56 protein-coding genes and 1 pseudogene (1 of these 57 cut by a window edge) are annotated in these 57,671 nt (G+C 33.8%); 21 read left to right on the top strand and 36 right to left on the bottom strand.

Annotated elements, in window-relative coordinates:
* Positions 1–211: 211 nt before the first annotated feature.
* Positions 212–1,279 (bottom strand): membrane-bound lytic murein transglycosylase MltC, encoded by a 1,068-nt coding sequence (gene mltC, locus A9G25_RS09415; RefSeq protein ID WP_065626705.1) that lies wholly within the window; start codon positions 1,277–1,279, stop codon positions 212–214.
* Between the two features lie 8 nt (positions 1,280–1,287).
* Complete coding sequence (locus tag A9G25_RS09410) at positions 1,288–1,557, bottom strand: oxidative damage protection protein (protein WP_065626704.1); 270 nt, start codon at positions 1,555–1,557, stop codon at positions 1,288–1,290.
* A 215-nt stretch (positions 1,558–1,772) separates the two neighbouring features.
* Here A9G25_RS09410 and argD point away from each other — a divergent pair, with 215 nt between their 5' ends.
* The 3 genes from argD to A9G25_RS09395 all read left to right on the top strand — a co-directional run bounded on the left by argD (position 1,773) and on the right by A9G25_RS09395 (position 4,661).
* Positions 1,773–2,984: a bifunctional acetylornithine/succinyldiaminopimelate transaminase gene (gene argD, locus A9G25_RS09405; RefSeq protein ID WP_065626703.1), complete on the top strand. Its 1,212-nt coding sequence runs from the start codon at positions 1,773–1,775 to the stop codon at positions 2,982–2,984.
* A 65-nt stretch (positions 2,985–3,049) separates the two neighbouring features.
* On the top strand, positions 3,050–3,661 hold the full coding sequence (gene yihA / locus A9G25_RS09400; protein WP_065590380.1) for a ribosome biogenesis GTP-binding protein YihA/YsxC: 612 nt from the start codon (positions 3,050–3,052) through the stop codon (positions 3,659–3,661).
* 13 nt (positions 3,662–3,674) lie between these two features.
* Entirely contained in the window at positions 3,675–4,661 is a 987-nt protein-coding gene (locus A9G25_RS09395; RefSeq protein ID WP_065626714.1) for a serine/threonine protein kinase, read from the top strand.
* Positions 4,662–4,673: 12 nt separating this feature from the next.
* Here A9G25_RS09395 and A9G25_RS09390 read toward each other — a convergent pair whose 3' ends face one another.
* Entirely contained in the window at positions 4,674–4,967 is a 294-nt protein-coding gene (locus A9G25_RS09390) for a GIY-YIG nuclease family protein (protein WP_065626702.1), read from the bottom strand.
* A gap of 185 nt (positions 4,968–5,152) precedes the next feature.
* Here A9G25_RS09390 and A9G25_RS09385 point away from each other — a divergent pair, with 185 nt between their 5' ends.
* From A9G25_RS09385 to A9G25_RS13250, 6 genes are all read left to right on the top strand, one after another.
* A complete protein-coding gene (locus tag A9G25_RS09385) occupies positions 5,153–5,857 on the top strand; it encodes a lipopolysaccharide core heptose(II) kinase RfaY (protein ID WP_065626701.1) in 705 nt (234 codons plus the stop codon).
* 324 nt (positions 5,858–6,181) lie between these two features.
* Positions 6,182–6,547: a 2-hydroxycarboxylate transporter family protein gene (locus tag A9G25_RS09380; RefSeq protein ID WP_176701109.1), complete on the top strand. Its 366-nt coding sequence runs from the start codon at positions 6,182–6,184 to the stop codon at positions 6,545–6,547.
* 110 nt (positions 6,548–6,657) lie between these two features.
* Entirely contained in the window at positions 6,658–6,858 is a 201-nt protein-coding gene (locus A9G25_RS13075) for a transposase (RefSeq protein ID WP_255307110.1), read from the top strand.
* Positions 6,858–7,298 (top strand): IS3 family transposase, encoded by a 441-nt coding sequence (locus A9G25_RS13070; RefSeq protein WP_081297216.1) that lies wholly within the window; start codon positions 6,858–6,860, stop codon positions 7,296–7,298. Before A9G25_RS13075 ends, A9G25_RS13070 begins: the two co-directional genes overlap by 1 nt.
* Positions 7,299–7,312: 14 nt before the next feature.
* Positions 7,313–7,558 carry an integrase catalytic domain-containing protein gene (locus tag A9G25_RS13065; RefSeq protein WP_255307108.1) on the top strand — a complete coding sequence of 82 codons (246 nt, stop codon included), beginning with the start codon at positions 7,313–7,315 and terminating at the stop codon, positions 7,556–7,558.
* Entirely contained in the window at positions 7,495–7,674 is a 180-nt protein-coding gene (locus A9G25_RS13250; protein WP_081297201.1) for an integrase core domain-containing protein, read from the top strand. The genes A9G25_RS13065 and A9G25_RS13250 overlap by 64 nt, the downstream gene beginning before the upstream one ends.
* A 717-nt stretch (positions 7,675–8,391) precedes the next feature.
* Here the strand turns inward: A9G25_RS13250 and yfbR are convergent.
* From yfbR to A9G25_RS09265, 21 genes are all read right to left on the bottom strand, one after another.
* Complete coding sequence (gene yfbR, locus A9G25_RS09365) at positions 8,392–8,979, bottom strand: 5'-deoxynucleotidase (protein ID WP_065626699.1); 588 nt, start codon at positions 8,977–8,979, stop codon at positions 8,392–8,394.
* A gap of 81 nt (positions 8,980–9,060) precedes the next feature.
* Positions 9,061–9,975 carry a UDP-3-O-acyl-N-acetylglucosamine deacetylase gene (gene lpxC / locus A9G25_RS09360; protein WP_065626698.1) on the bottom strand — a complete coding sequence of 305 codons (915 nt, stop codon included), beginning with the start codon at positions 9,973–9,975 and terminating at the stop codon, positions 9,061–9,063.
* A gap of 69 nt (positions 9,976–10,044) precedes the next feature.
* The gene (gene ftsZ / locus A9G25_RS09355) at positions 10,045–11,184 is read right to left on the bottom strand and encodes a cell division protein FtsZ (protein ID WP_065626697.1); all 1,140 of its coding nucleotides are present in this window, start codon (positions 11,182–11,184) and stop codon (positions 10,045–10,047) included.
* Between the two features lie 81 nt (positions 11,185–11,265).
* The gene (ftsA, locus tag A9G25_RS09350) at positions 11,266–12,519 is read right to left on the bottom strand and encodes a cell division protein FtsA (RefSeq protein WP_065626696.1); all 1,254 of its coding nucleotides are present in this window, start codon (positions 12,517–12,519) and stop codon (positions 11,266–11,268) included.
* A 21-nt stretch (positions 12,520–12,540) separates the two neighbouring features.
* Positions 12,541–13,374, bottom strand: a complete 834-nt coding sequence (locus tag A9G25_RS09345; RefSeq protein ID WP_065626695.1) for an FtsQ-type POTRA domain-containing protein — start codon at positions 13,372–13,374, stop codon at positions 12,541–12,543.
* Positions 13,375–13,387: 13 nt separating this feature from the next.
* Entirely contained in the window at positions 13,388–14,296 is a 909-nt protein-coding gene (locus A9G25_RS09340; protein ID WP_065626694.1) for a D-alanine--D-alanine ligase, read from the bottom strand.
* A 1-nt stretch (position 14,297) separates the two neighbouring features.
* A complete protein-coding gene (gene murC / locus A9G25_RS09335; protein WP_034910174.1) occupies positions 14,298–15,746 on the bottom strand; it encodes a UDP-N-acetylmuramate--L-alanine ligase in 1,449 nt (482 codons plus the stop codon).
* A 160-nt stretch (positions 15,747–15,906) separates the two neighbouring features.
* On the bottom strand, positions 15,907–16,959 hold the full coding sequence (gene murG, locus A9G25_RS09330) for an undecaprenyldiphospho-muramoylpentapeptide beta-N-acetylglucosaminyltransferase (protein ID WP_065626693.1): 1,053 nt from the start codon (positions 16,957–16,959) through the stop codon (positions 15,907–15,909).
* On the bottom strand, positions 16,959–18,110 hold the full coding sequence (gene ftsW, locus A9G25_RS09325; RefSeq protein ID WP_081297214.1) for a cell division protein FtsW: 1,152 nt from the start codon (positions 18,108–18,110) through the stop codon (positions 16,959–16,961). Before ftsW ends, murG begins: the two co-directional genes overlap by 1 nt.
* Entirely contained in the window at positions 18,107–19,441 is a 1,335-nt protein-coding gene (gene murD / locus A9G25_RS09320; protein ID WP_065626692.1) for a UDP-N-acetylmuramoyl-L-alanine--D-glutamate ligase, read from the bottom strand. Before murD ends, ftsW begins: the two co-directional genes overlap by 4 nt.
* Positions 19,442–19,463: 22 nt before the next feature.
* Positions 19,464–20,546, bottom strand: coding sequence for a phospho-N-acetylmuramoyl-pentapeptide-transferase (mraY, locus tag A9G25_RS09315; protein WP_065560405.1), 1,083 nt, complete (start codon positions 20,544–20,546; stop codon positions 19,464–19,466).
* A 4-nt stretch (positions 20,547–20,550) separates the two neighbouring features.
* Positions 20,551–21,924: a UDP-N-acetylmuramoyl-tripeptide--D-alanyl-D-alanine ligase gene (gene murF / locus A9G25_RS09310; protein ID WP_065626691.1), complete on the bottom strand. Its 1,374-nt coding sequence runs from the start codon at positions 21,922–21,924 to the stop codon at positions 20,551–20,553.
* Positions 21,921–23,474, bottom strand: a complete 1,554-nt coding sequence (murE, locus tag A9G25_RS09305; protein ID WP_081297213.1) for a UDP-N-acetylmuramoyl-L-alanyl-D-glutamate--2,6-diaminopimelate ligase — start codon at positions 23,472–23,474, stop codon at positions 21,921–21,923. Before murE ends, murF begins: the two co-directional genes overlap by 4 nt.
* 9 nt (positions 23,475–23,483) lie before the next feature.
* Positions 23,484–25,262 (bottom strand): peptidoglycan glycosyltransferase FtsI, encoded by a 1,779-nt coding sequence (ftsI, locus tag A9G25_RS09300; RefSeq protein ID WP_065626690.1) that lies wholly within the window; start codon positions 25,260–25,262, stop codon positions 23,484–23,486.
* Positions 25,262–25,642: a cell division protein FtsL gene (gene ftsL / locus A9G25_RS09295; protein WP_081297212.1), complete on the bottom strand. Its 381-nt coding sequence runs from the start codon at positions 25,640–25,642 to the stop codon at positions 25,262–25,264. The genes ftsI and ftsL overlap by 1 nt, the downstream gene beginning before the upstream one ends.
* On the bottom strand, positions 25,635–26,570 hold the full coding sequence (gene rsmH, locus A9G25_RS09290) for a 16S rRNA (cytosine(1402)-N(4))-methyltransferase RsmH (RefSeq protein ID WP_065626689.1): 936 nt from the start codon (positions 26,568–26,570) through the stop codon (positions 25,635–25,637). Before rsmH ends, ftsL begins: the two co-directional genes overlap by 8 nt.
* Positions 26,571–26,585: 15 nt before the next feature.
* A complete protein-coding gene (gene mraZ, locus A9G25_RS09285) occupies positions 26,586–27,032 on the bottom strand; it encodes a division/cell wall cluster transcriptional repressor MraZ (protein WP_065626688.1) in 447 nt (148 codons plus the stop codon).
* A 254-nt stretch (positions 27,033–27,286) separates the two neighbouring features.
* Entirely contained in the window at positions 27,287–27,985 is a 699-nt protein-coding gene (gene pgl / locus A9G25_RS09280) for a 6-phosphogluconolactonase (protein ID WP_065626687.1), read from the bottom strand.
* Positions 27,986–27,998: 13 nt separating this feature from the next.
* A complete protein-coding gene (gene zwf, locus A9G25_RS09275) occupies positions 27,999–29,459 on the bottom strand; it encodes a glucose-6-phosphate dehydrogenase (protein WP_065626686.1) in 1,461 nt (486 codons plus the stop codon).
* 181 nt (positions 29,460–29,640) lie between these two features.
* Positions 29,641–29,925 carry a 50S ribosomal protein L25 gene (gene rplY, locus A9G25_RS09270; RefSeq protein WP_034910200.1) on the bottom strand — a complete coding sequence of 95 codons (285 nt, stop codon included), beginning with the start codon at positions 29,923–29,925 and terminating at the stop codon, positions 29,641–29,643.
* A gap of 181 nt (positions 29,926–30,106) precedes the next feature.
* Positions 30,107–30,979 (bottom strand): D-hexose-6-phosphate mutarotase, encoded by an 873-nt coding sequence (locus A9G25_RS09265; protein WP_065626685.1) that lies wholly within the window; start codon positions 30,977–30,979, stop codon positions 30,107–30,109.
* Positions 30,980–31,160: 181 nt separating this feature from the next.
* On the opposite strand from A9G25_RS09265, the gene hemW reads away from it, so the two are divergent.
* Positions 31,161–32,288, top strand: a complete 1,128-nt coding sequence (hemW, locus tag A9G25_RS09260; protein ID WP_065626684.1) for a radical SAM family heme chaperone HemW — start codon at positions 31,161–31,163, stop codon at positions 32,286–32,288.
* Positions 32,289–32,533: 245 nt separating this feature from the next.
* On the opposite strand, the gene A9G25_RS09255 is transcribed toward hemW, so the two are convergent.
* Both A9G25_RS09255 and A9G25_RS09250 read right to left on the bottom strand, forming a co-directional pair.
* Positions 32,534–33,499 carry a sugar kinase gene (locus A9G25_RS09255; RefSeq protein ID WP_065626683.1) on the bottom strand — a complete coding sequence of 322 codons (966 nt, stop codon included), beginning with the start codon at positions 33,497–33,499 and terminating at the stop codon, positions 32,534–32,536.
* A gap of 1 nt (position 33,500) precedes the next feature.
* Positions 33,501–34,322 (bottom strand): DeoR/GlpR family DNA-binding transcription regulator, encoded by an 822-nt coding sequence (locus A9G25_RS09250; RefSeq protein ID WP_065626682.1) that lies wholly within the window; start codon positions 34,320–34,322, stop codon positions 33,501–33,503.
* Positions 34,323–34,667: 345 nt separating this feature from the next.
* Here A9G25_RS09250 and A9G25_RS09245 point away from each other — a divergent pair, with 345 nt between their 5' ends.
* The 10 genes and pseudogenes from A9G25_RS09245 to A9G25_RS09200 all read left to right on the top strand — a co-directional run bounded on the left by A9G25_RS09245 (position 34,668) and on the right by A9G25_RS09200 (position 45,991).
* On the top strand, positions 34,668–35,522 hold the full coding sequence (locus tag A9G25_RS09245) for a tagatose bisphosphate family class II aldolase (RefSeq protein WP_065626681.1): 855 nt from the start codon (positions 34,668–34,670) through the stop codon (positions 35,520–35,522).
* An 11-nt stretch (positions 35,523–35,533) separates the two neighbouring features.
* Entirely contained in the window at positions 35,534–36,454 is a 921-nt protein-coding gene (gene pfkB, locus A9G25_RS09240; RefSeq protein ID WP_065626680.1) for a 1-phosphofructokinase, read from the top strand.
* 11 nt (positions 36,455–36,465) lie between these two features.
* Positions 36,466–37,881, top strand: a complete 1,416-nt coding sequence (locus tag A9G25_RS09235) for a PTS fructose transporter subunit IIC (RefSeq protein ID WP_065626679.1) — start codon at positions 36,466–36,468, stop codon at positions 37,879–37,881.
* Positions 37,882–37,937: 56 nt separating this feature from the next.
* Positions 37,938–38,375 carry a PTS sugar transporter subunit IIA gene (locus A9G25_RS09230; protein ID WP_065610457.1) on the top strand — a complete coding sequence of 146 codons (438 nt, stop codon included), beginning with the start codon at positions 37,938–37,940 and terminating at the stop codon, positions 38,373–38,375.
* Positions 38,376–38,586: 211 nt separating this feature from the next.
* Complete coding sequence (locus A9G25_RS09225; RefSeq protein WP_176701108.1) at positions 38,587–38,826, top strand: helix-hairpin-helix domain-containing protein; 240 nt, start codon at positions 38,587–38,589, stop codon at positions 38,824–38,826.
* Between the two features lie 383 nt (positions 38,827–39,209).
* The gene (locus A9G25_RS09220; protein ID WP_081297211.1) at positions 39,210–41,180 is read left to right on the top strand and encodes an extracellular solute-binding protein; all 1,971 of its coding nucleotides are present in this window, start codon (positions 39,210–39,212) and stop codon (positions 41,178–41,180) included.
* Position 41,181: 1 nt separating this feature from the next.
* Positions 41,182–42,270, top strand: coding sequence for a microcin C ABC transporter permease YejB (locus tag A9G25_RS09215; RefSeq protein WP_065626677.1), 1,089 nt, complete (start codon positions 41,182–41,184; stop codon positions 42,268–42,270).
* Positions 42,270–43,298, top strand: coding sequence for an ABC transporter permease (locus tag A9G25_RS09210; RefSeq protein WP_065610461.1), 1,029 nt, complete (start codon positions 42,270–42,272; stop codon positions 43,296–43,298). The genes A9G25_RS09215 and A9G25_RS09210 overlap by 1 nt, the downstream gene beginning before the upstream one ends.
* Positions 43,298–44,881: pseudogene (gene yejF / locus A9G25_RS09205) on the top strand (microcin C ABC transporter ATP-binding protein YejF); the annotation flags it as partial. The gene A9G25_RS09210 and the pseudogene yejF, both read left to right, overlap by 1 nt.
* A 246-nt stretch (positions 44,882–45,127) precedes the next feature.
* Positions 45,128–45,991 carry a hypothetical protein gene (locus A9G25_RS09200; RefSeq protein WP_065626675.1) on the top strand — a complete coding sequence of 288 codons (864 nt, stop codon included), beginning with the start codon at positions 45,128–45,130 and terminating at the stop codon, positions 45,989–45,991.
* A gap of 83 nt (positions 45,992–46,074) precedes the next feature.
* On the opposite strand, the gene frdD is transcribed toward A9G25_RS09200, so the two are convergent.
* The 7 genes from frdD to moaC all read right to left on the bottom strand — a co-directional run bounded on the left by frdD (position 46,075) and on the right by moaC (position 51,185).
* Positions 46,075–46,431, bottom strand: coding sequence for a fumarate reductase subunit FrdD (gene frdD / locus A9G25_RS09195; protein WP_065626674.1), 357 nt, complete (start codon positions 46,429–46,431; stop codon positions 46,075–46,077).
* A gap of 14 nt (positions 46,432–46,445) precedes the next feature.
* Positions 46,446–46,841, bottom strand: a complete 396-nt coding sequence (locus A9G25_RS09190; protein WP_065626673.1) for a hypothetical protein — start codon at positions 46,839–46,841, stop codon at positions 46,446–46,448.
* 380 nt (positions 46,842–47,221) lie between these two features.
* Positions 47,222–49,066 (bottom strand): sulfatase-like hydrolase/transferase, encoded by a 1,845-nt coding sequence (locus A9G25_RS09185; RefSeq protein WP_065626672.1) that lies wholly within the window; start codon positions 49,064–49,066, stop codon positions 47,222–47,224.
* A gap of 170 nt (positions 49,067–49,236) precedes the next feature.
* Positions 49,237–49,935, bottom strand: coding sequence for a Bax inhibitor-1/YccA family protein (locus A9G25_RS09180; protein WP_065626671.1), 699 nt, complete (start codon positions 49,933–49,935; stop codon positions 49,237–49,239).
* A gap of 60 nt (positions 49,936–49,995) precedes the next feature.
* A complete protein-coding gene (moaE, locus tag A9G25_RS09175; protein ID WP_141675070.1) occupies positions 49,996–50,439 on the bottom strand; it encodes a molybdopterin synthase catalytic subunit MoaE in 444 nt (147 codons plus the stop codon).
* A gap of 4 nt (positions 50,440–50,443) precedes the next feature.
* Positions 50,444–50,689, bottom strand: a complete 246-nt coding sequence (gene moaD / locus A9G25_RS09170; RefSeq protein ID WP_065626670.1) for a molybdopterin synthase sulfur carrier subunit — start codon at positions 50,687–50,689, stop codon at positions 50,444–50,446.
* Between the two features lie 10 nt (positions 50,690–50,699).
* Complete coding sequence (gene moaC, locus A9G25_RS09165) at positions 50,700–51,185, bottom strand: cyclic pyranopterin monophosphate synthase MoaC (protein WP_034910235.1); 486 nt, start codon at positions 51,183–51,185, stop codon at positions 50,700–50,702.
* 201 nt (positions 51,186–51,386) lie between these two features.
* Between moaC and priA the strand changes: the two genes are divergently transcribed.
* Complete coding sequence (priA, locus tag A9G25_RS09160; RefSeq protein ID WP_065626669.1) at positions 51,387–53,555, top strand: primosomal protein N'; 2,169 nt, start codon at positions 51,387–51,389, stop codon at positions 53,553–53,555.
* Positions 53,556–53,598: 43 nt separating this feature from the next.
* On the opposite strand, the gene A9G25_RS09155 is transcribed toward priA, so the two are convergent.
* The 3 genes from A9G25_RS09155 to lon form a co-directional block, all read right to left on the bottom strand.
* Entirely contained in the window at positions 53,599–53,910 is a 312-nt protein-coding gene (locus A9G25_RS09155; protein ID WP_065626668.1) for a ComEA family DNA-binding protein, read from the bottom strand.
* 153 nt (positions 53,911–54,063) lie between these two features.
* Positions 54,064–55,923, bottom strand: a complete 1,860-nt coding sequence (locus A9G25_RS09150) for a SurA N-terminal domain-containing protein (protein ID WP_065626667.1) — start codon at positions 55,921–55,923, stop codon at positions 54,064–54,066.
* A gap of 135 nt (positions 55,924–56,058) precedes the next feature.
* Positions 56,059–57,671 carry the 3' portion of an endopeptidase La gene (gene lon / locus A9G25_RS09145; RefSeq protein WP_065626666.1) on the bottom strand. It continues 802 nt past the right edge of the window, so 1,613 of the gene's 2,415 nt are visible here — the last part of the coding sequence; its start codon lies beyond the right edge, outside the window; the stop codon is at positions 56,059–56,061.

The raw sequence follows: 57,671 nt of genomic DNA, 5'->3' as shown, positions 1-57,671 counted from the left end.
AACTTCTGAAATGGCCTATTTCAAAAAAAATCAATCAAAACTTAAATAAAATCAATGCGTTACCTGACGGTTTTTTTGGGCAAATATAAGACTTTTTTATTTTTGCAAATAAACCTGTTTAGAAAAAACATTGATTTTATTTAAGTTTTTTTATTCTTAAAAAATCCGCTACTTTCCATAAAGTATAAAGAGTGGCGGATTTATATGCCTCTTATTTGTTATCTAAAATTCGACTGACTTTTATTAAATAATTGCGCGATTCTTGTGATACATGTGAAGTCACAAGCTTTCGATAAACTTGTTGTGGTGTCATTGAGTTTATGATGTTGATAGCTTCATTGCGATCGTTAGAAAACGTACGCAATACACTTCCTACTCCTCCATTATAAGATGTAATCACGGCGTATCTTAATGAAATTGGGTTATTAATGCCTGCTAAGTATTTCGTTTTTAATAAAGATAAATAGGCTGTACCTATATCAACATTATTACGCGGATCGAGTAAGAATTTTCGACTTGGTTCACCTGATTTGCCTTGTAATTTGAAAATATCACGCCCAGCGGTGTGTTGTTGTACTTGCATTAGTCCAAGTGCATCAGTACGGCTGACAGCATATGGGTTAAATGCAGATTCAACTTCCATAATGGCTAAAATCAGGCGTTCATCAATAAAATAACGATTAGAAGCTTCAGCTACTATTGGTAAGAATTTTCTGGCACGTTGATTTATGTGGTTAGGAACAAGTTTAATTTCAACATAAGTAATTTTACAAGAACCAGACCAGCGAGTTTTTAGATTATTGTTAAGTAGATAATCAGCAAAGCTATTGGCTCTGCCACTCCAACGAATCGGTTGATGCTCTTGATCTAACACCTGATTGTATAAAAATGGTTCTTGAGATAAGTCTTGGCTGATTTTGTCATGACGTATAATGTCAACTGGCTCTGACATAAGTAATGTTGAAACTATCGCTTCTTTTAGGTTTTCTATTGGTGATTCTGCCATCGTTTCAATAGTAATCACACCTGAAACAAAGTTAATATGGACACGCGTTTTTAAATTATCTTCATATTGAACATAATCTTTAGGTCCTGCAATAAGGACTTCTTTCGGACCCCAAATTTCTTCAATGTTATTAGCATATTGACTAATTAAGATATTAAAAGCATTAGTATCTTTAACATAATTGTTTTCATTTTTTTTTGAATTCGTACTAGGACAACCTGTTAGAAGAGTTACAGCAATAATTAATGCAATGATTTTTTTATTTTTTTTCATTTTACATCTCAATTTTGAGGTTTATATCCATCAATAACAACTTCTTCGCCTTCAAATAGAAATTTGATCATTTCAGCTTCAATTTTTTTTCGGTGTTCTAGATTCATCATATTGAGTTTACGTTCGTTAATGAGCATTGTTTGTTTTTTGAGCCATTCTTGCCATGCCTGTTTGGATATTTCGTTAAAAATACGTTTACCAATCTCCCCTGGATAAAGTTGAAAATCTAATCCCTCTGCTTCTTTTTTTAAATAATGGCAATAAACGACACGGCTCATTTTTATCTCTTTTAAATACACTCAACGGATAGTGGCTAATTATACCTGAAAATAATTATAGATAAGAAGAAAATTATTATATTAGTTTTAAATTGAACTCACCTTTAATAATTGAATATTCATTTAAAATATTTGAATAATTATTTACTTTACACCGCAATTAGTTCGATTAAAATGATAATGAACCAGTTAATAAAATAAATAAGGATTAAACAATGCAGCCAAAAATCACACGTGAACTTTTTGATAAAGTTATTTTACCTATTTATGCACCAGCAAAATTTATTCCCGTAAAGGGTAAAGGAAGTCGTGTTTGGGATCAAAATGGTGAAGAATATATTGATTTTGCAGGTGGCATTGCTGTAAATGCGCTTGGGCATTGTCATCCAAGATTAGTTAAAGTATTACATGAACAAAGTGAAAAGTTATGGCATGTAAGTAATGTTTTTACTAATGAGCCAGCTTTAAATCTTGCTCAAAAACTTATCGATAATACGTTTGCTGAACGTGTTTTTTTTGCAAATTCTGGTGCCGAAGCTAATGAAGCTGCGTTTAAATTAGCTCGTCATTACGCAATACATAAATACAATCCTTATAAGACTAAAATTATTGCTTTTTATCAATCTTTTCATGGACGTACATTTTTTACCGTCGCAGTTGGTGGTCAGGCTAAGTATTCGGATGGTTTTGGTCCAAAACCAGCTGATATTATTCATGTTCCTTTTAATGATCTTGATGCAGTTAACGCCGTAATGGATGATCATACTTGTGCGGTTGTACTAGAGCCAGTACAAGGTGAAGGTGGGTTAACTTCAGCCACGCCAGAATTTTTACAAGGTTTGCGTGAGCTATGTGATGAATATAAAGCGTTACTGGTGTTTGATGAAGTGCAGTGTGGAATGGGTCGAACAGGCAGTTTATTTACTTATCAACAATATGATGTAAAACCCGATATTTTGACCTCGGCTAAAGCATTAGGCGGTGGATTTCCAATTAGTGCTATGTTAACAACAGACGAAATTGCTTCAGTTATGCATCCCGGTGTGCATGGTACAACTTATGGTGGTAACCCTTTAGCTTGTGCTGTGGGTTGCGAGGCTTTTGATATTATTAATTCTCCTGAAATACTTGAAGGTGTGCAAAAGCGACGTGCTGTATTTATTGAGCAATTAGAGGAAATTAATGATAAATTTAAATTATTCCGAGAGTACCGTGGAAAAGGGTTATTGTTAGGTGCAGAATTACAACCCAAATTTCACAATAAAGCTCGTGATTTTTTGAACGTAGCAACCGAATTTAAAGTAATGATTTTAAATGCTGGACCTAATGTTTTACGCTTTACCCCATCGCTAATTATTTTTGAAGATGAAATTAAAGAAGGTATGACTCGATTTGCGAAAGCTGTGGAAAAAGTTGTCAATTCTTAAGTTTTTCTATACAGTAACAGCATTTTAGTCAATTAAATGCCGTTGCATTTAAAGGATACTTATTTATGACCAATATTCACCCATTAAATTATGCTAAAACTCATTTTATTTTGAGTGCACCTGATATTTCTCATCTACCTGTTGATAGTGGTGTTGAAATTGCTTTTGCTGGTCGTTCTAACGCTGGTAAATCAAGCGCACTTAATACATTAACCAATCAAAAAGGGCTTGCTAGAACGAGTAAAACGCCAGGTCGAACCCAACTTATTAATCTTTTCGAAGTTGAAGAAAATTGCCGTTTAGTAGATTTACCCGGTTATGGCTATGCTCAAGTCCCAGAGGCGATAAAGCGTAAATGGCAAAAAGCATTAGGCGAATATCTGCAAAAACGTGAAAGTTTAAAAGGGTTGGTTGTATTGATGGATATTAGACATCCGTTAAAAGATTTAGATCAACAGATGATTGAGTGGGCGGTTTCAGTTGATATCCCTATTATGTTACTGCTTACTAAAGCTGATAAATTAGCTTCTGGCGCTCAAAAAAAACAAGTTAATATGGTGAAAGAAGCCATTTTACCTTTTCAAGGAGATATTACTGTTGCTCCTTTTTCATCACCTAAGCGTATTGGACTTGAAGCTCTAAAACAAAAATTAGATGAATGGTTTAGTTTGCAATAAAGGAAATCATTCAATGAATAGTTCAACATTTTCGTTTCAATCTTTATCACCAGATTTAATTATTGATAGTCTATCTTCAATAGGATTGAGTATAGATTCTGGTTTGACCGTGTTAAATAGTTATGAAAATCGTGTTTATCAATTTCAAGATGAAGATCGCAAACGTTATGTGGCTAAGTTTTATCGACCAAACCGTTGGGATCGCCAGCAAATTCTTGAAGAACATCAATTTACTAAGCAATTAGCTGATGCTGAGGTTTCCGTTATTACGCCATTAACATTTAATAATACGACACTACACGAATATCAAGGTTATCTGTTTACGCTATTTGCTAGTGTTGGAGGACGACAATATGAGATGGATAATATCGAGCAAATGGAATCTGTGGGTATGTTGCTTGGTCGTATCCACCAAATTGGTGCTAAGCAGACATTTTTACATCGTCCAACTATTGGATTAGAAGCGTATCTTTATCGGCCACAAGATATCTTGCTATCTAGCGCTTATATTTCTAAGAAAATTCAAACTGACCTTAAAGATATTTTAGCCCAGTTAATAAAAACTGTTGAACAGCATTGGCATAACGATTGGCAGCCTATTCGATTACATGCCGATTGCCATGCTGGCAATATTTTATGGCGTGATAATGCGATGTTTGTTGATTTTGATGATTCTCGTAATGGCCCTGCAATTCAAGATCTATGGATGTTACTGCATGGTGATCGTCAACAGCAACGTTTACAATTGGATTTATTGATTGAAATGTATCAGGAGTTTTGTGAGTTTGATCATCATCAATTAAAGCTTATCGAACCTTTAAGAGCTATGAGAATGGTCCATCATTTAGCATGGATTTTAGAGCGTTGGCAAGATCCTGCTTTTCCTATCGCCTTTCCATGGATTACTGATGAGGATTTTTGGCGTCAACAATTAGCAGAGTTTAATAAGCAAATTGATGCAATTAAAGCACCTGCAATACAGTTAATGCCAATGATGTGAATATAAAGCGTATTAATTGAGTAGTTTTAATAATTCGTTTAAATTAGGCTGGTTTGTGACTAACTTCTCTTTTTTTTGTTTAGAAAGCTGTTTTATTCGGTACTCAAGCTTAAGCGCCATCGATCTGTCACCAATATAGATCTGGTACACAATAGTTAAATCTTTATGCCCTTTTAGATACTTTGCACCTTTGTTGGTTTGATGTTGGTGAAGCCTTCTTTCCACATTTGTTGTAATACCAGTATAGAGTGATTGTTTTGCTGTTCTAATAATATATAAAAACCATTCGGATGCGCTATTAGACATAACTAACCAGTAATATAAATTGAATTATTTAACCATAATATCATTTTAATGGCATAGCAAATATTCATCACTTTTTTAATTAATATTATTCATACTACTGGTTAAACGTTACTGTTTCATTTACTTTAACACAGATAATGTTTAAGATAAGTCAATTTTTTTGATGTATTCTGGGATAATAAAATTTGAATAACTTTGCAAAAATTATTGAAGTTCAACGTGGAGATATGAAGTTCGCCTATGTGCAAAATAACGAAATCAATTATTTAGAACTTTTTGACCAATTTTTGGCGGAAGAAGGACATCATGAATTACTCGATCCTAGCGATAAATTAGAGCGATATACTTATTTAATTGATCATAATGAATCAAAATTTATTTTTAAAATTGATGGCGGTGTTGAGCACCGTTTAGAGCGTCGTTTGATCTCCAAAATTACTGGCGACTTTTATTTCAATTTAATTCGTAAACTCGCCAAAATATCACTTGATAATGCCGATATTGCTTATGAACTGTATTTGGTCGCTTTCGATCAAAAAACTAAACGCCATTATATGATTTTTAACTTTATCAAAGGGCGTTCTTTAAAGTGGGAAGAAATGAAAAAGTATGGCGATCAAGTTAAAAACTGTATTGAAAAACTGCACAGCTATAATTTAGTATCTAATGATATCCATGGTGGGAATTTTATCTTAACGCCTGAAGGAAAAATCAAGGCCATTGATTTAACTAATTCAGGATTTATTTGGCTAACTAAAGCCAATGATGCAATCGAACTGAAAGAACGCTTTGATATTAAAATTAAGGTTCCTTTTTTTGCAATGACAATTAAAAAGTTTACTCATGGGTTTAAACGATTGTCTCGGAAGATCCGAGGGAAAGAAGATTAATTATTTTGCCATTGTGAGAATTTCATCACTCACAATGGTAATTGATGTTTGTATCTGGCTTTAGTTATTAATGCGTAATCTTTCAATTAATCTATAATTTTAATTTGATCTGTATTGATCATTTTAAACACTCGTAAATCAATAGGTGAATAGCTAGATAAAGCTGTCTCTATATTTCAATTTATGCAACCCAAATTATTTAATGACTTACATTAATTACATAATTAGTTATATAACTTTCTTATTCTTCTGATTTTTATATCCATGATTATACTGATTGTACTTTTGAAATAAATTAGGAGTGCAAGAGGTTATATTATGGGCATGAAGCATAAATTAAAAGAAAATAAACTTTATATAGGTTCTTTACCTTTACCTATTTTCGTTGTTTGCTCCATCATCGTCATTATTGCCGCCCAATTAGATATGCTACCAAGAACATTAATTGGAGGCTTTGCCGTTATTTTGCCATTAGATTGGTTTTTAGGAACACTTGGGCAAAATATTCCTTTCTTTAAAAAATTTGGTGCACCTGCAATTTTATCTTTAATTGTTCCATCACTATTAGTTTACTGTGGTGGTTTTGACGAAAATACTTTAACTGCAACAAAAATGTTAATGAAAGATTCTAACTTTCTACTTTTTTATATTGCGAGTTTAGTTTGCGGTTGTAACTATCCCCTAAAATAGTACAGCAAAAAAGTAGAAAATTCTCTATGATAAAAGTAAAAGGGGATTTAATTATGAAAAAAATGACTGAACATCAAATTGTAGCTATTTAAAAAAAAGCTGAAACTGGTATCCTTGTCAAGGAACTGTGGCGTAAATATGGCATGGGTAATTCAACTTTCTATAAATGGCGAGAAAAATACGGCGGAATGGAAACTTCGGATATCAAACGCTTAAAGGAGCTGGAGGCTGAAAATCGCAAGCTTAAGCAGATGTTTGCCGAACTGAGTTTAAAATCCCAGCTGCAGGAAGAAATCATAAAAAAGCTTTAGTGCCCACAAAGGCACGTAAAACGTGGGCACAGCAACTACAACAAAATTATTCGGTTACTATTGCTATGAGTTGTGCCATTGTTGGCTTAAGCCGTTGTGCTTACTATTATCAACCTAAGTTACAGGATGATTCGGTGATTGTTTCGGTGTTGAATGCTATCACAGACCGGCATTTACGCTGGGGTTTTCCTAAATGCTTTAATCGTATCAAAAAGCTCGGCTATAAATGGAATCATAAACGGGTATATCGGGTGTATTGTGAATTAAAGCTTAATCTCAGAGTAAAGCGTAAAAAACGCATTCCTCCACGATGCCCAGAAAAGCCATTGGTGCCTAATAAACAAGGTGAATGTTGGTCAATGGATTTTATGAGTGACAGTAGCCGTAATCAACGTCGAGGACATTCAATGTCATCGATGACTTTAATCGTGAGGCGTTAGGTATTGATATTGCAGTGAGCTTACCGGCAGGAAGGATTACCCGTTATTTAGATAAACTGGCCGAATATCATGGGTATCCATTAAAAATACGGGTCGATAATGGACCCGAATTTACAGGAAAAACCTTTATAAACTGGGCTAAATCACATGATATAACCATTGATTATATCCAGGTAGCCCTTATCAAAATGGCTATATTGAACGATTTAATCGTACCTATCGTACTGAAGTACTCGATTTATATCTTTTTAACAACTTAGCACAAGCAAGGAGAATAACCGAAGAATGGTTAACGATTTATAACACCGAAAGGCCTCATGAAGCACTAAATAATATGACGCCGATTGAGTATAAAACACTAAAACAAGCAGCTTAATTTTCTACGTGAGTTGTGTGTACTAAGTTTGGGGTATTTACACCAGCTTCAGCTTCTTTTAAAATAGCTACGATTTGATGTTCAGTCATTTTTTTCATAATTAAATCCCCTTTTACTTTTATCATAGAGAATTTTCTACTTTTTTGCTGTACTATTTTAGGGGATAGTTACAAAGCAGTTCTACGTTTAGGTGTAATTGATTATATTGTTAAACCTTTCACTTTTGAGCGTTTACGCACCGCATTAGTTTCCTATCAGGAACATGTTCGTTTGTTATCATCGTCCAAAATATTAAATCAGCATCAATTATATGATCGGATTTTTGCTAAACCGACTACTCATAACAAAGGATTGCCTAAAGGTATTGATAGCCTGACCTTACAAAAGGTTCGAGAGGTTATTATTTAGTACAATTGTGATTTTTCAATGAGTGATATCGTTGAATTAATTTCGTTATCTCGTATATCACTAAAAAATATCTCGATTACTTAGAGGAACTTGGTGAGCTTAAAAGCCATTTAACTTATCTGTCTATTGGTAGACCTGTTAAACGTTATATTTATCAAAATATAAATTATAATCTCAGGTAAAGTATATCTATTATAAATACAGTAAGAATCTTTTTGTCATCACTACATTTAACATTCTAAACAAGACGTATTTTTTTATTAATAATCTATGATAGAAATAAAAAATATTTAAATAGATAAATTAATTTTACATAGTTATCTCATCTAATGACAAGCTAAAGCTCGGAATAAAAACATCTAAAAAGTAATTCATTTCAGGACTGTTGCGTTCAGATAAAGTCTTTTTTAAACGTTGTTCTGCTAATTTAAACTCATTATTGCCCGCACTGAGTTCTTCAATCGTTTTTAGATAAGCACATAATGCATCAGCTTGTTTTACAATACTTTTTTCTATTTCATCATAAAAATCATCATCAATTAATGTTCTAAAATCATCTTGTAACTCTTTAGGAAGCATATTGATAAGTTTATTCTGTGCTATTTTTTCAATCTTTTTATATTCAACCGTTATTTGTGGATTGTAATACTTTGTTGGTGTTGGTAGATCACCAGTTATCACTTCTGAAACATCGTGGTACATTGCCAGCAATGCAATTCTTTCTGGATTAACATTTCCATTAAATTTTTTGTTTTTAATTACTGCTAAAGCATGTGCAACAAAAGCAACCTGTAAACTATGTTCTGATACATTTTCAGTTCTTACATTACGCATTAAAGGCCAACGATTAATTAGTTTTAATCGTGATAAATGAGCAAAAAAATGACTGTTATTCATACATTATCTCTTTAATATAAAATAAAAACGCTCCTATTAAAAACAGGAGCGTCTATAATATAAAACAATATTACTTATGTGTTATGCGAAAATAAGCTGTTGAGTACCCAATGCAAGTGGCACGATTTGCTCTTCTGTAAATGTGATATATTCCCATGCATTTTGTTTTGCTAGCAATGCTTGCAATAATTGATTATTCAATGCATGACCTGATTTATAACAAACAACTTCACCAATCATATTGTGGCCACTCATATATAAATCACCGATAGTATCAAGCATTTTGTGACGCACAAACTCATCTTCAAAACGTAAACCATCTTCATTAAGCACTTTATAATCATCAACAACAATTGCACAATCTAAACTACCACCAAGACATAAGCCTTTAGATTGTAATGCTTCAATATCACGCATAAAGCCAAATGTTCTAGCACGACTGATTTGACGAATAAATGATTCAGACGAAAAATCTAGTTGATAACGTTGTGAGCTATTGTCGATAGCTGGATGTTGAAAATCAATAGTGAAATCTAGCTTAAAGCCACTATAAGGCCTTACTTCAGCCCATTTATCACCATTTTCAACTCGAACAGTTTCTTTTACACACAAAAACTTTTTAAGTGCGTTTTGTTCAGCAATACCAGCATCAAGCAATAAATAAACAAACGGGCTTGCACTACCATCCATAATTGGTATTTCAGGGGCATCAACTTCAATAATAATATTATCAATACCAAGCCCTGCTAATGCAGCATTAATATGCTCAACAGTAGAAATACGAACATTGTCTTCATTTATTAAACAAGTACAAAGCATTGTATCACGCACAGACTTCGCATCCACAGGAAAATCTACATATGGATTTAAATCAGTACGACGGTATATTATACCTGTATTTTCAGGCGCAGGACGTAATGTCAAAGTAACTTTTTTGCCAGTATGTAAACCAACACCAGTTGCTTGAATAGTCTTTTTTAATGTTCTTTGTTTCACTTTGCACCTACTTTTTTATTTGTTCTTACCGATTTCGACAATAAAAAATCAAATAAGTTCAACTTTACTTTAATTTGCTTGCTTCCGTATGAAAGCTGGAATATCTAAAATCTTATGTTCTTCAAGAGGAGAAGCTATTGGTTCATTAACAACTTTCGCTAATTTATCTTCTTGTTGACCCAGAGTATTACTTTGACCAAACAAATCATTGCGCGGCACAGGCTTAGGCATTTTAACTTCTGGACGTTTATCCATACCTATACCCGTTGCAACCACCGTTACTCGAATTTCGTCAGATATATCTGGATCGAAAGTTGATCCAACAACAACCGTAGCATTATCAGATGCAAATGCTTTAACCGTGTTACCGACTGTTTCAAATTCTTCTAAGCCAATATCAAATCCAGATGTTACATTAACTAATACGCCTCGAGCGCCAGATAAATCAATATCTTCAAGTAATGGACTAGAAATTGCCATTTCTGCGGCTTCTTCAGCTCGATTATCACCACTAGCTCGACCAGAACCCATCATAGCATATCCCATTTCAGACATCACTGTTCTAACATCAGCAAAATCGACATTGATAAGACCAGGTTTAGTAATCAGCTCAGCGATCCCTTGTACTGCACCTTTTAAAACACCATTAGCTGCAGCAAAAGCATCAAGTAATTTAACACCACGACCTAATACCTTTAATAATTTATCATTCGGAATAGTAATTAGTGAATCAACATGTTTTGCCAACTCAGAAATACCTTGCTCAGCAAAAGCCATACGTTTTTTACCTTCAAAACCAAAAGGTTTAGTAACAACTGCAACTGTTAGAATTCCTAATTCTTTTGCTATTTCTGCAACAACAGGAGCTGCACCCGTTCCAGTGCCGCCACCCATTCCTGCTGCGATAAAAACCATGTCGGCTCCTTCGATAGCACTACGAATGACATCGCGATCTTCCTCGGCTGAATTTCTACCGACTTCTGGATTAGCACCTGCACCAAGCCCTTTAGTAACATTAGTTCCGATTTGGATAGTTTGACCTACCTTAATTCTTTTTAAGGCTTGCGCATCTGTATTTGCTGCAAAAAATTCAACGCCTTCAATATGTTCAGCAATCATATGCTCGACAGCATTACCTCCGCCACCACCTACACCAATAACTTTAATGACTGCTGCTGGTTCATCATCTGCAACCATAGGTTCAAACATAACTTATCTCCAAATTTACGATCTGCGAACATTGTACAGATAATCATCTACAATGTCCACGAAGTTCTTGAAATATACTAGCTAAAATTCTTTTTTAAACCACCCGGTTAATCGTTTAGCTATCCCTTTTAATGATGATTTATTATTATCTTTTCCATCATCATTTAATAAACTTTGTTTTCCATAATGCAATAACCCTATAGCTGTTGAACAATAAGGTTTTTGAACATAGTCAGTTAATCCAGATATATTCAATGGCTGACCAATACGCACTTGATTTTGAAAAACTTTTTCAGCGCACTCTACCATTCCTTTTATTTGCGCAGCACCACCAGTTAAAACAATACCTGCTGCTAATTGATATTTGATATTCTGTTTTTTAAGTTCTTCTTGTAATACAAGTAACTCTTTTTGTACCAACGAAAGAAGTTCTGAATAGCGTGGTTCAATTACATCTGCAAGCGTTTGTCGTTGCAATGAACGAGATGGTCTTCCACCTACACTTGGAACATCAATAACTTCATCTTTACCAATTAATGAACCTACAGCGCACCCATAACGAATCTTAATATTTTCGGCATCCATTGGCGGTGCGCCAAACGCATATGCAATATCACTAGTAACAACATTTCCAGCATAAGGGATTACAACTGAATGACGTAACGCACCTCCTGTATAGACCGTTACATCCATTGTACCGCCGCCCATATCAATTACGCAAACACCAAGCTCTTTTTCATCGTCCGTTAAAACTGCATAGCTAGAGGCCAATCCAGAAAAAATGAGTTGATCCACTTTCAAACCGCAACGTTCTACTGCTTTCACAATATTTCTAGCCATATCATTATGACAAGTAATTAAGTGAACTTTTGCTTTCATTCTTACTCCAGATAAGCCAATAGGATTTTTAATACCTTCTTGCAAATCGATAGAATATTCTTGTGCAATGACATGCAAAATACGGTGCTCATCTAAAATTCTGACTGATTTTGCTGTATGAACAACATTGTCAACATCTTCTACGGTTACCTCTTCATCTTCTATTGGCACCATGCCTATCTCATTTTGACAACGAATATGTTTACCTGAAAGACTTAAATATACTGAAGATATTTGACAATCAGCCATTAATTCAGCTTGGTCAACAGCTCGTTGGATTGATTTCACGACAGACTCAAGATCGTTCACACCACCTTTATCAACCCCTTTCGATGGACAATGCCCTACACCGATGATGTTGACAATACCATCGGGAAGAACCTCACCAACAAGAGCAAGTACTTTGGATGTACCAACCTCTAATCCAACAACCAATTTTTTTTCTGTTGCTTTCATACTTCAGCCTTAATTTATTCCTTACTGCACCATTTTTTCTCTTTGCACTGAAATGCCATTTTCATAACGTAAATCAGCGACCATTATTCTTTCATTTTCTGGCATTCTCGACTGAATTTCCGGAAATAACTTGATAAGTTGTTGATATCTTTGTTCAATATTTTCGCTACCTAATAGTAATTTTATTTCCTGATTTTCTAGGCAAAAACCTGATACACACTGTTTTACCGTCAATTGCCACGCATTACGTTCATCAGTCATTGCTGTTTTAATATGTAATGCCAACTGATTATTGGCTAATTTTTTAGAAAGATTCTCTAATTTATAATAAGTTTCTAACGCCGATTTTGCTTTACCCTCTGGACCATATAACTTTGGCAGTTTTAAGTTACTTATACGGTCAAGTGGAACGCTAAATACATTACCATTTTTATCAAGTAAAAATAAGTCATTCCAATAAAGCACAGGTTTATATTCTTCGACATAGACAATTAACCTATCTGGCCACTGTTTACGCACACTGGTTTGCTTCACCCATGGAAATCGCATTACTTCTTGTTGGATATCATTAACATCTTGTCTTATATAGGTATTAGGCAACCCTAGTCCTAAAATAGCTTCCCGAAGATCGTCCTCAGTTGTATAGGTATGCTCTCCACTTAATGTTAATTGAGACAATACCATTTGCTCGGGATCATCCATCCAATTTTTAAAACTTTGCACTACCCAAATACTAATACAAATAATCGCAATAAAGAACAAAAATCCTATTAATTGCTCTGTATTACGAAAAATAAGCAACCGCCTTCTGTTTTTATCGTCCCTTCTATGCGCTGCTTGCCGAACTTGTTTCATAAAATAAGGCCAATTATAAAGTTGCCAAATTCAAAATTCTAGCAACAAGCTCATTAAATGACCAGCCATGTTCTTTTGCCGCCATTGGTACTAAACTATGATCTGTCATACCTGGAGCGGTATTAACTTCAAGTAAAAATGGTTTTTGATTAGCATTAAACATAATGTCGACTCTTCCCCATCCTCGACATCCTACTGCTTTATAAGCATCTAACGCTAATTTACGAATTTCCTGTTCTTGTTCATCAGGTAAACCGTTTGGACAAAAATACTGAGTGGTATCAGATAAGTATTTCGCATCATAATCATAAAATTTAGTTGCAGGCTTAATATGAATTGAAGGTAAGACCTCGTCACCAACGATTGCTACCGTAAATTCTGGACCAGCTAAAAATGACTCAACCATCACTACACTATCATATTTAAAAGCCGCACTAATAGCTACTTCCAATTCAGATGCTTCATTAACTCTTGCCATTCCCACACTTGAGCCTTCATGACTTGGTTTAACAAACAACGGTAAACCAAGCTGTTTAACTATAGCATCAGTATCAATTGATTGTGATTTTTCAACCATAACATATTCAGCAACAGGTAAATTGAGTGATTTCCACACTAACTTAGTTTTCAGTTTATCCATTGTTAAGGCTGATGATAAAACATCACTGCCTGTATAAGGAATATTTTGATAAGTCAAAATCGCTTGAACAATACCATCTTCCCCACCACGTCCGTGTAAAATAATAAAAGCTTTTGTATAACCTTCTTCTTTTAAATTGGTAATAGGATGATATTTAGTATCAATAAGATGCGCATCGATACCATTTGCCAACAATCCTGCATGTACAGCCTTACCTGACTTAAGTGACACTTCCCGTTCAGCTGAAGTACCACCATACAATACAGCAACTTTATCTACCATTTTATAAAACCTCTTCTGATGATAATTGAGTTTTGGCTAATTGGCGTGCTATACGACCAACACTACCTGCACCTTGTGTAATTAATAAATCACCACTTTGTAAAACTTCTTGCATTATTTCGGGTAGCAAATCTAAATCCGAAACATAAATTGGGTCAACTTTGCCACGATTGCGGATAGAACGGCATAACGAACGGCTATCTGCACCCGCAATAGGTTGCTCTCCTGCGGAATAGACATCTAACATAACAAGTGCATCGACTTGAGAAAGCACTTGTGCGAAATCGTCAAATAAATCCCGAGTACGCGTGTATCGATGTGGTTGGAATAACATAACCAATCTTCGTTCAGGCCAGCCGTTTCTTGCTGCTTGAATTGTTGCATTAACCTCGCTAGGATGATGACCATAATCATCAACCATCATTATATCGCCACCATCAACATGCGGGAATATACCTAATAAATCAAAACGCCGACTAGTACCAGCAAATTTAGCTAATGCATTTATAATTGATTCATCATCAATACCATCTTCTGTTGCTGCAATTATCGCAGCCGCCGAGTTTAAAGCATTATGTTTACCAGGTGCATTTAACTCAATCTGCAAATCTTGGCGATCTGGGCGACAAACAGTGTAATAGCTTACACCTCGTTCTTGACGATAATTTTTAATGACAACGTCAGCCTCTTCGCTAAATCCATAAGTGATGATTTTACGTCCCACAATCGGTAGTAATTCTCGATTAATAGGATCGTCGTAACACATAATAGCTAAACCATAAAATGGAAGGTTATGTAAAAATGAAATAAATGTTTGTTTTAGATTATCAACACTACCTTGATAAGTGTCCATATGGTCAGGCTCTATATTTGTTACAATAGATACCATTGGTTGCAAATGAAGAAATGAAGCATCACTTTCATCAGCCTCTGCAATAAAATAACGGCTACTACCTAATTGAGCATGTGTTCCTGCCGCCTTAACTAAACCACCATTAACAAAAGTTGGATCGAGTTTCGCCTCAGCATAAATAGAGGTAACCATAGCAGTAGTTGTAGTTTTACCATGAGTACCAGCAATTGCTATACCATATCGAAAACGCATTAATTCAGCTAACATTTCAGCACGTTGAATAACAGGTATACGTGCTGAACGAGCAGCTATTACTTCAATGTTATCTTGCGAAATAGCTGAGGATATAACAACAACGCTAGAATTAATCACATTTTCAGCCGCATGGCCAATAACAATTTTTGCCCCTAATGTTTCTAGATGTTGAGTAACCGCATTTTCAGCAATATCTGATCCACTAATTTGGTATCCTTCATTAGCGAGAACTTCAGCAATTCCTCCCATACCAGCACCACCAATACCCACAAAGTGAATATGTTTAACTCGCTTCATTTCAGGAATAATTGCTCTTAACTTCGCTAATTCCTTTGTATTCACTATTTAACTCCTAAATTATTTTATAGTTCACAGTACATATCATCATTGAACATATCTATCATCGTTATTTTTTATTGCTCAAATGAATCATTGACTCAAACATATATCTAACCTGAAACATTTTGACAAAAATATTACATAAATTTATGTCAGAAAAGTATTATTTTATCACCGAATAAAGGGCTTCTGCTACTTTTTCTGTGGAATTCACAATAGATAAACTTTTAGCTTTAATTGCCATTTCAATTAATTTGTCACGGTTCAAATTACATAACAAATTGGATAGCGATTCAGCACTAAAATCAGGTTGCTCGATAATATTAGCAGCACCTATATCTGCTAGTGATTTTGCATTCCAAAATTGCTGACGATCTTTATGCATAAACGGAATAAAAATAGCACCAATACCAACTACTTCAATTTCACTAACGGTTAATGCTCCGCTACGACAAATTACAATATCTGCCCAATTGTATGCATCTGCAACATCTTGGATAAATTCAGTCACTTTGTTATTGGTCATATCGCAATTTTGGTATGACTGAATTACGGAATTCAACATTCCTTTACCTGTTTGATGCCATACTACATATTTATCGGATAATTTTGTGATCACTTTAGGCACTATATCATTAATAACTTTAGCTCCTTGGCTACCTCCCATGACTAATACTCTAATTGGCCCATCACGATCTTTGAATCTTTCTTCAGGTTTTGCCACAGTCAAAAGATCACTACGAACAGGATTGCCAACTACTTCTGCCTTAGGAAAAGCAGTAGGGAATGCTTGTAAAACTTTAGCTGCTATTTTAGCTAGATATTTGTTGGTTAAACCTGCTATACCATTTTGTTCATGTAATACAACTGGTATACCAAGTGTTTTTGCTGCAATCCCCCCTGGGCCTGAAACATATCCTCCCATACCTAGAACAACATCAGGGCGATAAGTTTTTAAAATTTTTCTAGCTTGTAAAACTGCTTTTAAAATTTTATAAGGTGCTTTTAATAATGCCATAACACCTTTGCCTCGTAGCCCTGATATTTCGATAAAATCAATATCAATACCATTTTCAGGAACTAAGTGTGCTTCCATTCGATCGGCAGTTCCTAACCATCTTACCTGCCAGCCTTGCTTCATTAAATATTGCGCCACAGCAATACCCGGAAAAACATGCCCCCCAGTTCCTCCTGCCATAACTAATAATTTTTTCATTATTTTATTAACCTTATTCTTGCTTGGGCTTGTTGTTGTCTAAATTCAAAATCAATTCGAAGTAATATTGCTGTTGCAATACTCATCACAATAAGACTTGATCCACCATAACTAATAAATGGTAGTGTTAATCCTTTAGTAGGCAACATACCTGATGTAACACCCACATTTACAAATGTTTGAAAACCAAACCATATCCCGATTTCACAAGCTAAATAACCAGAAAACAATGAACTTTCATTCAGTGCTCGATAACCAATTGCAAGCGCCTTAAATGTTAGAAAGAAAAGTAATGACAATAAAGCAACTACACCTATATATCCATACTCTTCTGATATAATTGAGAAAATGAAATCAGTATGACATTCGGGTAAATAACCTAATTTCAGTACAGAATTTCCCATACCTTGTCCAGTAACGCCTCCATTACCAATTGCCATTAATGAGGCGACTAATTGATAACCTGAACCTGTAGCATCTTGCCAAGGATCAAGAAAGGTTAACAGTCGTGTTAAGCGGTAAGACTCATATAAAATCAAACAAATTACTGCGCCAACACCCGTTAGCAAAATAGCGATAAATTGCCACAATTGCGCACCAGCAATAAATAAAATGCCAATAGTGACCATAAATAAAACAATAACAGTACCTAAATCTGGTTGTTTAAGTAACAAAATGGAAAGTATAGTCATAACAACCATTGGTTTAAAAAAACCCCAAAAGCCACTTTGTACTTCTTCAGATTTACGTGATAAATAACCAGCTAAGAATAAAAATAGCGCTAATTTTGAAAGTTCTGCAGGTTGAAAATTGAATACTCCTAGAGGTATCCAACGAGATGCTCCATTAATCGAAGAACCTATACCTAACACAACGATTAACATAATAATAGCAATAATAAGTAAAACAGAAGCAAACTGTTGCCAACGTTGCATCGGAATATAAAGCGTAATAAACATTAAAAATAATGATAGTCCTAACTGAATAAGTTCTCGTTGTGTATAAAAGAAAGGATCGCTTTCATTAAATGCCATTGAAGAAGATGTCACCATGATCAAACCAAAGATCATTAAACCTAACACAGTCCAAAGTAGCTGGTTGTCAAATGGTATGTGGGGATTAACCTGTTTTTTTAACCAAAAGAGTGTCATTTTGTACTCCTTTGAGTATATTGTTCAGCAAGTTGTGCAAACTGTTTTCCGCGTTCAATATAATTCTTAAACTGATCTAAGCTTGCGCATGCTGGAGAAAGTAAAACCACATCATTTGGTTCAACTTTTTGAGCAATAACTTGCATTGCATCAGACAATGTTTCAGTTACAGTTGTTATATGAGGAGCTAGCTTAGCAAGGATAAAACGATCACGACCAAAACAAAAAATTTCTAGATTTCTGTTTTCAAAAAAAGGAATCAATGGCGAAAAATCCGCTGATTTTCCATCCCCACCTAATAATAAAAATAATTTCCCTTTGCAAACTACGCTATTTAATGCTGCTTCTGTACTACCTACATTGGTTGCTTTGGAATCATTAATCCACTTCACACCATTTCTTTCCAACACTAATTCAAAACGATGTGGTAGACCATAAAATGAAATAATTGTTGCTATGCTCGATTCTCGTGAAATGTTCAGTTTATCGACTATGGCTAAAGCCGCTAAAGCATTAAGATAATTATGACATCCCGTAAGTTTCATTATTTTAGTCGCTATCACTGGCTGTTCTTGTGCAATCAAATGTTCAAAATGGAAATCTAAATGATAATCCCCTTTATTAACGCCAAATGAAACGCAGTTTTTTTGTTGGTCAGTCGGAGTAGTTAACTTATCATCATGATTAATTAAACAATACTTGGCATTATGATAAATACGTTGCTTAGCCTCAACATATTGCATTAATCCAAGAGGATAACGATCCATATGATCTTCTGAAATATTTAAGATTGTTGCAACTGTAGCTTTTAAACTCTGAGTTGTTTCTAGCTGAAAGCTAGACAGTTCAAGAACATATACATCGTAATCTTGATTCAATAACGATAATGCTGGCTGCCCAATATTACCACCAATAGCGACTTTAATACCTGCCGACTTAATAATTTCACCAACTAATGTTGTTACTGTAGTTTTACCATTTGCACCTGTAATGGCTACAATTTGCTTACTGTTTTGTTGATTCAATTCACGGCAAAATAGTTCAATATCACCAATAATTTCAATACCTTTTTTAGCTGCCTGTTGTAGTTCAGGTGTTGATAAAGCAATTCCTGGACTGACTATTATTAAATCAGCATCAAGCAACCAATCAACATTTAATTCCCCTAAATGGCAAGCAACACGTTTGTCTAATTGTTCCATCCCTGATGGCGACTTACGAGTATCAATAACTTTAGGTATAACATTTTGAGCAAGAAAATAGTCTACACAAGAAAGTCCTGTGACACCTAAGCCAATAATAACGACATTTTTTCCTTGATAGCTAACCATGATTTGATCCTAATATCTTTTATTAACGTAATTTCAAAGTTAATAAACCTATTACAACTAACATCAATGAAATTATCCAAAACCGCACAATAACACGCGGTTCTGGCCAACCTTTTAATTCATAGTGATGATGAATTGGTGCCATACGGAAAATTCTTTTACCCCGTAATTTAAATGATCCTACTTGTAAAATTACGGATAAAGTTTCAATAACAAAAATTCCGCCCATAATCAGTAATAAAAATTCTTGTCGTAATAAAACAGCAATAATTCCAAACACGCCACCTAAAGCTAGCGATCCAACATCTCCCATAAAAACCATCGCCGGATATGTGTTAAACCATAAAAAACCAAGTCCAGCTCCAATAATTGCAGTACAAACAATCATCAACTCTCCACTGAATTTAATATAAGGAATATTCAAATAAGCAGCAAAATTGACATTCCCTGTAGCCCATGCTACAAGCGTAAAACCAGCGGCTACAAAAACAGTTGGCATAATTGCTAATCCATCAAGTCCATCTGTTAAATTAACGGCATTACCTGCCCCAACAATAACTACATAAGTTAATAAAATAAACCATAGTCCCAATTGAGGCATTACATCTTTAAAAAATGGCACAACAAGTACTGTTACCGTGCTATCTTTACCATAAACATAAAGACCAAAAGCAACAATTAATGCAATAACCGATTGCCAAAAGTATTTCCATCTAGCAATTAATCCAGCACTATTTTTACGAATCACTTTTAAATAATCATCAGCAAAGCCAACAATGCCATAACCAATTAAAACAAACAAAGTTACCCAAACATAAGGATTGCGTAAATCTGCCCATAGCAATACCGATAAGGAAATTGAGGCTAAAATTAGCGTCCCTCCCATAGTCGGTGTTCCTTTTTTACTTAAATGAGACTCAGGTCCATCATGACGAATAACTTGACCAATCTGTAATTTTTGTAGCCAGTCAATGACTTTTTGTCCCAAAAATAATGAAATTGCTAACGAGGTTAATAAACCTAAAATAGCTCTTACTGTTAAATAAGAGATAACATTAAAAAAGGTAAAATGTTTAACTAAATATTCCGATATCCAAAGTAACATAATCTTAATCCTGACTCATTTTGAGTTGTTCAATTTGAATTTTTTCGATAACTTCTTCCATTTTTGCACTACGCGACCCTTTAACTAGCATTGTTAAATTTGGTTGTTGGCGTAACAGCATTAATAGATAATTCACTGCATCTTGTTTATTATTGAAATGGTGACCCACGCCACTAAACTGGCTAATAAATTGACTTAATTTGCCTACACTTACTACACAATCAATTTTTTCATCATGAGCAAGCTCACCTATTTGGCAATGATATTTTTCAGCTTCTGGTCCTAGCTCTCCCATATCACCGACGACTAAAATCCGATAACCAGGCTGTTTTGCCAAGACTTTGACTGCCGCTGACATCGATCCAACATTAGCATTATAAGTATCATCCCAAATTAATTGGGTTTGATTTAATTTTATTGGAAATAAACGGCCTTTTACAGGCGTTAAAGAGGCTAAGCCTTGCTGGATCTGATTCAAAGTTGCTCCAACAGAAAGCGCTAAAGCTGATGCTGCGATCGCATTTGAAATATTATGTTTCCCAACTAGGGATAACATAATCTCACATTCACCTTTAGGTGTATGTAATGTAAATGTTGTATTTTTTTCGTGTTGAATATTACTAGCATAAAATTGAGCAGAAGGGTTCGTTAACGAAAAAGTCCAAACTGTTTTGTTTACTAACTGAGTAAACCATTTATCAGAACAACTATCTAAATTAATAATAGCAATACCACCATCAAGCAATCCTTGAAAGATTTCGCCTTTAGCTTTTGCTACACCTTCAAGTGATCCAAAACCTTCTATATGTGCTTCTGCAATATTATTAATTAAAGCACTTTGTGGTTTAACAAAATTTGTAGTATAGGCAATTTCACCAATATGATTAGCGCCTAATTCTATAACTGCAAACTGGTCTTGTTTAGTTAAGCGTAACAGCGTTAATGGCACCCCGATATCATTATTGAAATTGCCTTGTGTATAAAGGGTCTGTCCACAGTGTTGTAATATTGCCGCAGTCATTTCTTTAACTGACGTTTTACCTGATGAACCTGTAAGCGCAACAATTTTAGCTGTACTTTGCTGCCGAATAAAATTAGCGATTACCCCTAAAGCCAAGCGAGTATCCTTAACAACAATCTGTGGTATGGGCTTATCAAGTTTATGATCGACGATCACGGCTATAGCACCATCTTTAATAGATTGTTCAGCAAAAGCATGTCCATCAAAATTGTTTCCAACAAGCGCGATAAATAGCGATTGCTTTATTATTTTTCGTGAATCAGTGCAAATTGTATCAATCACAGCACTTTCATCTTGAATGTAATAACATTCACCATTAACTATTTTTTTTAGTTGCTCAATATCTAATGGAATCATGATTGATTCTCTACTCCTAGAATTTTTTTCACTGTTTCTTGATCTGAATAGTGATATTTGGTATTACCAATTATTTGATAGTCCTCGTGCCCTTTACCTGCAATTAAAATGACATCATTAGGCTTAGCCTGCTTTAATGTTTGTGTAATAGCCTGCACTCTATTGGTAATTATGTTTACATTATCGGTATGATGTAAACCTTGTTGGATATCGTGAATAATCTTCATTTCATCTTCAGTGCGTGGATTATCATTAGTTAAAACAATTTTATCGGCAAATTGTTCTGCGATTTCAGCCATTAAAGGTCTTTTTCCAGTATCCCTATCGCCACCACATCCAAAAATCACCCATAAAGAACCTTTACAATGAATTCGACTAGCTTGCAAAGCTTTCTGTAACGCATCTGGAGTATGTGCATAATCAACAATAACCGTTGGGCTATTTTTTACATGTAAAACCTCCATTCGCCCACAGATTGGAGTCAAAAAAGAAGCCATATTAACAACAGCAAAAAATGGGTAGTTCAATGTTAAAAGTGTAGCTATAGCCAATAGCAAATTAGAAACATTAAATTCACCTAGCAATCGGCTACTAATAATGGCATTTCCCCAACTTGATTCCATATGAATTTGGGCACCTTTATCAATATATTCGATCATTGATACACCAACGTAAGGTATATTTAACGCCTTGAGTCGACGTAATGATTTTGTTTGACATGATACAGCTGTCACTTGTGGAAGTTTTTCAATCCATCTTTTACCATAGTTGTCATCATAATTAATAATTGATTTACCAGCAGTTAAAACTTGTTTTTCTTTTTCATCAAGGCTAAATAACGACCATTTTGCTTTTGCATATCTACTCATTGTTTTGTGATAATCAAGATGATCTCGACTTAAATTGGTAAATACAGTAGCTGCGCAATTTAGTCCTTTAACCCGGTCCATAGCAAGCCCATGTGAAGAAATTTCCATCGTTACAACTTTGACCTGTTTCTCTACAAATTCGGCTAATAAGGTTTGCACATCTACTGCTGATAACGTTGTATTAACTGATGGCTCAAGTTCATTATAAATTCCATTACCAATAGTTCCCATTAGTGCTGTTTTTTCATTCAATAATGTTAAACATTGGGCAATAAGCTGACTAACAGTTGTTTTCCCATTGGTTCCTGTCACACCAATAACAGATAATTTTTTTGATGGAGAATGATAAAACTCATTAGCAATCAGGGATAGACGTTGTGAAAGTTGGAAAACACTAATTTGTGGAATTATCGATTTATTTTCATGCCTAATATAGTCAATTTTTAAGTCATTTGATTTTCTACTTGCTTCTACTAAGATAACAACTGCACCCATTGAAATAGCTTGTGGAATAAATGCTTGACCATCAACTGTATGACCTTTGATAGCGATAAAAACATCGTTTTTTCCTACTTTGCGACTATCTATACGCAAATGATTAAGTGGAAAATCATCTAATTTTAAATTACATCTTCCACCTAATAATTCCAATAATGTTTTAAACGAGTTTGTTGCTAGCATTTTCACCTACTAATAAATAATCATTTGTCCATCAACTTGGCGATCGGGTTTCACATTCATCGTCCTAAGCACACCGCCCATAATACGACTGAAAACAGGTGCAGAAACTGAACCACCATAATATTGGCCAGCTTTAGGATTATCAATAACAACAACTAGTGAATACTTTGGTGTTGTTGCTGGAGCGATACCTGCGGTATAAGCTAAATATTGATTAACATACCGTCCACCAGATAATTTTTTCGCTGTTCCTGTTTTAACTCCAACACTATAGCCAGGAACCGATGCTTTAGTTCCTCCACCAGTAACAGCTACAGCCTCCATTAATTGAACAACTGTTTTAGCATCTTTTTCAGAAACTACACGTTTACCCTTAACAGGTTCTGTGACTTTTAAAATTGATACAGGTCGGTAAATTCCATAACTACCGATAGTTGCATAAGCTCTTGCTAATTGTAATGGGGTAACAGTTAATCCATATCCAAACGCAAATGTTGCTCGCTCAATATCAGCCCATTTTCTGGTTCTATCGGCTGCAATTGAACCACTAACTTCACCACCTAAACCTAATTCCGTTGGTTGACCTAATCCAAATCGACTATAGAATTCTACAAGATCACCCTGTTGCATTTGTAAAGCTAGCTTACTTACGCCAACATTACTTGATTTTTCTAAGATACCTGCCAAATTAAGTGTTTTTTGATATGACACATCTTTAATTTCATAACGATTAACATAAAAAGGTCTAGTATCGATAATAGTATTTAAGTTAGCAATTTTCTTTTCTAAGGCAGCCATTACAACTAGCGGTTTAACCGTAGAGCCTGGTTCAAACGCATCAGTAACAGCTCTATTTCTCAATAAATTATAATCAATTGATGAACGATTATTTGGATTATAAGATGGGCTGGTTGCCATCGCTAAAATCTCACCAGTATGCACATCAACCAATACAGCTGTTCCACTATCCGCTTTGTTAAATTGAACCGCTTGACTAAGTTCGCTATAAACTAGTGATTGTAAACGCTCATCTATACTTAATATTAAATCTGATGCTGTTTCTGTTTCTGTCCGTTCTAATTCTTCAATAACACGACCTACTCGATCACGTCTTACAACTCTTTGCCCCGATTCACCTATTAACCATTTATTAAAGCTTTTTTCAATACCCTCAGAACCTTTCTCAGCACCATTTGCATCAATATCTGTTAAACCAATTAATTGAGCTATATTTTCTGCCGCAGGATAATAACGTTTAGATGTTTTAGCAAACGATATCCCCGGTAACTTTAGTTTTTTTAAATAGTCAGATATTGTTGGCGTTACTTGCTTAGACAAATAAACAAATCTCATTGATGGGTTATTTAATTTTTGCTTTAGCGTTGACATTGGGATATTCAACGTTTGAGCTAATCCTTGCCATCTAATATCATCAGCTTTAACACCACCTTTTTGCACAACAATTTTAGGATCTGCCCAAACATCAAACATCGGTACACTTACTGCTAACGCACGCCCATTACGATCGGTGATCATGGCTCTTGGTGCATCAATTTCTTGGTGACGAAGTGAGCGCTTATTACCTTCAGCAATCAGTTTATCTGGTTCAATAATTTGCAATAATGCCATTCGAGCCATAAGACAAATAATCGCTAAAATAATAAGTCCATATATAATATAAAAACGATTCGGTGTAAAAAACTGTCTTTTACCATTTAACCTATTATTTTTATTTGTTTTTGCAACCTTTTTAGTTTTATTTTTTTTATATTTAGTGGCAGGTTTCATTATTTACTCTTTATTACAATGACTGTTTCATTTTGCTGTGTCACATAAGACATACCTAATTGATTTCTAGCTTTCTCTTCGACACGTTTAGGATCAGCAAGTACATTTTCTTCAATAACTAAATTCCGCCATTCGCTTTCTAACACATCTTGTTCTAATAAAAGTTGCTCACGTTCAAATAACTGTTTACGAATCTGTTGCGTTGTTATTAATACTGCACCAGCAGAAATAATAATCATCACAAGTAATAACAATGAAATTTTTTGATGCCTAAATAAATCCCCAATAATTACACCAAACAAGCTTTTACTCGGTCTTTTTTGAAAATTTTTATCAATATAAGTTTTATCTAGAAAAAAATCATTGTCTTGGTTATTCATTTTTCCTTTCTGCTACCCTTAATATTGCGCTTCGGGAACGCGGGTTATTATTAATTTCAATAGTTTGAGGTTTAATTTTGCCAAGGGATTTTAATTTAGCACCACCATATTTTTTTATTTGTTGTTCAGTTAATGGTAATCGAGCTGGTAAATCTGGACCTTTACTCTGTTTACTAATAAATTGTTTTACAATCCTATCTTCTAAAGAATGAAAGCTAATAACCGCTAATCTTCCTTGATTGGCAAGCACTGATAAACAACTATTTAGCACTTGCTCGACTTCTTCCAATTCACTATTAATATAAATACGAATAGCCTGAAAACTACGTGTAGCTGGATGCTTATTTTTATCCTTTCTTGGTGTAGCTTTTTCAATTAAATTAGCCAACTCTAAGGTACGAGTGATCGGCGAAATTTTATTCTGCTCGACAATCGATCGAGCAATACGTTTGGCAAATTTCTCTTCACCAAATGTCTTTAACACCCATGAAATATCGTCTTCATCACTGCTAAGTAACCATTCACTTGCAGTTAAACCTTTACTATTATTCATACGCATATCAAGAGGTCCATCATGCATAAAAGAGAATCCCCTGTCAGGATCATCAAGTTGTGGTGATGAAACACCTAGATCTAACAAGACACCATCAATTTCGCCCAATAATTCTAACTCTTCAATATATCGGTATAAATTAGAAAATTCACCACGAATAAAAGTAAATCGAGGATCTGTTATCTGTAACGCAGCTTGCTCTGCACGCTCATCACGATCAATAGCAATCAATCGTCCTTGTGTACCAAGTTGTTCAAGTATTAAACGAGAATGACCTCCTCGGCCAAAAGTACCATCAACATAAATGCCATCTTTTTTTATATTTAATGCATTCACAGCTTCGTTTAATAAAACCGTCGTATGTTGATAATCCATCAATCTTTACTCTTATTAAATAGTTAAACTTTTCAAATTATCTGATAAGTTTTCAATATCGCTTGATAATGCGGTAATATCATCATTAATTTGTTGATACCAACTTGCCTCATTCCAAATTTCAAATTTATTAGATTGACCAACAAACATTGTATTTTTTTCTAATTTTGCATAAGTACGCAATGTAGGTGACAATAAAATTCGTCCAGAATTATCCATTAGGCACTCAGTTGCATACCCTAATAACAATCTTTTTATTCTACGTTCAGTTTCAACAATGGTTGATAATGTTGCAAGTTGTTGTTCAATACATTTCCATTCAGACATTGAATAAAGTGTCAAGCATGGGTCGTATAAACCAATTGTGCAAACCATACCTTCAGATAAAAACTCTCGGTAGCGAGTAGGAATAGCTAACCGCCCTTTATTATCTAAATTAATTGAAATTGCACCACTAAACATAAAAGTATTTTTCTTTATAATTTATTTAAATTTTAATTAATAAAAATCAATATATTAATAAAAACACCCATTTTTACCACTTAACCCCACTTTTTACCACAAAATTTAATAAATTAATAGATAGTTGGTTAATTATTTATAAAAGATTTAAAAGCATCTTCTAGGTTTTTTATGTAGAAAATAAATTGCTGGTATAAGAAAATTAAGGAGGGGGGGATTTGCCGACGTAAGTCGGCAAACAAAATGAGGAAAATTTAAGATACGGTCCAAAACCCAGTTATATTAACTTTATCCTGCTGCAAAACAGCACGAATAGGCATTTGATTAACATCATTATCTTTTTCGGCTTGTTCTAATACACGCAATTTGCTTTCACCAACTAAATGTAGGTAGATATTTTTGCTATTTAAAATAGCTGGCAATGTTAATGTAATACGATCTAGTGGTGCTGTTAATGGTGTCATACCAACAACTTTCCGTCCAGATTTCATATCTAAACCGTTAGCCAAATTAGCAGCGCCTGGGAATAATGAGGCAGTATGCCCATCTTCTCCCATACCTAAAATCACCACATCAAATGGCATCGGAACTTTATCTAAAAGTTTATCTGTAACTTCTGCACCATCAAATGGATTATTACAACTGTTTTTTAAACCAACAAAATTAGCCAATTTAGCATTATTTTGTAATAGATAAGAGTTCACTAACTTTTCGTTACTAGCATTATCAGTATCATCAACCCATCTATCATCCACCAACGTAATAAAAACTCTGCTCCATTCTATATTTTGTTGACTAAGTGAAACAAACAGTGGAATAGGTGTTTTACCGCCCGAAACCGCAATTGAAGCATGCCCCTTTTGTACAATTGCCTGTTTTAATTCATTGACAATATGTGAAGTTAAACCTTCGATCAATAATTGGCTATTTTGATATTTATTTAGCGTAAACATAGTTACTTTTCCTTTATTCAAATTCGTGCCATGAATGCCCATCTCTAGTGATTAAGGCAACGGATGCGACCGGTCCCCAAGTTCCGGCTTGATAAGTTTTTGGTGGTTCTTTTTCTGTTTCCCATGCACTAATAATTGAATCAACCCATTTCCATGCAGCTTCAACTTCATCACGATGAACAAATAATGCTTGGCGCCCACGCATAACTTCGAGTAATAAACGCTCATAAGCATCAGCACTTTGTTGGTGAAAAGTTTCGCTGAAACTTAAGTCAAGTTTAGTGGTTTGTAAATTATGATTACTATCCAATCCTGGTACTTTATTTAGAATTTCAATATCCATACCTTCATCAGGTTGTAAACGAATCGTCAATTTATTTTGTGGTAATTCTGGATAAAATTCACTAAATAAATTAAGCGGTAATGGTTTGAAATAAACTACAACTTCAGAACATTTACTTGGTAAGCGCTTACCTGTACGTAAATAAAAAGGAACACCTGCCCAGCGCCAGTTATCAATATCAACTCGAATTGCAACAAATGTTTCAGTCTTACTTTTTAGATTTGCACCATCTTCTTCTAAATAGCCCGGCACATTAACACCATTAACAAAACCTGATGTATATTGTCCTCGAACTACTTTTTCACGAATATTAGTTTTGTTAATTGGTCTAAGCGCATTAAGTACAGCTATCTTTTCACTACGCAAGCTATCATCTTCAAGATTAGCAGGCGGGGACATGGCAATCATGGTTAATATTTGTAATAAATGATTTTGTACCATATCACGCATTTGACCGGCTTTATCAAAATACCCCCAACGCCCTTCAATACCTACTTGTTCAGCTACCGTAATTTCAACATGATCAATAGAATTACGATCCCAAAATGACGCAAACACTGTATTAGCAAACCGTAAGGCTAATAGGTTTAATACTGATTCTTTACCTAAGTAATGGTCAATACGATAAACTTGCGATTCACTAAAGAATTTAGCCACTGAATCATTGATTTCTTGAGATGATTGTAGATCTGTCCCAAGTGGTTTTTCCATCACAATGCGATTTTGCGATTGATTTAATCCTGCAGCAGCTAAACCTTGACAAATAGTCCCAAAAGCACCTGGGTGCATTGCAAAATAGAAAATAGCTGGATGATTCAAATCAAGTTTATTTTTCAATCCTTCAAAACCAGCACTATCATTAACATCTAGTTTATGAAAGTCCAATCGTTGGCTAAATCGTTGCCAAATATTATCGTCTAACGGTTCTGGCATAAACGAGATTAGCGCTTCTTTTGCTACCTCACAATAAGCATCATGATCCCAATCAGCACGCCCTACGCCTAAAATCTTTGTTTGTTCAGGTAGTTTTCCGTACTTTTCTAATTGATATAAAGACGGTAATAATTTACGTCTTGTCAAATCCCCTTTAGCACCAAAAATAACTAAATCGCAAGCTGGGATATCAGACATGGTTTTCTCCTACGATGGTATAATGTAATTATTCTATTATGTTGAATGGTTGGTGTACACCAGATTAATAGGATAAATACTAGTAATAGGCATTATCCTTTATTTACTCTAAAACAAAAAGGCCACCTCTGGGTGACCTTTTGTTTGAAACAAGTTATTGGGTAATTTCCCAATAAGCAAATTATGCTCGTACAAAATCCATATGAACTAATTTTGGTTTAAATGCATGACGTTGTACTGCTTGCACTTTTACTTTAACTGCTTTTCCGTCAACTTCAATAGTTAACACTTCAGAATAAAATTCTGGCTTTTCTTGCATATTAAAAACTTGGTTGTGGTCAAGCACAACGGAGACTGCAGGTTCAGTTCCACCATAAATAATGGCTGGGAATTTACCAGCGTGACGCAGGCGGCGGCTCGCACCCTTACCATGCTCTTTTCTAACTTCAGCTTTGAATGTAAACATATTAATTTCTCTTAATTATTTAAAATAGAAACCAATTACAGGCGACCCAGTAATTGGCTATAAAACTAGTGCTTTAAAAAGCGTTGGAGATTATAAAGTGTTATCCTTCTAAACGCAATCAATTAATCATATTACAAATCAGTAAAATATTGATTACGTATATGGAATATTATCTGCACACTTAGATCAATTCTATTTTAAAACCATAAGTTGATTTTTTATTCGGTAATAACTTTAATGGTTTTGTGATACAACCTGCTTCGACACAAACCATAGATTTATACTCATCATCACCAAAATCTCCCATTGATTTAGCTTTATTTATCCATGGATTCCAAGTAACAACATCACTTACATTAGTATTGGTTAATTTAATTGTTCGAGTACCATCAGTAACAATGATTTGATTACTTGCATTGGTATAAATACGATCGACTTCTTGATTAAATGTCAATTGGCCTACAGTCGCTGGTTTGTTTTCATCAGCAAGTCGTTCTTGATAAGCTTCACCTAAACCTTTGACTACAACACTATCAATATTATCAACTCCAAAATAGGTATGTAGAGCACTAGTTACATCAAAGTCTGCTAAGCAGCTTAAAGAAACTTCACAAGTTTTACCTAGATGAAGATTTAATGATACCGAGAAAGGTTTGCTACAATAAGATTCTGTCTGCGGATTATTAGTGAGCGATAAAACAAGGGTAACACCTTGCTCGTCCTCTTTACATGAATCTAATGTCCATTCGACAATGCGTGCAAAACCATGAGAAGGATTGCCTAACTGACCAAACCAAGGCCAACAAACAGGCACTCCACCTCGAATAGCTACGCCTTTTTTAAAATTTGTTTTGTTACTCAGCCAAACAACTGGTGTTTGTTCAGTAGATGGTTGCCAAAATAATAAGTGTGCACCTTGTAATGCAAGGGCAGCACAACAAGTGCTATGATTAATAACTAAAATTGGCAGTTCACCATAAATTGATTGTTTAATTGATGGGCTTAAGGATACACCTGATAAGCTACTATCTAAAATCTCTTTATATATACTCATATTTACTCCTAAATAATAAATTTAACAACTTATTGATAATTGTATACTTTTTAAGTTAATAATAAAAACATAATAGATGCAAAAGCATTTTTTAGAGAATTGGAGTAAAATAAATCACTATAAATAGTGAAACAGCACTCTAATTGTTTTTTGTCAAAAAGTTTCAGGTAACACTACGTTTATGTATAAAATCCCATTAAGTTTATATATTCATATGCCATGGTGCGTACAAAAATGTCCCTATTGCGATTTTAATTCACATACCATAAAAAAAACACCAAATTATGAGTCTTATGTAGAGCATTTGCTTAAAGACCTACAACACGATACTATTTTCTGTTCAAATCGCTCAATTCATTCAATCTTTATTGGTGGAGGTACACCTAGTCTATTTTCAGCCGAGTTGATTGATAAATTATTATCAAATATAAATGAGATCATCCCAATACATAAAGATGCCGAAATCACCATTGAAGCTAACCCAAATTCTGTTGATATAGAAAGATTTAATGGCTATCAACAAGCGGGTATAAACCGAATATCAATTGGCGTGCAAAGTTTTCAGACCGATAAACTTGTTAAATTAGGACGGGTACACGATCCCAAAGAAGCAATCACAGCCGGAAAAATAGCCAAAACATTAAATTTAAGAAGTTTTAATTTAGATTTAATGCATGGTTTGCCAAATCAAAGTATTGATGATGCTCTATATGACCTAAAACAAGCCATTGCTATTGCACCACCGCATTTATCTTGGTATCAATTAACGATTGAGCCAAATACGCTATTTGGTTCAAAACCACCAGTTTTACCTGATGATGATAAACTTTGGGAAATTTATCAACAAGGTCATCAATTATTAACTGAAAATGGTTACCAACAATATGAAACCTCTGCTTATGCTAAAGAAGGATTACAATGCCAACATAATTTAAATTATTGGCGATTTGGAGACTATTTAGGCATTGGATGTGGTGCTCATGGTAAATTAACACAACCTGATGGCAAAATTATTCGCACTATAAAAACTCGTCATCCAAAAGGGTATTTAGAGGGGCGTTATTTAGATAAGTATTATGCAGTTCCAAAAGAAGAATTACCTTTTGAATTTTTTATGAATCGTTTTAGGCTTTTTGAACCAACACCTAAACATGAATTTGAACAACGGACTTATTTACCTTTACACTCAATTGAAAAACAAATAACGACTGCCATTGAAAAAAACTATTTAATTGAGGATAAACAAAACTGGCTGATAACTGATCATGGCAAGTTATTCTTGAATTCGCTATTAGAGATATTTTTATAGATAACATTTTGAAATATTTATATTTACCTAAAAAAACTTTATCCTTTACGTTTATTTAACATGATAGATACGAACTATTTAATCAATCATTCACATATCTTTACAGACTTTCTTTATAAAAAAGTACATACTATGTCTCGACAATGCATTATTTCATTGTTTTCCTATTCCTTATGTTTTCCCAATAACTTTTGTTATTGGGTTTTTTTTGCCTATAATTCCGATAATCACATTAATTTTAATAACTACTCAATTGAAGTATGAAAAAGGAAATGTTTTAGTTCAGCTAATGTAGAAGTTCCTTCCATAGGACCTTTTTTAGATACGGCTAAAGCACCGCTAGCGTTAGCATATTGCAAGGCTTGTTCAACAGAGTAACCTGCTAACATTAAACTGACAAATGTTGCCCCGAAACAATCTCCCGCACCAGTTGGATCTATCGAGTTGACCTTGTATCCATCAACATGAAGTGTTTGTAAATGGCCTTGTTCATCAAGTCCATAATATTTAGCTCCTTTAGCTCCCCCTTTTACCACAATATGTTTAATGCCTTTTTTAAGCAACTTAAACATGGTTTGTTGTTCATTTTCATTATTGTTAATGAAATAGCTAACTTCGCTTTCACTGGGTAAAAATATATCGGTATACTCCATAATATAATCGAAAGATTGTTCCATTTCTGGTATATCAAACATTTCTTTGCGTAGATTAGGATCAAATGAAATTGTACCGCCTTTACTTTTGATGATATCCAATGCTTTTCTCATAGCGTCAATCACACGAAATGAATAAAGCGATGATCCCATTACATGCAAATGGGTACAATCTCTTAGTAAGTTTTCATTAATATGGTTAAACGAAAGTAAACCACATGCACTATTTGGAATGTTAAAAATAAAATCTCTTTCATTAGAACCTTTATAAGTAACAAACGCACTACCTGTATTGGCCTTATTATGTGGAGTAATACCATCAATAATGACACCATCACTTTTAAGGCGATGGATGCACATTTTTCCAAAAATATCTTTTCCTACACAACTAAAAAAAACAACAGGAAAACCTAATTTTGCAACTTGATCTGCAAATATTGCAGGGGCGCCACTAACAAAAGGGCCGATAAACTCCCCAGCTTGATCGAAACGCTGATTTTGTTCTTTTGCTAAAAACTCAACTAGCAGTTCGCCTATCGTGCAGATTTTAAAATGCATATTATGTCTCCAATTTGTTTTGATAAGTTACACAATATTTATTTGAAATAAGCTGCTCAAAATTAGCATCTAATAATTGTTGATGATACTCGGTTACAGCAGATCTTGATAACATCACCCTATCAATATCAACTAAAGTTCCAATACTATTATCATTATTATGAATAATACGTTGCGGTAATATGCCAATTGTATGTGCTGCTTTTTTCATTATTTGTTGATAAATTCTAACCTGTTCTAAACTTTCAATAATCAATTGATTATCAGTATTGATTGAACTTAATTCGGTAACAAAATGCGATATAGAAAATTGATTCAAAATAAAATTGATCATTTTGTTATCTAACAAAAGATTCCCTTCCAGTATGGCTCCACCAACAAGCACTACCTCAGCATCGGTAAACTCTTTCGCTAATTGTGCATTGCTAATGTCATTCATAATAAGTATTAATGATTTTTTGCAATGTAAAAACGGAATCAACTTTCTTATCAAATTTCCATGGCTTAAAAACAATGTATCGCCATCATTAATATAACTTAAACAGGTTTTGACTAATTCAATATCACAACTATTACTTTGTATATAACTTGGTGTATTAACACTTAGCTGATTAAACACACCTTCAGGGGTAACATAAATTGCACCACCAAAGGAACGCTTTAAATATCCTTGCTGCTCTAAATAAGTTAAATCTTGACGAATAGTCACATTTGAGACCTGAAGCAATTCAGATAATTCATCAACTTTAACTTCACCTTGCTTACGAACAATTTCTGCAATTTGTAATCGTCGTTTTAATAAACCTGAAGATGCTCTAGCCAATTTTATTTCCTACGCCATAGATAAAAATTAAGGATAGTGATAATAGAATTAATCATATATTAGGTCAACATCAAACTATTATTAGAATTTTATCTTATAAATCATACCATTAATAATTAGTGTTTTTTATCCCACAGCATTTCACATATACATGTTAACTATCAAAACGAAAATTTATCAATCTTTTTTATTTCGTTTTAAAAGTAATGTTAATTTTTGTGATCTAACTCACGCGATTATTACTAGCATAACTTTCGTTTTAAAATCATAATTAAGTAAATTAATTTTCAAAACAAAAGTTATTAACATAATACACAGTGAATTAGATTATTAAGGAGAAGTTATATGACTATTATTTCAAGTAATAACATGCTAAAAAAGGCTCAAACAGAACATTATGCTGTGCCTGCCTTTAATATCCATAACTTAGAAACTATGCAGGTCGTTGTTGAAACAGCAACAGAATTACAATCGCCTGTTATTTTGGCTGGTACACCTGGTACATACAGTTATGCAGAAACAGAAAATATACTTGCTATAGCAAATGCTTTATCAAAAAAGCATAACATTCCATTAGCTGTCCATTTAGATCATCACGAAGAATATAACGACATCGTCAATAAAATTAATGCAGGAGTAAGATCGGTAATGATTGATGGCTCCCATTTTCCATATGAAGAAAATATCGCCATTGTCAAACAAGTAGTTGAATATGCTCACCGTTACGATGTTAGTGTTGAAGCTGAATTAGGTCGCCTCGGTGGCGTGGAAGATGATTTAATCGTTAATGATAAAGATGCTTTATATACCAATCCAAAACAAGCTATAGATTTTATTGAAAAAACAGGTATTGACTCCCTCGCTATCGCCATTGGTACCGCACATGGCCTTTATAAATCAGAGCCAAAACTGGATTTTGATCGTTTATCAGAAATTCGCTCAATGGTTGATATTCCTCTCGTATTACATGGCGCTTCGGGTGTTCCAGAGAAAGACGTGCGTGAGTGTATTAAGCGTGGAATTTGTAAAGTAAATGTTGCGACAGAATTAAAAATTGCATTTTCAGATGCATTAAAACAATACTTTATTGAACATCCCGATGCCAATGATCCCCGCCATTATATGAAACCTGCAAAAGCAGCAATGAAAGACATTGTCAGAAAAATTATTACAACATGTGGATGTGCAGGCAAATTATAGAGGCCAAGATAATGATCTATACATTAACACTTAACACTGCAATCGATATGAATATTCATTGTCAAGGGCTTAACCCTAATGCAGTTAATCGAACCTCTCATACTGAATATAGCCCGAATGGAAAAGGAGTCAATGTTTCAATCGTATTGCATAAATTTGATAGCCCCACTTGTGCATTAGGATTCTTTGGTGGATTTTCTGGTAAATATATTATTGATGAACTAACGAAAATACAGGTCAAGACAAAATCCTGTTTTATTGATGATATCACGCGTATTAATGTTTTTATCAATGATAATGAAAACGAATATAAATTAGTCAGTAAAGGTCCGTTTATACCTAATGATAAAAAAACAGAAATGCTAACTATTATTGAATCACTGGTTAACAATAGTTATTTAGTCGTCAGTGGTAGCTTGCCAAATAATATTGAATCTGAATATTACGAGGCTATTTTAAATTTATGCAACAAAAAAAATATTCAAGTTATTATTGATATTAGTCACCCAAAATTAAGTGATTTACTCTCCTATAAACCACTATTAATTAAACCTAATGATGATGAAGTAAAAGAGATTTTTGGCTTTGAAACGAAAACAAAATCACAAGTCATTGCTGCATTAGAAAATATTCATGCGCAAGGAGCGAGAAATATTTTATTAACCATGGGCGCTAAAGGGCTTTACTTTTCTAATGGGACAAATATTTGGTTTTGCAATGCTGTAAAAATCAAATTAATTAGCTCGGCTTGTGCCGGTGATGCGTCACTAGCCGCCTTTCTTAGTGAATGGCTACCTGAACAACAACATATTGAAAAAGCCATAAAAAAGGCATCAGCAACAGGTGCTAACGTTGCAGAATCAGACGGATTAGGTTTACTGAATAAAATCAATATCTATATGGATCAACTTGAAGTTACCCTAATCAAGTAAAGGAGATTGTTATGAAAAAAATATTAGCCGTTACAGGCTGCCCAACCGGTATCGCGCATACTTATATGGCTGAAGAGGCCTTAAAATCAGCGGCCCAAAAGGCTGGAGTCGACATAAAAGTGGAAACAAATGGTGCAGGTGGTATTGATAACGCCATTACTGATGCTGATATTGCCAATGCACTTGGAGTTATTATTGCAGCAGATAAAGATGTCAATCCAGATCGCTTTAATGGTTTACCCGTGATTGAAGTACCCGTTAAAGACGGTATCCATAAGGCTGCAGCACTAATCGAAAAAATTATGTCAGGTACAGTTCCTGTTCGTAAAGGCGCACAAAATAGCACTAATAACACAGTTTCATCAAACCAAGTAGAAGTAAAAGAATCGATTGGACGCCAAATCTATAAACACCTAATGAGTGGTGTGTCAAACATGCTACCATTTGTTGTCGCAGGTGGAGTACTAATTGCTTTATCATTTTTATGGGGAATCTATTCCGCCGACCCTAATAATGCCCAATATAATGAATTTGCTGCATTGTTAATGAAAATAGGTGGGCAAGCATTTGGCATAATGGTACCAATCTTTACTGGATTTATTGCCTATTCAATAAGCGGAAAACCTGGCATGGTGGCTGGTTTTGTTGGTGGCTTAATTGCCAACATTACCGGTGCAGGATTCTTAGGCGGAATTATAGCTGGCTTTGCAGCAGGCTATTTAATGCTTTATGTCAAAAAAATGTTAGATAGATTACCTCGTTCATTTGAAGGACTTAAATCGATTTTTATTATGCCATTAATTGGTGTATTTGTTATCGGTGCAGGTATGTTTTTACTTGGTGGTCCAATTGCAAGTATTAATAATGGAATGAAATCTTTCCTTGAATCATTACAATCTGCAAATCCTGTTTTACTCGGTATTGTTATTGGAGCAATGTGTTCGTTTGACTTTGGTGGTCCTGTTAATAAAGCAGCGTATGTTACTGGCACTATGTTGTTAGGTGAAGGAAATTTCTATTTCATGGCAGGTGTGTCTGCTGCTTGTATAGTACCACCCTTTGTTATTGCATTCTCTACTACTATTTTCCGCAGCAAAGCTTTCACAGAAGAAGAACGTGCTGCTGGACTTGTTAACTATGTTTTAGGTTCGACACATATTACAGAAGGAGCAATCCCATTTGCGGCTAAGGATCCTTTGCGAGTAATTCCAATTATGATGTTATCTTCTGCAATTGCATCAGTATTGACATTCATATGTCAAATTCAAGTGCCAGCGCCACATGGAGGATTTTTAGTTCTGCCATTGGTTAATAAACCATTTTTATGGGTTGGCTGTATCTTCGTAGGAGCACTAGTTGGCGCTATATTATTAGGTTTAGTACGTATTGATCAAAATCGACAATTAGTTGCCAAAAAATCAGTTTAATCAATCAAGAAATATACCGATTTATTTCGGTATATTCATTTTAGCAAGGAATAGAAATGAGCACATTAAATTTGACAGTACATGATATTTCAATCGTAACTGGATCCTATTCTAAAAAAGAAGCAATTAAAGATGTATCAGAAAAGATGATCCAAGCTAAGTTAGTCAAAGATGACTATACCCAAGCAATGTTTGATCGTGATAAACAAATTTCGACTTTTTTAGGTAACGGAATCGCCATTCCACACGGCACAACGGAAAAACGTGATAGTGTTATCCAAACTGGAATCAAAATCATATATTATCCTGAAGGAATTAATTGGGATGAAGATAATAATATAGCTTATGTTGTCATTGGTATTGCTGCAAAAACCAATGAACATTTAGATATTTTACGTCAACTAACTCGAGCAGTGATTGCTGAAGATACGCTAATACGAATTCACGCAGTTAAAACTTCGGAGGATTTATTAGCAATTCTTCAAGGTAATTAAAAGAGCTTGAGTTTGTAATAAAAAGAAAAGACATAAGGATGTTGTTATGAAATTATCTCGATAAAAACTATTAATAACAAAGCGTTATTCCTATAAAATGTTAACAGGCGCCTACATAAAAAAGCTACAAAAGCACATTATTTTAAAAGCATATTTAATATAACGTAATGGTAATAATATTGCCTTTTCAGAAACAGAACGACAACAGTTGATGGAGCTTAAATTCGTGGGTGCCAAAATTATTGAAAGACTTGAAAAGATGAACTTCGATTCTTTCGATAAATTGTGTAATGCTAGTTTAGATGAAATCCTTAACAAAAGTACGTTATTATCAGGTTCAACTTGTTGGAAAAACAGACATCAAGCAAAAACGGTAATAACTCATATTTTGAGTTTAACAATACGTAATATTCCTTTTATGGGTGGTAAGTACATCCAACTTTTCAATTAAACAATGATAATCGATTTTTTGATTTCTTATCTATTTTCAAGATATTTATACTGAAACGTATAGTTACCTGAAACTTTTTAACAAAAAGATAGCTGTCTATATATTCCAATTTATGTAGGTATAGTTAGTCATATTGAAAAATATAAAATGTATAATTGATTCAATATAGCTTGTTTAATCTAAAAATAACGGTATGCTTTTCGCTAACATTATCATTTTATATAAACTTTATTAATTAGTTTTTGCTCATTTAGTTGAAGTTTGGCAAAATAGACACCCTAGCTAGGCGATGATGATTGTCTTAAATGATTTGAATTTGTTAATAATAAATAAAAAGTAATATAAACATGTTATTGTTAAATAAAAGCAGGAACGGAATTAGGATGATTAGTCGAATTAAACAACCTATAAAAATATTATTCATCTTGAGTTGCCTAAGTGGTATAGCCATTTGTTCTGCACCTGCTTTTGCCGATGAAGAACAACAAATTTTACCGCAAACAATTTCACCTCAAACTGAAGAAGAAACCGATGTTAATATTCCTGTTCAATCATCTCAGGATAAACAAATTGATATCGTTATTCCTACTGAAAAACGTGAGGTAATTTACCACAAAACCATCTTTTCACTTTCAGGTCAACCAAAGTATCATGTTGACTTCCAACATGTTGATTATGTAAATCCTAATGCACCTAAAGGTGGAGTGATTAAACTGGCTGAAGTTGGCTCTTTTGATAATTTGAATCGCTACGCTAGCCGTGGAGCACCAGAGCGAAATTCAGGGGCGTTATATGACACGCTTTTTACCAATACGGCTGATGATATTACCAGTTTTTATCCACTTATTGCGACATCAATAACTTATTCTGATAGTTATCGTTGGGCTGAGGTTACTATTAATTCCAACGCTCGTTTTCAAGATGAGAAACCAATAACTGCCCATGATGTTGAATTTACCTTTCACAAATTTATGACCGAAGGCGTGCCTCAATATCGTGTTTATAATAAAGGCATTACAGTTAAGGCAATAGATGATCACCATGTGCGTGTTGATATTCCCGATTCCGATCGGGAAAAACTCCTTTCATTCGTTGGTAGTATGCGAGTTATGCCGAAACATTTTTGGAAAGATCATGATCTTTCTGAACCACTAACTACACCACCAGTTGGTAGTGGTCCATACTACATTAGCGAATATAAATTAGGGCAATATGTTGTTTATCGACGTAATCCGAATTATTGGGCACGTAATTTACCTATTAATAAAGGCTTAGATAATTTTGACGAAAAACGTATTGATTATTATATGGATGATAACGTTTCGCTAGAAGCCTTTAAAGCTGGCGAATATGATTTGCGTGCTGAAGATCAACCTAAAAACTGGTTTACTCAATATCAAGGTAGATATTTTGATTCTAACCATATTATTAAACAAGAAAAACCAGTTCAAACAGCTACCGACACTAGATGGCTTGCGTTTAATTTACAAAAAGATCTATTTAAAGATATTAAAGTTCGTGAAGCCATTACCTTGGCATTTGATTTTGAATGGCTAAATCATGCCTTTTATTATGACAGTTACAAAAGACCTTATAGCTTTTTCGAAAACACCATTTATGCCGCAATCGGCACACCTAGCGAGAAAGAATTAAAATGGCTTAATGCTTATAAAGATATTATTCCAAAGCGTGCTTTCGGCAACGCCTATTATTTGCCAAAAAGTGATGGTCAGGGCTTTAATCGTGATAATTTATTAAAGGCAGCAGAATTATTAAAACAAGCGGATTGGGAAGTTAAAGACGGTAAGCTGATTAACACTAAAACACAGCAACCATTTGAATTTGAACTGATCAGTTACCTCGGTAGTGATATTAAATATGCCATTCCCTTTCAACAAAATTTAGCACGTTTGGGGATCACCATGAATATTACCTTGCTAGATTCAGCACAACAATTACGACGTGTTCGTGAACGTGATTATGATATGGTTGCACGTGATTATTATGCCGTAAATTACCCAAGCTCTAATTTGCTAGTGCTTTGGGGCAGCGAGTATCTTAACTCATCATGGAATGCTTCGGGTTTGCATAATAAGGCTATTGATGCCATTATTGCTGAAATCACCAAAAATGTGGATAATCAAGAAGAGTTAGTCCCGCTAGGACGAGCGCTTGATCGGATTTTAACGCAAGAATATCCAATGATTCCAATGTGGTATAACAGTAAAACATATTATGCATACTGGAATAAATTTGGGCAACCAACTATACAACCTACTTATGCAATCGGGGTTGATAGTTGGTGGTACGATGCAAACAAAGCAGCTAGCCTGCCTAAAAATCGGGAACATTAATATGATCAATTACCTTATTCGTCGACTGTTGCTGATTATTCCAACATTATTTGTGATTTTAACTATCAACTTTTTTATTGTACAAGTTGCGCCTGGTGGACCCGTTGATCAGGCTCTTGCTATGATTGAAAACGGACCGCAAGCAGGGCAAGGGCTATTGCCTGGGAGTGGTGGCTCATCTACGCCAGTGCAGCAATATAAAAATGAATCAAATTATCGCGGTTCACGCGGACTTGATCCCCAAGTTGTCGCAATGATAGAAAAGCAGTACGGCTTTGATAAACCGATATTTGAACGTTATATCGAAACACTAAAGAAATATATATTATTTGATTTTGGTAATAGTTTTTTTAAAAGTGAATCGGTACTAGGTTTAATTGCCAAAAGTTTACCTGTTTCAATTTCATTGGGATTATGGAGTACTTTGATTGTTTATCTCATTTCAATCCCGTTAGGCATTCGCAAAGCAGTGAAAGATGGTTCTGCATTTGATTTTTGGTCAAGTACATTAATTATTATTGGCTATGCGATACCTGCTTTTTTATTAGCAGTTTTATTTATTGTATTATTTGCTGGCGGTAGTTATTGGGATATTTTTCCTCTACGTGGGCTAATATCGAACCATTTTGAGCAACTCGATTTTTGGGGCAAAATAAAAGACTACGCATGGCATATTTGTTTACCCACTATTGCAATGGTCATTGGCGGTTTTGCATCACTCACCATGCTAACTAAAAATTCATTTTTAGATGAAATCCGCAAACAATATGTAATAACCGCACGTGCTAAAGGATTAAGTGAAAGAAAAATTTTATATAAACATGTTTTTCGCAATGCAACATTACTGATTGTATCGGGCTTTCCTGCAGCTTTTGTTGGTATTTTATTTACTGGTTCATTATTGATTGAAATTATCTTTTCGCTTAATGGACTTGGGTTATTGGGATATGAGGCAATTATACAACGTGATTACCCAGTGATTTTTGGTTCATTGTATATCTTTACATTAATCAGCCTTATTACTAAATTATTATCTGATTTATCTTATATGATGATTGACCCACGTATTGACTTTGAGGCTCGCAACTAATGACCACCCATTACTCTATTAATCAACAGCGTTGGCAACGATTTAAACAGAATCGTCGTGGTTATTACTCACTTTGGTTATTTATGATCTGTTTTGTGATTAGCTTATTTGCTGATTTTATTGTTAACGATAGACCAATTTTTATTAAATATAAGGATAATTACTATTCGCCGATTTTTCATTTTTATCCAGAAACGGAATTTGGTGGACAATTAGCCACACAAACTAACTTTCTTGATCCTGCTGTACAAAATAAAATAGAAACTAATGGCTGGATTTTATGGGCGCCATTTCGTTATAGCTACAATACATTAATTTATGATACATCCAACACGTTTCCAACGCCGCCTTCGGCATCACATTGGTTAGGCACCACCGATGCAGGTTTCGATGTATTTGCCAATATTTTATACGGTTTTCGCATATCTATGTTTTTTGCGATTTTCTTGACGATTTTTACTTCAATTATTGGTGTCATTTTTGGGGCTATACAAGGCTATTATGGAGGTAAAATTGATCTAATTGGTCAACGTTTCATAGAAATATGGAGTGGGTTACCTGAGCTATTTGTTATTATTCTATTAGCCAGTATTTTACCGCTTAATTTTTGGTGGTTATTAGGTATTACCGTATTATTTGGTTGGATGGCTTTAGTAGGTGTAGTGCGTACTGAATTTTTGCGTACTCGCAATTTTGATTATATTCGTGCAGCTAAAGCAATGGGAGTTAGTGACACTAAAATTATGTTTCGTCATATCTTGCCTAATGCCATGGTGGCAACATTAACCTTTCTACCTTTTATACTTTGTGGCTCGATAACAACACTAACAGCGCTAGATTTTTTAGGTTTTGGTTTACCGATTGATTCGCCATCACTAGGACGATTATTACTACAAGGTAAAAACAATCTACAAGCTCCTTGGCTTGGCATCAGTTCATTTTTAGTTATTGCAACTTTACTGTCACTGCTTATTTTTATTGGTGAAGCAGTAAGAGATGCATTTGATCCAAACAAAGGAGTGTATTAATGAGTTCTCCTTTATTATCCGTTCAGGATTTAAGTGTTGCATTTAAACGTGGTACGCATTTACTATCGCAAGTAGTAAGTAATGTTAGTTTTGATATTAATGAACAAGAAACACTTGCTTTAGTGGGAGAGTCAGGCTCAGGGAAAAGCATTACCGCATTATCAATTTTACGACTACTACGTAAAGAACAAGTGGTATACCCTACTGGTGATATTTTGTTTGAAGGAAAATCATTATTACATGTGCCAGATAAAGAACTTCGTAAAGTTCGCGGCAATGAAATTAGCATGATATTCCAAGAACCGATGGTGTCATTAAATCCTCTACATACAGTTGAAAAACAACTTTATGAAGTGCTAGCGTTACATCGAGGAATGAAGCGTAATCAAGCTCGTGGCGAAATTTTACAATACCTTGATCGTGTAGGCATTAAGGAACCCAAAAGTAAATTATTAGCTTATCCTCATCAACTATCTGGTGGCGAAAGGCAGCGAGTAATGATTGCTATGGCAATATTAACGCATCCAAAGTTACTTATTGCTGACGAACCGACAACAGCACTAGATGTATCTGTACAGGCGCAAATTATTCAGTTACTAAAAGAGTTAAAGAAAGAACTCAATATGAGTATGCTTTTTATTTCGCATAACCTTGGTATTGTTAAAAAGCTTGCTGATAAAGTGGCTGTTATGCAACAGGGGCAAATTATCGAATACAATAATAAACAGCGTATCTTTTTACATCCACAGCATGAATATACTCAAACACTATTGAATTCAGAGCCAAAAGGTGAACCTGTGCCATTGCCCGATGCACCTGGAATATTACTTAATGTTAATCACCTTAATGTTGAAGTCATTACCAAAAAACGTTTATTTAGCAGCCAAAAGAAGAAAATTATCAACAATATTGGTTTTGCTGTACATCAAGGTGAAACGGTTGGAATTGTTGGTGAATCAGGATCGGGAAAAAGTACTACAGCACTAGCTATTCTACGATTGATTAAATCACAGGGCAATATTGTATTTGACAGCCATCCGATACAAAATTTAACTGGTAAAAGATTATTACCATTTCGAAGCCGTATCCAAGTAGTATTTCAAGATCCGTTCTCTTCGCTTAATCCTCGCCTCAATGTTGAGCAAATTATTAGTGAAGGTTTAATGACTCATAAAAAACTAAGCAAAGTTCAGTGTGAGCAGGCGGTAATTGATATTATGCAAGAAGTTGGGCTTGATCCAGATATGCGTTATCGCTACCCGACTGAGTTTTCTGGAGGGCAACGTCAACGAATAGCTATTGCTCGAGCCTTAATTTTACAGCCTGAATTATTGATTTTAGACGAACCTACTTCATCGTTAGATCATACTATTCAAAAACAAATTATTAATTTACTTAAATCATTGCAAGAAAAGCATCAGCTTAGTTATTTGTTTATTAGCCATGATTTAACATTGGTTTATACAATGTGTCACCAAGTGGTTGTTATGAAAGATGGTAATATTATTGAACAAGGCTCACGTGAAAAGATCTTCTATTCTCCTGAAAATGAATACACAAAAGCATTACTTTCATTTTTAGATAAGCCACCTCGAAAGAAAAGTAACACTATGATACATAAAAATAAAATTGACAAAACAGAGCAATTTACTCATAAGGATGAATCTCAACAAGATCTACAGCGAGATAAGAAAAAAGATAGAGAGGTCAGTTGGGAAGATGCCTTGTTAATGCGTAGAAAATAAATATGCAACGCAATAATTTAACAATGGTTTATAATAAAACCATTGTTAATAAGTCAATATACCAATCTATTTAGCAGGTTTATTATGCAAAAACGAATACTACCTTTTTTATTAACCCCTTGCTTATCAATAATTCCAATAAATGCCATGGCGATAATCTGTAGTGATAATCCTATTCAGAATATAGTTGAGGCAAATAACTATATCTTTCAAATCCTCGATTATATTGACTCGCCAGTAAGAAATATTAAACAAGAGATTCGGACTTCAACTACCAAATTGGGAGCGGATGCTAACAGCTCTACAGCTAAGCACGAACTAGAATATGCTTCTAACGGACTTATCACACAAAGCCATTATGATCTTTATTCAGATAAAAATACCCGTATTTACTCGGAACACCTACAAAAAAATAAATCTGGTTGGGAAAATATCATTGAAGATGTAGAAGATAAAACTAACAGCATTATCCAATTTAATACCGATGAACAAGGCAAAATTGTCGTATCACAGCAAACTAAAAAAGCGACCGATTTTGTCTTTTTTGAAACAGATAATTATGTATACGACAGTAATAATTGTCTTATCAATAAAAATGTACAATGGCTGCTTAAAGAAACTGATGAGAATGGTAACTATACAGGTAAAGAACAAAAAGGGGCTTCAATTTATACATTTGGATATCAAGAACAACAACTAGCCAAAGTGTTGTATCAATTTAGTAATAATATGAAAAATGAGAGTGATTTTTCGTATCAATATGATAATGGTCATCATCGATTAACAACCATTGAAGCTACTTATTTGTCATCAGGCAAAGAAGCGGCTCATTATGTAACTAATTTTTCAAACTTTAATGAAAAAAACGATTGGCTAACAGCAATCAAAATTAAAAATAATAAAGGTGGTAAACAGACAACTATTACCCGCGAACTTACTTATTATTAGTCTTTAAAATACACAAAACGTGATTTAATTGATAACGTTTTGTGTATTCTTGCCATTGTTCTTACAATTCAAAAAAATATCTCTTACATTCGAATAAACAATATATAAATAGCATGTAATGTCCATGCTAATGCTAATCCAAACGTCAGTAATTTTTCACGTTTAGGATAGATTTTACGCTCGTGTAAAATGGATAAAATTTGTTGTAATCCACACCAGATAGGTAATGAAATCATCAAAAATAAAAAAACTTTACCAATTTCTTTATTGGCTATTTTAAGAATATAAGAACGTGTTATTACATCGCCAAAAGGAATAATAAATGCCAAAATGACAAGCACAACAGGTAAAAAAATAGCAGCCCATGTACCACCTAAAGCAAATAATCCTTTTATGACTTTTCCATCAGTATTTTTAACTTGAATTTGTTGATTTTTCATTAATTCAATACCACTCACTTCAATACAAATAAAAATAAAAAAATCGAAACAGTTAGCATCACCATCCACAGTCCCGCAATCAGTAATAATGCGTTAGATTTTTTATTAAATATTGTGCAAGGTAAAGCTTTGGGTATTAAATTAAACCAAACCATTGAATGGTAAACACTAATAAATAATGCAATACAATTAAGCACCACAACAAAAGGGCTACGTAAAAAGAAAATAAAACGGTAAAACTCATCTTGTCCAACAGTGTTAGTGTACATACATATTACGCCATACATTAAAACTAAACTTACCCAAATCATCGAAAAAGGAACTAATTTATGCATAATTGAAATTATAAAAGAGCGTTTTACATTGGTTTGAGTCGTATCAAAGCAATTATTGGTATTTTGTGGATTCATAAATCTCTCTTGGTTTCATCGTGTTTTATGCTAGTAATAGTTTGGTATTTTTTTACTTGGTTATTATAAGTGTTAATCTACTTTATGCCGTTATTCTAAAAGCAAATCATAAAGAATTTTAATATATCATATGCTAAACAAAAGTACGCCAAAAACAGCATTAATGTGATCTCTGTTTTATTGATATATAGGATCTTTATTAACACAAACAAAAACCAATAAAATCGATTATATATCCAAATTTTTTATCAATTATTTGTAAAAAAGAATTGAGCTATTCACACTTCATGATTGAAATAATCCTCTAAAAACATCATAAGATATTTTACCTGAAATTGCTTTATATGATTTAACCATATTATAAACTTAATATATAAGAATTAATTGTTTTTATTTATTAAACTATCTTTTCCTGATTGAAAAAAATAACGCATATGATTCATTGCTTCTTGAATATATTGATAATTTGGCACTTCATCAACTTCACGATTATGTAAATCCATATAATGACTAATACCTAATCGATTAACAAGATAAATATTATCAGATGTTCTCACCGCATAAGAACTATAATTAGACATCAAAAGCCAGTTACGTTCAGTTATAGGATTAAATAAATCATAACCTGTCGAATAATCACTTATATCATTTTTCACATATAAATAATGTTTCATTAGGGTTGGAACGACATCTTCATGGCTTGTTATTTTTGTACTATTATTTTTTAGGATCTCTAATTCTTTACCACCAATAATAATAAAAGGCACCTTTGTTTGTGCATCCGTGTAATTACCATTATGCCCCCAAAATCCTAACTTATTATCATTCATCTCTTGAGCATGATCGCCAGTAATAATCAATATTGTATTATCTAACGAACCTGATTTTACAAGTTCATCATAAACATTTTGTAGTAAATAATCATCATAATAAACACTTTGCTTGTAACGATTAAAAATAGGCAAAGGATCAGTGTCATTACTCAATGTCATATAATCAAGATCATCAATAGGTTTGAATTTCACCGAGAAATCGTCAGGAAAGTCATAAGCATGAGGGGCATCATAGAATAAAAAAGAAAATGTCGGTCTAGATGTATCTCGTAGTTTATACCATGCAAGCCAATCATCAGTGATTTGTTTATCTCGACTAGATGCAGAACCATCTTTACTACTAATTCTTAAATTTTTGATGGTAACAAAGGCTGTTCGATCAAATTCTGGAGCAGTAACTTTAGCTGACGTAAAAATCCCAATATTATAGCTTTCTTTCTGTAATGTTGTAATAAAGAGTGAAGGAATACTATTTCGTAAAAATGAATCCCAATAAGTACCTGGAATACCATAAAACAAACCAAAAATACCTGTACGTGTTGCATTACCAGTTGAATAATGGTTATCAAAAATGACCCCATTATTCTGCTTAACAAAACGAAATGTATTAGGCGAAATTTTTTCACTAAACGTATCATATCGCCAAGAATCTAAAACAATAAACATAATATTTTTAGTTTTTTTATTTTCTGGATTAATCACCAAAGGATTTTTTGGGTAATCAACACTAGCATTACTACTATCTTTGTTATACACGACTTTTCGTTGCCCTTTTTCATCAAAAAAATTCATGATTTTTTTCGACGTAAATGGTCGATAAAGTGGAATATATTCTTTGACTACCATAATAGGCGAATAAGCATAATAAAATGCGATCATGTGCACAACATGACTAATTAAGAATGAGCTAAATAGAAATATTGTTGATAATAAAACAATTCTTGAATTTTTATGCAATGAAGTTAATTTGTTATTGAGCAAGTAAAGAATAAAATACTCAGTGCAAAAAACAACAACAATAAGCGTAAACATTAAAAAATAGGTAATTATCGAAAAATCGACAACCTGACCAGACAAAACCATGGATAAGACAGATTGATTTACGTGAAATCGATACTGTTGAAATACAATAGTATCGATATATAATCCAATTTGAATAAAGCTAAATATTGCAGCTAAAATAATATTGCGAATAGTTTGTTTAAGCCATAAAAGAGGTATACAAACAACCAAAAGTAACAAATAAGCCAAGAAAAAATGCCCCAATACAGCAAATATTGAAAATGCCATACTTGGCCAATTAAATGATGCCTCAGGGACAAGAAAAAAACGAATTGATAGTATTGATGAAATAAATAGATTAATTAAGGCAAAATAGTATAATTTTTTCATGGTATTAAGTAAGTTATTGATTCATTATAATAATGAATTTTACTGTATTTTATATTGAAACATAGTCTTTCCTGAAACTTTTTAACAAACTTGCACTAAAAAATACGATTCTAATAAAATTTTAACAAAAAAGGCTCAAATTAGAGCCCTTTTATTTGAATCAAATGCAATTATCGACGATCTGCAAAAATTCTTAACAACATAAGGAATAAGTTAATAAAGTCAAGATAAAGGGTTAGTGCGCCTAAAATAACAAATCTCCTAAACATATTAGGATCATTTTGCGATAATTGATCGCCTAACTCTTTCAGTTTTTGTGTATCATAAGCTGTTAATCCAGCAAAAACAAATACACCAATATACGTAATAGCCCACATTAACGGCTGGCTCTGCATGAAGATATTAACGAGCGAAGCGATTACAACACCCACTAATCCCATAAATAAAAAACGTCCAAAACCAGACAAATCACGTTTAGTGGTATAACCATAAAGAGCCAAAGCTGCAAACATTCCAGCAGTAATAAAAAATACACTTGCTATTGATGATGAAGTATAAACAATAAAATAAATCGAAAATGTGCAACCATTTAAAACAGAATAAAGCATGAATAATGTTGTAGCAACAGCTCCAGAAAGACGATTAATCAATGCAGAAATGGCAATAACTAAAGCAAATTCAGCAATAAGTAACACCCACATACCTTGATATAAAACGTTCAAAAGCGCATAGTTATTAGATGCAAACCAAGCAACTAGAGCTGTTAATAGTAATCCGACGGTCATCCAACCATAAACCTGACTCATATATGTTTGTACGCGGTTACCAGATTGTTCAATAATAGAACCATTAGGTGAATAATTTCTCATTAATTACCTCTCATTAAAAAAGAATGATATGACTTAATATCATTATATACTAAATAAATACTAATACCATTTTCTTAATGTTTCTTTATCTGTTTTTTTAGCTTCAACCCAAGTTTCGCCTTGGTGAGTTCGTTCTTTTTTCCAAAAAGGAGCTTCGTTCTTTAATACATCCATAATGAACTCTACTGCTGCAAATGCATCTGAACGATGTGCGCTACTTGCTCCCACAAAGACAATCTTTTCATTTGCACTAATTTCACCTACTCGATGAATTACCGCAACTCGGCTTAATTGCCACCGATCTCTAGCTTGGGCTATGATATTAGCCAAGACTTTCTCTGTCATTCCTGCATAATGTTCTAAAAATAAACTTATTATTTGTTTTTCATTACTACGAACTTTACCCATAAAAGAAACAACAGCACCATCTTGTGGTAATTGTGAAAGCCAATCGTTTAACTTATTAACATCAATCGGCTGCTCACTAACTTTGATAAGATCCATAATATTATCCACCTGTTACAGGAGGAAAGAAAGCAATTTCATCGCCTTTTTTCACAATATAATCAGAATCAACCAACGTTTGATTTACAGCACATAAAACTGAGTTCTCTTTAAATGCCAAGAACCATTGTTCACCACGTTCACTTAACTGATTGATAAGATAGGAAACTGAAAGTTGATTAGCATCTAACATAACACTCTCAGTCCCAACTAATTCTCTAATTTGAGCGAAAAAAATAACTTTATTCATCTTCTATCTATTAAACCTTTTGGGCAATAAAGTCCCCTGACCTACCACCACTCTTCGTCAACAATCTTACTTGAGAAATCACCATATCTTTTTGAACCGCTTTGCACATATCGTAAATGGTTAAAGCAGCAACGGATGCAGCAACCATTGCTTCCATTTCAACACCAGTTTGCCCATTCAATCGACAAAACGATTGAACTCGAACACAATTTTTTATTTGATCTACTTCTATGTTAATTTCAATTTTACTCAAAAAAAGTGGATGACAAAGCGGAATAAGCTCCCAAGTCTTTTTAGCTGCTTGAATCCCTGCAATTCTTGCTGTTGCAAAAACATCGCCTTTATGATGTTTACCCTCAATAATCATCTTCAGTGTTTCAGAATTCATTAAGACTAATGACTCAGCTCTTGCTTCGCGTGTTGTTATTAGTTTTTCAGACACATCAACCATATAAGCTTCACCTCGCTGATTAATGTGCGAAAATGATTCACTCATCCTTTAATCCTTAACATTTTATTAATCATCAATTTTTACCAAGATAGCAAATTTTATTAATAGTTACTACTAATCCTTTTAAGGCTATTAATGTAATAAATCTAGATGAATAAAAACTAGATTGTTTTTATAACTTTTGCGGGTTATGTAAAAACTGCGTACAATATAGCTTTATATAAATTATAATACTTGTGATTTTTAATGCTTATCGCTCATATAGCCTTACCTGTACCTCTTTACCAAATATTTGATTATCAATTAACTAAACCAGCTCAAGTTGGAATGCGGGTTAAAGTTACTTTCGGTAAACGTGACGCAATAGGAATTATTGTTAGTATTGACGAAAAAACCGAATTTGATATTGAAGGCTTAAAAACGATTACAAGTGTTATTGATACAGAACCTGTTTTTACGCCTTCTATTTGGCGATTATTAAACTGGGCTGCTAGTTATTACCATTATCCTATTGGCGAAGTTCTATTCCATTCTATACCTGTTTTATTACGACAAGGACGAAAAGCAATCAAGGAAGACATAAAACAATGGCAATTAACTCAACTAGGTAAAAATATTGATTTAGAATCGTTATCACGGACTCCGAAACAAAAATTATTATTATCATCATTCAGAAATAATACTCTTTCTGAAAACGACGTAAGTAACACTATTTATAAAGAATTACAGAAAAAAAATCTTATAGAACAAGTAAACTGCCAATCCGATAATATTCAATGGCAAACCAATTTTTCAACAAATACTAGTTCAATTCAGCTAAATAAAGAACAGACCTATGCTATAGAAACAATCAACAAAAAAAATCATCAATTTGAAGTATTTTTATTAGAAGGAGTGACTGGTTCGGGTAAAACAGAAGTATATTTAAACATACTATCTAATATATTAGCTACAGGTAAACAAGCATTAGTACTAGTTCCAGAAATTGGGTTAACACCACAAACAATTGGACGCTTTAAAAAACGTTTTAATGCTCCAATTGATATTTTACACTCAGGATTAACGGATAAACAAAGACTCTCTGTTTGGCTAAGAAGTAAACATGGTGAAAATGCTATTGTTGTTGGTACTCGCTCATCACTTTTTACTCCCTTTAAAGACTTAGGAATGATTATTATTGATGAAGAGCATGATAGTTCTTATAAACAACAAGAAGGTTGGCGTTATCATGCCCGAGATCTAGCAATTATCCGCGCAAAATTTAACAATATTCCAATTGTTTTAGGTTCCGCAACGCCTTCACTTGAAACACTCAATAATACGCAAAATCACAAATATCATTTATTACAATTAACAGAAAGAGCTGGTAATGCAATGCTAGCCAAACAGTCAATTCTGGATCTACGTGGGTTAGTACTTACTGCTGGTTTATCTCAACCATTAATTGAACAAATCAAAAAACATTTATCTAATAATAATCAGGTAATGCTATTTTTAAATCGCCGAGGTTTTTCACCATTATTAATATGCCATGATTGCGGTTGGATTGCTGAATGTCCTCGCTGTGATAAACCTTATACATTACATCAAAAACAACATAAACTTATATGTCATTATTGCGATACACCAAGAACTGTTCCTAAACAATGCCCAAAATGTGGCTCAACGCATTTAATGCCTATTGGGTTTGGGACAGAACAACTTGAGCAACAACTAGAAATCCTTTTTCCTAATATCAAGATTAGTCGCATTGATCGAGATACAGTGAGTAAAAAAGGCGCATTAAATAACTATTTACAAAGTATCCAACAAGGAGGAGCACACATTTTAGTTGGTACACAAATTTTAGCTAAAGGACATCATTTTCCAGATGTAACCTTGGTTGGAATTGTTGATGTGGATGGTGCTTTATTTTCAAATGATTTTCGGGCAACCGAACGATTTGCCCAAATTTATACTCAAGTATCAGGAAGAGCCGGTCGAGAAACTAAATCTGGGCAAGTTATTTTACAAACATATCATCCTGATCACCCTTTACTCAATATTTTACTAACTCAAGGTTATGAAAGATTTGCCAAACTAACGTTACAAGAACGACAACATACACAATTACCGCCGTTCAGTTATCAAACATTAATTCGTGCAGCAGATCGCAATAATCATTACGCGCCAGCATTTTTACAACATATACATGATTGGCTAAAAGAACATAGTAATAATAAGTTATGGCAACTAGGACCAATGCCTGCAAGTCAACCGAAGAAAGCAGGATATCATCGTTGGCAATTACTACTTCAACATACAAGTAGACAACAATTACAGAAAATTTTGGATCAACTATTAATCGTAATAGGAAAATGGAGTGAAACATCAAAAGTAAGATGGAGTATTGATGTTGATCCTATTGATAATTAGAGTGATATTATCTCCACCAACATTAATTAGTGGAGATAATAAATTATAATATTATTTTACCAGCATTTTTATCCAATGTTGCCTGTCCAATACCTGAAACTTCTTTTAGCTGCTCAACTGAAACAAAAGGGCCAAACTTTTCCCGATATTCTATAATCTTCTGAGCTTTACTTGCCCCAATTCCGGTCAATACTTTTGATAATTCTTCTGCTGTTGCAGTATTGATATTTACTTGAACAACTTGTTTTTGTTCTTGTTTAACCGAATTTGGTGTTTCAGGAACCGAATTAGCAAAGCTTATGTTCGAAAAAATAAAACTTGATAATATAATACATAATAGTGAAAATACTTTCATTTGATTAACCTCATAAAATAGTTACGCAATTAAATTTGCTTTATAACTATCTCACTTCATCAAATAAAAAAATTTCATTAATAATAAAAATGAGAAAAGCCACCTAAGTGACTTTTCATTTTTTCAATTATTTCTACTATTTTGGGAGTTAAATCACAAATTGGAATCAGGCATAATTTCTATCTTAGCCTTAGATCGTATGTCAGTAGTAAAATAATAATGCATATTATTAATAAATAAAGGCAACAACTCAGAAGAAATATCTTCATATTCTGTTGGGGTATCTACCTTAGTTAGCGCAACAATATAAGCATTTTTATCATCTAAAAATTCCACACCATAAACAGTCTTCCCCGATGCAGAAGGATTTAAATTAAAGACCATATTAACAACTTTTTGATCTAGTTCTGTTGAATTTCGATTCAAAACATATTTTTTTGCAAATTGTACATTTTTAGCCTTTCCCGTTTCGTTAAGTTGAGTCAATATATTATCAACACTAGATCTAAACTGGCTTTGAGCCTTTTCTGTAAAAAGTTTTTTATGAATATCATCTTTAACCTCATCAAATGGAGCCATACCTTCAGGACGATAATCAACTGTTTGTACAACAAAATCAAACTTCCCAAAACTCCTATCTACAGGGATTAAATCAGAAATTTTATCCGTTACCTTACCATCGACTATCATTTCTTCACTAAAAATCACATCCCTAACCTCAGGATGAGCAGCAATTGAAAACTTATCGTTGAAAGATATCCAATCTGAGGTCTTTACTTCAAATCCAAGTTTATTGGCAAGCTCTTCAATGCTTTTAGGAGAGTCATGTAATGCGGTTTTAATTTTATTTTCTTCATTTTCTAATGCTTTTTGTATTTTTTGTTCAGTAAGCTTTGGCCTGATTTGGTATTTAGCATAATCAAAATCCATAACTTTTTTAGGTTGTATACCATCTAATTTCACTATTGCGTAACCACCATCAACGGTTATTGGCGATGAAATTTTCCCTACTTTCTTCAATTGAGCATCTTTAAAAACTTGAGGTAATGAATCATCATCAGCAAACCAGCCTAATGAACCATTTTTGCCATAAGGTGAAATATCATGATTCTGATTAACAGTTTTAACAATAGTATCAAAATCAGATCCAGACGAAAGATCCTTTGCAATTTCATTAGCTTGTTCTCTATTAGTCACAAAAATTACACTATAAGCCCTCTTAGCTGGATATGAATAAGTTTTAATATTTTTATCATACTCATTTTTAATTTCTTTTTCAGTAACACTAATTGTTTTTCTCAAAGATTCGTCAGAAGTCACAATATATTTAACTTTTACACGCTCATTTTTAAAAAAATCTTTTGAATGTTCGTTATAATATTTTTGTTCATCATCCAATGTAACATTCGACTCATCAACATCACTTACAGAAGCATTAACAGAAGTAGCATATACACTTCTAGTTTGATTTTTAAGAGAAGCTATTTCAGAATCAATTGGCAAAATAAAATTACTATTTATTATAGCATTAACAGTCTGTTGTTGCTGTAATACAGTTCTTATAATTTCAGCATAACTATCTGGAGTAAAATTATTTTCAGCTAGAAGGTTTAAATATGTCTGATTATCAAATTTACCATTTTTAAAAAACTCTTTTTGTTTTTTGATAAACTTTTTAATTTGATCATTACTAATAGCTACACCAACTTTTTCCGAAAATTTATAAGCTAAATAATTATCAATTTGATAAGATAAAACATTACGACGTAATTTTTTGATAAAAGAACTATCACCTCCAGCATTCGCGGTTACTGCTCTAGCTTGAGCTTCGAATTCGGCCCGACTAATACCTTCACCATCAACTTTTGCGATATATTTCTGTTGATCTTGAACACTTACACTGCCACCAAAACCTAAAAATCCGACGCCAGTGAAAATAAAACATAAAATAATTATTGCAAAAATAATCTTAACAACAATATTATTTGCTGCTGTTCGGATTGTCCCCATCATTTATTGCGATTCTCCATACCTAATGTTGAATTATAAAAGTATAGCATATTTAACTAAATTGGCTATTGTCCGAATGTTATGTATCACAAAAAAAAGATCAACATAGAGTTGATCTTTTATTAAATTAATAAATAACTAGTTTAATATCGCAGAACTATCAACGTTATTTTTTAATTTCTTAATAGCTTTTCTAGTTATTGGTACTGGCTCTATACCGAATGGATTATTCTGCAACGCAATTGTAAGCACATCATCAATCCATTTTACTGGGTGTATATCAACTTCAGATTTTACATTATCAGGTATATCTTCCAAGTCTTTAACATTATCCATTGGAATCAATACAGTTTTAATTCCACCTCGGTGCGCAGCTAATAACTTTTCTTTTAATCCACCGATAGGTAAAACTTCACCACGTAATGTTATTTCGCCCGTCATAGCAACATCAGAACGAACAGGATTACCCGTTAACGTTGAAATTAGTGAAGTACACATTGCTATACCTGCACTAGGTCCATCTTTTGGCGTTGCGCCATCAGGCACATGTACATGGATATCTCGTTTTTCATAAAAATCACTATTAATACCCAATTTTTCTGCACAAGACCGAACAACTGTTAATGCCGTTTGAATCGATTCTTGCATAACATCACCTAATGAGCCAGTGTAAGTCAATTTTCCTTTACCTAGAACACTTACAGATTCAATAGTAAGTAAATCTCCCCCCACTTCTGTCCACGCAAGACCAATAACTTGTCCAATGCGGTTTTCGTTATCTGCCTTACCGTAATCAAAACGCCGTATTCCCAAGAAATCTTTTACGTTATCCTGTGTCACAATTACTTTTTTCAATTTATTATTTAATGCTAATTGCTTAACAACTTTACGACAAATTTTTGCAATCTCTCTTTCTAGGTTTCGAACCCCAGCTTCCCGCGTATAATAACGAATGATTCCAATAATAGCTGAGTCATCAATACTGATTTCTTTTGATTTCAAACCATTATTTTCTATCTGCTTAGCAATTAAGTGTTGCTTTGCTATATTCAATTTTTCATCTTCTGTATAGCCAGAAAGACGAATAACTTCCATCCTATCCAATAACGGAGCAGGAATATTCATAGAGTTAGCTGTTGCAACAAACATCACATCAGATAAATCGTAGTCGACTTCTAAATAATGGTCATTAAAAGCATTATTTTGTTCAGGATCAAGTACTTCCAATAATGCAGATGCAGGGTCGCCACGCATATCCGATGCCATCTTATCTATCTCATCTAATAAAAATAACGGATTCTTAACCCCCACTTTCACCATGCGTTGAATTAATTTACCTGGCATCGAACCAATATATGTACGCCTATGTCCACGTATCTCAGCTTCGTCACGTACACCACCAAGTGCCATTCGTATATACTGACGTCCTGTCGCTTTAGCAATTGATTGACCAAGTGACGTTTTCCCCACACCAGGAGGACCAACTAAACATAAAATTGGACCTTTAACTTTATTAACACGGCCTTGAACTGCTAAATATTCTAAAATTCTATCTTTTACACGTTCAAGTCCATAATGATCTTTATCTAAAACTTTTTGTGCAGCTTCAATATCTTTTTTAACGTTACTACGCTTATACCAAGGAACTTGAAGCATCCAATCAATATATCCCCGAACAACCGTTGCCTCAGCAGACATCGCTGGCATCATTTTAAGTTTATTAAGCTCAGCTAATGCTTTATCTGTAGCTT

The sequence above is a fragment of the Gilliamella sp. Bif1-4 genome (assembly GCF_001690535.1).
GTDB lineage: Bacteria > Pseudomonadota > Gammaproteobacteria > Enterobacterales > Orbaceae > Gilliamella > Gilliamella bombi.
This window is presented reverse-complemented; position numbering and strand designations above follow the sequence as displayed.

What these genes read in the sequence shown, in the direction of transcription:
- hemW (WP_065626684.1), top strand. Translation starts at nt 31,161, where the DNA reads ATGTATAAAATCCCATTAAGTTTATATATTCATATGCCATGGTGCGTA.
- mltC (WP_065626705.1), bottom strand. Translation starts at nt 1,279, where the DNA reads ATGAAAAAAAATAAAAAAATCATTGCATTAATTATTGCTGTAACTCTT.
- ftsL (WP_081297212.1), bottom strand. Translation starts at nt 25,642, where the DNA reads ATGAATAACCAAGACAATGATTTTTTTCTAGATAAAACTTATATTGAT.
- A9G25_RS09185 (WP_065626672.1), bottom strand. Translation starts at nt 49,066, where the DNA reads ATGAAAAAATTATACTATTTTGCCTTAATTAATCTATTTATTTCATCA.
- A9G25_RS09380 (WP_176701109.1), top strand. Translation starts at nt 6,182, where the DNA reads ATGAAGCATAAATTAAAAGAAAATAAACTTTATATAGGTTCTTTACCT.
- A9G25_RS09215 (WP_065626677.1), top strand. Translation starts at nt 41,182, where the DNA reads ATGATCAATTACCTTATTCGTCGACTGTTGCTGATTATTCCAACATTA.
- rplY (WP_034910200.1), bottom strand. Translation starts at nt 29,925, where the DNA reads ATGTTTACATTCAAAGCTGAAGTTAGAAAAGAGCATGGTAAGGGTGCG.
- A9G25_RS09235 (WP_065626679.1), top strand. Translation starts at nt 36,466, where the DNA reads ATGAAAAAAATATTAGCCGTTACAGGCTGCCCAACCGGTATCGCGCAT.
- A9G25_RS09345 (WP_065626695.1), bottom strand. Translation starts at nt 13,374, where the DNA reads ATGAAACAAGTTCGGCAAGCAGCGCATAGAAGGGACGATAAAAACAGA.
- yfbR (WP_065626699.1), bottom strand. Translation starts at nt 8,979, where the DNA reads ATGAATAACAGTCATTTTTTTGCTCATTTATCACGATTAAAACTAATT.
- A9G25_RS09410 (WP_065626704.1), bottom strand. Translation starts at nt 1,557, where the DNA reads ATGAGCCGTGTCGTTTATTGCCATTATTTAAAAAAAGAAGCAGAGGGA.
- A9G25_RS09390 (WP_065626702.1), bottom strand. Translation starts at nt 4,967, where the DNA reads ATGTCTAATAGCGCATCCGAATGGTTTTTATATATTATTAGAACAGCA.
- A9G25_RS09200 (WP_065626675.1), top strand. Translation starts at nt 45,128, where the DNA reads ATGCAAAAACGAATACTACCTTTTTTATTAACCCCTTGCTTATCAATA.
- A9G25_RS09210 (WP_065610461.1), top strand. Translation starts at nt 42,270, where the DNA reads ATGACCACCCATTACTCTATTAATCAACAGCGTTGGCAACGATTTAAA.
- pfkB (WP_065626680.1), top strand. Translation starts at nt 35,534, where the DNA reads ATGATCTATACATTAACACTTAACACTGCAATCGATATGAATATTCAT.
- murF (WP_065626691.1), bottom strand. Translation starts at nt 21,924, where the DNA reads ATGATTCCATTAGATATTGAGCAACTAAAAAAAATAGTTAATGGTGAA.
- A9G25_RS09155 (WP_065626668.1), bottom strand. Translation starts at nt 53,910, where the DNA reads ATGAAAGTATTTTCACTATTATGTATTATATTATCAAGTTTTATTTTT.
- A9G25_RS09225 (WP_176701108.1), top strand. Translation starts at nt 38,587, where the DNA reads ATGGAGCTTAAATTCGTGGGTGCCAAAATTATTGAAAGACTTGAAAAG.
- yihA (WP_065590380.1), top strand. Translation starts at nt 3,050, where the DNA reads ATGACCAATATTCACCCATTAAATTATGCTAAAACTCATTTTATTTTG.
- moaD (WP_065626670.1), bottom strand. Translation starts at nt 50,689, where the DNA reads ATGAATAAAGTTATTTTTTTCGCTCAAATTAGAGAATTAGTTGGGACT.
- A9G25_RS09230 (WP_065610457.1), top strand. Translation starts at nt 37,938, where the DNA reads ATGAGCACATTAAATTTGACAGTACATGATATTTCAATCGTAACTGGA.
- moaE (WP_141675070.1), bottom strand. Translation starts at nt 50,439, where the DNA reads ATGGATCTTATCAAAGTTAGTGAGCAGCCGATTGATGTTAATAAGTTA.
- A9G25_RS09190 (WP_065626673.1), bottom strand. Translation starts at nt 46,841, where the DNA reads ATGAATCCACAAAATACCAATAATTGCTTTGATACGACTCAAACCAAT.
- rsmH (WP_065626689.1), bottom strand. Translation starts at nt 26,570, where the DNA reads ATGGATTATCAACATACGACGGTTTTATTAAACGAAGCTGTGAATGCA.
- frdD (WP_065626674.1), bottom strand. Translation starts at nt 46,431, where the DNA reads ATGAAAAATCAACAAATTCAAGTTAAAAATACTGATGGAAAAGTCATA.
- ftsA (WP_065626696.1), bottom strand. Translation starts at nt 12,519, where the DNA reads ATGAAAGCAACAGAAAAAAAATTGGTTGTTGGATTAGAGGTTGGTACA.
- argD (WP_065626703.1), top strand. Translation starts at nt 1,773, where the DNA reads ATGCAGCCAAAAATCACACGTGAACTTTTTGATAAAGTTATTTTACCT.
- mraZ (WP_065626688.1), bottom strand. Translation starts at nt 27,032, where the DNA reads ATGTTTAGTGGTGCAATTTCAATTAATTTAGATAATAAAGGGCGGTTA.
- A9G25_RS09180 (WP_065626671.1), bottom strand. Translation starts at nt 49,935, where the DNA reads ATGAGAAATTATTCACCTAATGGTTCTATTATTGAACAATCTGGTAAC.
- moaC (WP_034910235.1), bottom strand. Translation starts at nt 51,185, where the DNA reads ATGAGTGAATCATTTTCGCACATTAATCAGCGAGGTGAAGCTTATATG.
- murG (WP_065626693.1), bottom strand. Translation starts at nt 16,959, where the DNA reads ATGAAAAAATTATTAGTTATGGCAGGAGGAACTGGGGGGCATGTTTTT.
- pgl (WP_065626687.1), bottom strand. Translation starts at nt 27,985, where the DNA reads ATGTTTACGCTAAATAAATATCAAAATAGCCAATTATTGATCGAAGGT.
- priA (WP_065626669.1), top strand. Translation starts at nt 51,387, where the DNA reads ATGCTTATCGCTCATATAGCCTTACCTGTACCTCTTTACCAAATATTT.
- murE (WP_081297213.1), bottom strand. Translation starts at nt 23,474, where the DNA reads ATGCTAGCAACAAACTCGTTTAAAACATTATTGGAATTATTAGGTGGA.
- zwf (WP_065626686.1), bottom strand. Translation starts at nt 29,459, where the DNA reads ATGTCTGATATCCCAGCTTGCGATTTAGTTATTTTTGGTGCTAAAGGG.
- murD (WP_065626692.1), bottom strand. Translation starts at nt 19,441, where the DNA reads ATGGTTAGCTATCAAGGAAAAAATGTCGTTATTATTGGCTTAGGTGTC.
- A9G25_RS09255 (WP_065626683.1), bottom strand. Translation starts at nt 33,499, where the DNA reads ATGCATTTTAAAATCTGCACGATAGGCGAACTGCTAGTTGAGTTTTTA.
- A9G25_RS09340 (WP_065626694.1), bottom strand. Translation starts at nt 14,296, where the DNA reads ATGGTAGATAAAGTTGCTGTATTGTATGGTGGTACTTCAGCTGAACGG.
- ftsI (WP_065626690.1), bottom strand. Translation starts at nt 25,262, where the DNA reads ATGAAACCTGCCACTAAATATAAAAAAAATAAAACTAAAAAGGTTGCA.
- A9G25_RS09245 (WP_065626681.1), top strand. Translation starts at nt 34,668, where the DNA reads ATGACTATTATTTCAAGTAATAACATGCTAAAAAAGGCTCAAACAGAA.
- ftsW (WP_081297214.1), bottom strand. Translation starts at nt 18,110, where the DNA reads ATGACACTCTTTTGGTTAAAAAAACAGGTTAATCCCCACATACCATTT.
- A9G25_RS09265 (WP_065626685.1), bottom strand. Translation starts at nt 30,979, where the DNA reads ATGAGTATATATAAAGAGATTTTAGATAGTAGCTTATCAGGTGTATCC.
- ftsZ (WP_065626697.1), bottom strand. Translation starts at nt 11,184, where the DNA reads ATGTTTGAACCTATGGTTGCAGATGATGAACCAGCAGCAGTCATTAAA.
- mraY (WP_065560405.1), bottom strand. Translation starts at nt 20,546, where the DNA reads ATGTTACTTTGGATATCGGAATATTTAGTTAAACATTTTACCTTTTTT.
- A9G25_RS09150 (WP_065626667.1), bottom strand. Translation starts at nt 55,923, where the DNA reads ATGATGGGGACAATCCGAACAGCAGCAAATAATATTGTTGTTAAGATT.
- A9G25_RS09220 (WP_081297211.1), top strand. Translation starts at nt 39,210, where the DNA reads ATGATTAGTCGAATTAAACAACCTATAAAAATATTATTCATCTTGAGT.
- A9G25_RS09395 (WP_065626714.1), top strand. Translation starts at nt 3,675, where the DNA reads ATGAATAGTTCAACATTTTCGTTTCAATCTTTATCACCAGATTTAATT.